The sequence below is a fragment of the Shigella sonnei genome (assembly GCF_002950395.1).
In the GTDB taxonomy this organism is placed as follows: domain Bacteria; phylum Pseudomonadota; class Gammaproteobacteria; order Enterobacterales; family Enterobacteriaceae; genus ECMA0423.
Genome location: NZ_CP026802.1, coordinates 2071955 through 2129625 on the forward strand (window position 1 = coordinate 2071955; position 57671 = coordinate 2129625).

Sequence of the window (57671 nt, forward strand, 5' to 3'; positions counted from 1 at the left end):
CTGGCGGCGAGTATTACTGTCGAGAACCACGACCTGCGCACGACCGTTCAGCTGCTCCTGATTAAAGGTGTTTCCTTCACTGAAGGTCATGCCATAGACATTAAAATAATCGCCGCTCACGCCATTGGCACTGGCAGCAACATCAACATTGTTATAACGCAGGCGCAGGTTTTGCGAGACGGCAGGTGTGGCTGAGGCGACCCACGGTTGTTTTTGGATGGCGATTAAGTCGTCGTACTTCAGCGCCTGCTGATATTGCGGATCGTCATCGCCAAAATCTTTCCCGGGATAGACATCAATAGTATTCGTACCAATAGAACGAATATCCGCCAGCACCATTTGTTTGGCGGCGTCACCCACCACGACAATGGAAACCACCGACGCAATACCGATAATAATCCCCAGCATGGTCAGTAAAGTACGCATTTTATTCGCTGCCAGCGCCCGCCATGCCATCGTCAGCGCCTCGTTAAAACCGCTGACAAACTGCCGCCAGCCAGACACTGTATTGACAACAGGCTCCGTCCCGCCAGCAACATTCACTTTTTCAATGGCGGGAGGATTGCGCACAATTTCGCCGTCGCGAATTTCGATCACCCGCTCGGCCTGAGCAGCGACCTGCGGATCGTGGGTGACGATAATCACCGTATGCCCGCGATCGCGCAGCTGATGCAGGATCGCCATCACCTCTTCGCCAGAATGGCTGTCCAGTGCGCCGGTTGGTTCATCGGCAAGAATTACCTGACCGCCGTTCATCAATGCCCGCGCGATGCTGACGCGCTGTTGCTGACCACCCGAAAGCTGTGCCGGATAATACTCTGTACGGTCTTCCAGCCCCAGCCGTTGCAGCAACTCCTGGGCACGAAGCAGTCGCTGTTTCCGCTCAAGACCAGCATAGACGGCGGGTACTTCAACGTTCTGCTCGGCGGTTAAATGCGAAAGCAAATGGTAACGCTGGAAAATAAAGCCGAAATGCTCGCGGCGCAGTTGCGCCAGCGCATCGGCGTCCAGCGTGGCAACATCCTGACCGGCTACGCGATAGGTGCCGCTGGTGGCCTTATCCAGGCAGCCGAGAATATTCATCAGGGTCGATTTACCGGAACCCGAAGCGCCAACAATCGCGACCATCTCACCCGCATAAATATCGAGGCTGATGCCCTTCAGCACCTCAACCTGCTCATTACCGGCAGGATAGCTGCGACGAATATCCTTTAATTCGAGCAAAGGCGTCATTGTGCAGCTCCTGGTTTGGCCTCACCAATCACCACTTCATCGCCCGCTTCCAGCCCTTTGACAATCTCAACATCGGTATCGTTACGTGCGCCAATCGTCACTTCACGCTCGCGTGTTTCGCCATTACGCAACAATTTGACTTTATAACGATTATCGCCAACCGGATCGCCTAACGCCGACAGAGGGATCGTCAGCACATTTTTCACATCGGTGAGCTGAATATGCACTTGCGCAGTCATATCCAGCCGCAGCAAACCATTGGGGTTGGGGACTTCAAAACGGGCGTAATAGAAAATAGCGTCGTTAACCTTTTCCGGCGTCGGTAGTACATCCTTGATTTGCCCCTCGTAGCGCGTCAGTGGATCGCCAAGTACCGTAAACCAGGCTTTTTGCCCCGGCTTCAGGTGGATTACATCCGCTTCAGAAACCTGCGCTTTTACCAGCATGGTGCTCATATCTGCCAGCGTCAGAATGTTCGGTGCTTGTTGTGCGGCAATCACCGTCTGGCCTTGCAGAGTGGTGATTTGCGTGACTTCCCCGGCCATCGGGGCAACGATGCGAGTGTAATCGAGATTGGTTTTAGCCGTATCGAGAGAAGCCTGATTGCGCTTGATTTGCGCGTCAATGGTGCCAATTTGCGCCTGTTTCACAGCCATCTCCGTCGCGGCGGTGTCGAGATCCTGCTGTGAAACCGCCTGCGTTTGTGCCAGACGTTGCTGACGGGAATACGTCACCCGCGCCAGTTTCAGCTCCGCTTCCGCCTGCTGCCGCTGCGCGCGTAGCTCCATCAGCGTTGCTTCGACCTCCTTGATCTGGTTTTCAGCCTGTTCAGGATCAATGACCCCTAAAAGCTGGTCTTTTTTTACTTTATCGCCAATCGCCACCGACAGCGTTTTCAACTGACCGCTGACCTGCGCGCCCACGTCAACCTTACGCAGCGCGTCCAGCTTTCCGGTCGCCAGCACGCTTTGCTGTAAATCACCGGGGCGCACAATCAGTGTCTGATAAGTCGGCACGGGTGCGTTAAGAATTCTCCATAACGTAATCAGTCCGGCGATGACTATCACCAGCGCAATAACGTAACGCTTCTTCACGGTTTTCCGCTTTTTCATAAATATTCTGAATACTCCATATGCCAATCCGGGTCATTAACTTCAACGAAATATCAACAAAACCATAAAATTTACGTTAGTAATCACACTATTGATGTTTGGTTAAGATACGCAATGGTGAAATCGACGTCATGTATAACCATTGATTTCATGAATATGTCGCAGCTAACTGAACGGACCTTTACGCCATCTGAATCTCTCAGCAGCCTGTCACTTTTTCTTAGTCTGGCACGTGGACAGTGTCGGCCGGGTAAATTCTGGCATCGCCGTAGTTTTCGCCAGAAATTTTTGCTGCGCTCGTTGATTATGCCGCGTTTAAGCGTTGAGTGGATGAACGAACTTTCCCACTGGCCTAATCTCAATGTGTTGTTAACGCGCCAACCGCGACTGCCTGTGCGTCTGCATCGCCCTTACCTTGCGGCGAATCTTAGCCGTAAGCAATTGCTGGAGGCGTTACGTTACCATTATGCGTTACTCCGCGGATGTATGTCGGCGGAAGAATTCAGCTTATATTTGAATACCCCCGGGCTGCAACTGGCGAAGCTGGAAGGCAAAAACGGCGAGCAGTTCACGCTTGAGCTGACCATGATGATCTCAATGGATAAAGAAGGTGACAGCACAATCCTGTTTCGCAACAGCGAAGGTATTCCTCTGGCAGAGATCACGTTTACCCTGTGTGAATATCAGGGGAAAAGAACGATGTTTATTGGCGGACTGCAAGGCGCAAAATGGGAAATTCCACATCAGGAAATCCAGAATGCGACGAAAGCCTGCCACGGGCTATTTCCCAAACGCCTCGTGATGGAAGCGGCCTGTCTGTTTGCCCAACGTTTGCAGGTAGAGCAGATTATTGCCGTCAGCAATGAAACGCATATTTACCGCAGCCTGCGTTATCGCGATAAAGAAGGCAAGATCCACGCTGATTACAACGCTTTCTGGGAATCGGTTGGCGGCGTATGTGATGCTGAACGCCATTACCGCCTTCCAGCACAGATAGCACGAAAAGAGATTGCCGAAATCGCCAGTAAAAAACGGGCTGAATACCGTCGGCGCTATGAGATGCTCGACGCTATTCAGCCACAAATGGCCACGATGTTTCGCGGTTAATCCGCGCGACCGCGCGCCAGCCACAGCACGCGTGAGAACATTTTTTTCAGCAGCGTCGGTACGGAGTCCACACCACGACGTCCTGCCTCCATTGCCACTTCAATGGCAAGATCGGGTTTGGAAGAGCGATGGATCGCTTTCGAGATAATTTTGCGTAGATTCATCGGTACATTTTCCGGGATTTGCGCCACGCGGTGGAACACATCGGAAAATCCCTGGCGATACATAAAATGTTCCATATCCAGCGCCGGTAACGCCGTTAAATGTTCTCGTTCGGCTTCCCGATCGTTATTCAACAGGCTGCGTACCGTAGCGGCATATTTCTTCCCTGCTTCATCGCCATCGACCAGTACATGCCATTCAATCCCCATTCGGCGGGCAAATTTAACCAGTGGCTTTAGCCCGGACTGGGCAAACTCAATGACCTTGATCCCTTCGGCATCAAAATGATGTCCGCACTGACGCGCCAGTTCATTGATAACCCAGGTTTCCGTTTCCCCTTCCACCAGCAACCAGCAGCGTGCAAACAGCGATGACGGACGGTTAAAACGAATGTGAAAGGATATGCGTCGGCTATCTTCGGTACTCAAGCCACTCGGCCCCAGACGCCAGGCGGCAACGCGCGAGGACTCACGTACCAGTCGGCAAACATGCTCTACCGGCGTTAACGAAAGCAACTCACCCGAGTTGGTGGTGACAATGCGCTGCAATGGCAGAAGATTCAACAGATGCCAGGCAACTGAAAGCATAATGGGGTGTAAACGGGTTTCTGGATCTTCGATCAGCAACAATGGACGGGCGTCTTTATCCAGTCGCAATGTGCCTTTTGCCTGCAACAAAGTAGCAAACAGGCCGAGCAAAATAACCCGATACGAGCGCCCACCAGGTCGGTCAATCATCCGGTTGATGATATCCAGATAGCGCCAGCTTCGTTGCTCATTGCTGGCTCGCCGCCGCATTAAACGATATCGCGCCTGTCCGGCCCCCTGCTCAGAGAAATAATGCTCAAGCAGCTGTACCATTGCGGAAAGTCCCTGACGAATCTGCCCATCAGAGAGATTTTGCGGATGTGAGGATAACTCACGGGCGAGGAAATCGAGCTGGCGCGCGGTGACTTCCATATTAGGGACATTTGGCACCGTGCCGTTACGAATACGGCGCATAAAACGGGCATCACGCAAGCGCAGCACCGGCATTAAACGCACCAGATGGCGTGCCTGATCGTTAATATCCTCGACATCAATCGGATGTCCGTCTTTATCGAGAAAACTGCGCAGTGTCATCACGCTGCCGTCTTCCGCACTCTCCCCTTCCAGACGATAAAAAATACGGTGATAGCCATCGGTGCATGGCGTCCAGCACGCTTCCAGCGGCCGATAACGGCGAACCCGATGTCGGCCTGGCAGCGATTCGCGGAAGGTCAAAATAATATGCAGATGATGTTCTCGCCCGTTGATATCTCCCGGCGGGAACCAGAAATCGTCGCGCTCAAAATGGTAGAGATCTGATTCTGGCGATAGCAGCAGGGTTAAGGCGTCCAGCAAGCTGGATTTACCCCACGCGTTCTCCCCAATCAGGACGTTGTTTTGTTCCAGCATCAACGACAAACGGTTGATACCGCGAAAACCCACAATTTCAACGCGCTCAAGAATCATATCCCCTCCAGAAATATGTGACTTATCCTTTACGCTGGCAGTATAACGGGAAAGGCCTTGCTAATACGTGATGACATCACATTTAAGCATGGCAAATGTCTGAAAAATGAGCGAATAATCGCGTTATACTCCCTCTTGCTGATAAGTCTGCAAAAACAACAAAATCAAATAATTAGCATGATATATTATTTTTTATTACGCCTAAAGGATTAAATCTTTTGCGTGCACTACACTGTCAATCAGACAAATGACTATATGGGGCAACCCGCTGGTAATGACTCCAACTTATTGATAGTGTTTTATGTTCAGATAATGCCCGATGACTTTGTCATGCAGCTCCACCGATTTTGAGAACGACAGCGACTTCCGTCCCAGCCGTGCCAGGTGCTGCCTCAGATTCAGGTTATGCCGCTCAATTCGCTGCGTATATCGCTTGCTGATTACGTGCAGCTTTCCCTTCAGGCGGGATTCATACAGCGGCCAGCCATCCGTCATCCATATCACCACGTCAAAGGGTGACAGCAGGCTCATAAGACGCCCCAGCGTCGCCATAGTGCGTTCACCGAATACGTGCGCAACAACCGTCTTCCGGAGACTGTCATACGCGTAAAACAGCCAGCGCTGGCGCGATTTAGCCCCGACATAGCCCCACTGTTCGTCCATTTCCGCGCAGACGATGACGTCACTGCCCGGCTGTATGCGCGAGGTTACCGACTGCGGCCTGAGTTTTTTAAGTGACGTAAAATCGTGTTGAGGCCAACGCCCATAATGCGTGCAGTTGCCCGGCATCCAACGCCATTCATGGCCATATCAATGATTTTCTGGTGCGTACCGGGTTGAGAAGCGGTGTAAGTGAACTGCAGTTGCCATGTTTTACGGCAGTGAGAGCAGAGATAGCGCTGATGTCCGGCAGTGCTTTTGCCGTTACGCACCACCCCGTCAGTAGCTGAACAGGAGGGACAGCTGATAGAAACAGAAGCCACTGGAGCACCTCAAAAACACCATCATACACTAAATCAGTAAGTTGGCAGCATCACCTCCGCGCTGGTAGTTGAACTGGTATTGAGTGCAGGTTTCCTGTTGGTGATCCACGGCGCAACCGACAAATTCGCGCCGGCAGGTTTTGCGCCGATCGCTATTGGTCTGGCCTTAACCCTGATTCACTTAATTAGTATTCCGGTGACTAACACTTCTGTTAACCCGGCGCGCAGCACCGCGGTTGCTATCTTCCAGGGCGGCTGGGCATTAGAACAACTGTGGTTCTTCTGGGTGGTGCCAATTGTCGGCGGCATTATCGGTGGTCTGATTTACCGGACCCTGCTGGAAAAGCGTGATTAATTAACGCAGAAGGCCTGGCGTAATGTCAGGCCTTTTTTTAAGATGTTGTTATATGTTGATTCATCATCTTGTTGCGCTCCTTTCATGAGCTAAGCCACATATTGCCACTGGCGCAAGGAGCGCGCAGGGGGCGGCCAATCGCCGCCGCCCCCTGCCCCCCCGGGCTCTGGCGAACAAAATCGCCGCTGCGCGGTGCCCTCGACTTATCCCTTACGGCTACCGGGTCGGGCGCGAGGTAACATCCCTGTAAAACGCGCCCTCAGCCCACATCCATGTGGGCTGCCCCGGCCTTCAGGGAACGCCTCGGCGATTTTGACGCCACCAACATCGGTGCAGTTTGTAATTAAAGCGCAAGAATATCTTTAAATGAAAACGAATACTCTACTGCTCCTTATGCATAACATTTCCTTTTAATTGCAACTTTACTCGTCCTTCCGCTTTCAGTAGTGTGTCATCGCGCATTTCGACTTCATCTTTGCAAGGACTGGGTTTTCATGTTTTCTGGGCTGTTAATCATTCTGGTTCCCCTGATTGTAGGTTACCTCATTCCGCTTCGCCAACAAGCTGCGTTAAAAGTTATTAATCAGCTATTAAGCTGGATGGTTTACCTTATTCTCTTTTTTATGGGTATCAGTCTGGCGTTTCTCGATAACCTCGCCAGTAACCTGTTGGCGATTCTGCATTATTCTGCCGTCAGTATTACCGTTATTTTACTGTGTAATATTGCCGCCCTGATGTGGCTGGAGCGAGGCCTGCCGTGGCGCAACCACCATCAGCAAGAAAAACTCCCGTCGCGTATTGCGATGGCGCTGGAGTCGCTAAAACTGTGCGGCGTAGTAGTGATTGGTTTTGCCATTGGTCTGAGTGGACTGGCTTTCTTACAACACGCGACCGAAGCCAGTGAATACACGTTAATTTTGCTACTTTTCCTCGTTGGTATTCAGTTGCGCAATAATGGCATGACCTTAAAGCAGATTGTCCTTAATCGCCGGGGAATGATTGTCGCCGTGGTGGTGGTTGTCAGTTCATTAATTGGTGGTTTAATTAACGCCTTTATTCTTGATCTCCCCATCAATACCGCGCTGGCAATGGCCTCCGGTTTCGGCTGGTATTCTCTTTCCGGTATTTTATTGACCGAATCTTTTGGTCCGGTAATCGGGAGCGCGGCGTTTTTTAATGATCTGGCCCGTGAACTGATTGCTATTATGTTGATCCCTGGGCTGATTCGCCGCAGCCGCTCTACTGCACTGGGCTTATGCGGTGCCACATCAATGGATTTCACCCTGCCCGTTCTTCAACGTACTGGCGGGCTGGATATGGTCCCGGCGGCAATTGTTCACGGTTTTATTCTTAGCCTGTTAGTGCCGATCCTCATCGCCTTTTTCTCTGCGTAATACCTCTCTGGCGGTAGATCCCTGCCGCCAAAATTGCGCTAAATCAATCTCCCTTAAAGTTGCATGAAAAATCCCTTTTATCCCCGCGTTAAGCGTCTTAACCTTAAACATGTATATTAAATATAACTTTAAAAGGTGTGATCATGTTTTGTGTGCAATGTGAACAAACTATCCGTACTCCGGCAGGAAACGGCTGCTCATACGCGCAGGGGATGTGTGGTAAAACGGCGGAAACTTCTGACCTTCAGGATTTACTCATCGCGGCGCTGCAAGGGCTTTCTGCCTGGGCGGTAAAAGCGTGTGAATACGGCATCATCAACCACGATGTTGACAGCTTCGCGCCACGTGCCTTTTTCTCAACCCTGACCAACGTTAACTTCGATTCTCCGCGTATTGTCGGCTACGCTCGTGAAGCGATTGCCTTGCGCGAGGCGCTGAAAGCACAATGCCTGGCTGTAGATGCCAACGCGCGCGTCGATAACCCGATGGCTGACCTGCAACTGGTGAGCGATGATCTCGGCGAGCTGCAACGTCAGGCAGCAGAATTTACCCCTAACAAAGATAAAGCGGCGATTGGCGAAAACATTCTCGGCCTGCGTCTGCTGTGCCTGTATGGCCTGAAAGGTGCGGCGGCCTATATGGAACACGCGCATGTTCTCGGTCAATACGACAACGATATTTATGCCCAGTACCATAAAATCATGGCGTGGCTGGGGACCTGGCCTGCCGATATGAACGCGCTTCTTGAGTGTTCAATGGAAATCGGCCAGATGAACTTCAAAGTGATGAGCATTCTGGATGCAGGCGAAACCGGTAAATACGGTCACCCGACGCCAACCCAGGTCAACGTCAAAGCGACGGCGGGTAAATGCATTCTGATTTCCGGTCACGATCTCAAAGATCTCTACAACCTGCTGGAACAGACCGAAGGCACGGGCGTTAATGTCTACACCCACGGCGAAATGCTGCCTGCGCATGGCTACCCGGAGCTGCGTAAATTCAAGCATCTGGTCGGTAACTACGGCAGCGGCTGGCAGAATCAGCAAGTGGAGTTCGCTCGTTTCCCTGGCCCCATCGTGATGACCTCGAACTGCATCATCGACCCAACCGTAGGCGCTTATGACGATCGTATCTGGACCCGCAGCATTGTTGGCTGGCCTGGCGTGCGTCATCTGGACGGTGATGATTTCTCTGCGGTTATCACCCAGGCGCAACAGATGGCAGGCTTCCCGTACAGCGAAATTCCGCACCTTATCACCGTGGGTTTTGGTCGCCAGACGCTGCTTGGCGCTGCTGATACGCTGATTGATCTGGTGAGCCGTGAAAAACTGCGTCATATCTTCCTGCTTGGTGGCTGTGACGGCGCACGCGGCGAGCGCCACTACTTCACCGATTTCGCCACCAGCGTGCCGGATGACTGCCTGATCCTGACCCTCGCCTGTGGTAAATATCGCTTTAACAAACTTGAGTTTGGCGATATCGAAGGTCTGCCGCGTCTGGTAGATGCAGGTCAATGTAACGATGCTTACTCAGCGATTATTCTGGCTGTCACTCTGGCAGAGAAACTGGGCTGTGGTGTGAACGATCTGCCGCTGTCGCTGGTGCTCTCCTGGTTTGAACAGAAAGCGATCGTCATTCTGCTGACGCTGCTTTCTCTGGGCGTGAAAAATATCGTCACCGGCCCGACTGCACCTGGTTTCCTGACACCAGACCTGCTGGCGGTGCTGAACGAGAAATTCGGCCTGCGTTCTATCACCACTGTTGAAGAAGACATGAAGCAACTGTTGAGCGCGTAAGGAGTTTGTCGATGACGATGCCAACGAATCAATGCCCGTGGCGGATGCAGGTTCATCACATTACGCAAGAAACGCCGGATGTGTGGACGATTTCCCTGATTTGCCACGATTACTACCCATATCGCGCCGGGCAATATGCACTGGTCAGCGTGCGAAACTCAGCGGAAACGCTGCGTGCTTACACCATTTCCTCCACGCCAGGCGTGAGTGAATATATCACCCTGACCGTGCGGCGGATTGATGACGGTGTCGGCTCCCAGTGGCTGACGCGCGATGTAAAACGCGGTGATTATCTCTGGCTTTCGGACGCGATGGGGGAATTTACCTGCGACGATAAAGCAGAAGATAAATTCCTGTTGCTGGCGGCAGGCTGCGGCGTCACGCCGATTATGTCGATGCGTCGCTGGCTTGCGAAGAACCGTCCACAGGCCGATGTGCGGGTGATCTACAACGTGCGTACGCCGCAGGATGTTATTTTCGCCGATGAGTGGCGTAACTATCCGGTAACGCTGGTGGCAGAAAATAACGTTACCGAAGGCTTTATCGCTGGTCGTCTCACTCGCGAACTGCTGGCAGGTGTACCTGACTTAGCTTCACGTACCGTGATGACCTGCGGCCCGGCTCCGTATATGGATTGGGTAGAGCAGGAAGTGAAAGCGCTCGGCGTGACGCGTTTCTTTAAAGAGAAATTCTTCACCCCAGTAGCAGAAGCGGCGACCAGCGGTCTGAAATTCACCAAACTGCAACCGGCACGAGAATTTTACGCCCCGGTTGGCACCACGCTACTGGAGGCGCTGGAAAGCAATAACGTTCCGGTTGTCGCTGCCTGCCGTGCGGGTGTTTGCGGCTGCTGTAAGACAAAAGTGGTTTCCGGTGAATATACGGTGAGCAGTACAATGACGCTGACCGACGCCGAAATCGCTGAAGGTTACGTACTGGCCTGCTCCTGCCATCCGCAGGGGGATTTGGTTCTCGCATAATCGCCTTATGCCCGATGATATTCCTTTCATCGGGCTATTTAACCGTTAGTGCCTCCTTTCTCTCCCATCCCTTCCCCCTCCGTCAGATGAACTAAACTTGTTACCGTTATCACATTCAGGAGATGGAGAACCATGAAACAAACGGTTGCAGCTTATATCGCCAAAACACTCGAATCGGCAGGGGTGAAACGCATCTGGGGAGTCACAGGCGACTCTCTGAACGGTCTTAGTGACAGTCTTAATCGCATGGGCACCATCGAGTGGATGTCCACCCGCCACGAAGAAGTGGCGGCCTTTGCCGCTGGCGCTGAAGCACAACTTAGCGGAGAACTGGCGGTCTGCGCCGGATCGTGCGGCCCCGGCAACCTGCACTTAATCAACGGCCTGTTCGATTGCCACCGCAATCACGTTCCGGTACTGGCGATTGCCGCTCATATTCCCTCCAGCGAAATTGGCAGCGGCTATTTCCAGGAAACCCACCCACAAGAGCTATTCCGCGAATGTAGTCACTATTGCGAGCTGGTTTCCAGCCCGGAGCAGATCCCACAAGTACTGGCGATTGCCATGCGCAAAGCGGTGCTTAACCGTGGCGTTTCGGTTGTCGTGTTACCAGGCGACGTGGCGTTAAAACCTGCGCCAGAAGGGGCAACCACGCACTGGTATCATGCGCCACAACCAGTCGTGACGCCGGAAGAAGAAGAGTTACGCAAACTGGCGCAACTGCTGCGTTATTCCAGCAATATCGCCCTGATGTGTGGCAGCGGCTGCGCGGGGGCGCATAAAGAGTTAGTTGAGTTTGCCGGGAAAATTAAAGCGCCTATTGTTCATGCCCTGCGCGGTAAAGAACATGTCGAATACGATAATCCGTATGATGTTGGAATGACCGGGTTAATCGGCTTCTCGTCAGGTTTCCATACCATGATGAACGCCGACACGTTAGTGCTACTCGGCACGCAATTTCCCTACCGCGCCTTCTACCCGACCGATGCCAAAATCATTCAGATTGATATCAACCCAGCCAGCATCGGCGCTCACAGCAAGGTGGATATGGCACTGGTCGGCGATATCAAGTCGACTCTGCGTGCATTGCTTCCATTGGTGGAAGAAAAAGCCGATCGCAAGTTTCTGGATAAAGCGCTGGAAGATTACCGCGACGCCCGCAAAGGGCTGGACGATTTAGCTAAACCGAGCGAGAAAGCCATTCACCCGCAATATCTGGCGCAGCAAATTAGTCATTTTGCCGCCGATGACGCTATTTTCACCTGTGACGTTGGTACGCCAACGGTGTGGGCGGCACGTTATCTAAAAATGAACGGCAAGCGTCGCCTGTTAGGTTCGTTTAACCACGGTTCGATGGCTAACGCCATGCCGCAGGCGCTGGGTGCGCAGGCGACAGAGCCAGAACGTCAGGTGGTCGCCATGTGCGGCGATGGCGGTTTTAGCATGTTGATGGGCGATTTCCTCTCAGTAGTGCAGATGAAACTGCCAGTGAAAATTGTCGTCTTTAACAACAGCGTGCTGGGCTTTGTGGCGATGGAGATGAAAGCTGGTGGCTATTTGACTGACGGCACCGAACTACACGACACAAACTTTGCCCGCATTGCCGAAGCGTGCGGCATTACGGGTATCCGTGTAGAAAAAGCGTCTGAAGTTGATGAAGCCCTGCAACGCGCCTTCTCCATCGACGGTCCGGTGCTGGTGGATGTGGTGGTCGCCAAAGAAGAGTTAGCCATTCCACCGCAGATCAAACTCGAACAGGCCAAAGGATTTAGCTTGTATATGTTGCGCGCAATCATCAGCGGACGCGGCGATGAAGTGATCGAACTGGCGAAAACGAACTGGCTAAGGTAAAAAGGGTGGCATTTCCCGTCATAATAAGGACATGCCATGATTGATTTACGCAGTGATACCGTTACCCGACCGAGCCGCGCCATGCTCGAAGCAATGATGGCCGCCCCGGTTGGGGACGACGTTTACGGAGACGACCCTACCGTTAATGCTCTGCAGGACTACGCCGCAGAGCTTTCCGGTAAAGAAGCCGCCATTTTTCTGCCGACCGGCACCCAGGCTAACCTGGTCGCTCTGCTCAGTCACTGCGAACGCGGCGAAGAGTATATTGTCGGTCAGGCCGCGCATAATTATCTGTTTGAAGCCGGTGGCGCAGCGGTGCTGGGCAGTATTCAACCGCAACCCATCGACGCGGCTGCCGACGGCACGCTACCGCTGGATAAAGTGGCGATGAAAATCAAACCCGACGATATCCATTTCGCCCGCACCAAATTACTCAGTCTAGAAAACACCCACAACGGCAAAGTGCTGCCGCGTGAATACCTGAAAGAAGCATGGGAATTTACCCGCAAGCGCAATCTGGCGCTGCATGTTGACGGTGCGCGCATCTTTAATGCCGTGGTGGCTTACGGCTGCGAACTGAAAGAGATCACGCAATATTGTGATTCGTTCACCATTTGCCTGTCGAAAGGTCTTGGGACGCCAGTCGGTTCATTACTCGTCGGTAATCGTGATTACATTAAACGTGCCATCCGCTGGCGGAAAATGGCCGGTGGCGGGATGCGTCAGTCCGGGATTCTGGCTGCCGCCGGGATGTATGCCCTGAAAAATAACGTCGCACGGTTGCAGGAAGATCACGACAACGCCGCCTGGATGGCGGAGCAACTGCGTGAAGCAGGCGCGGATGTGATGCGTCAGGACACTAATATGCTGTTTGTTCGCGTCGGGGAAGAAAATGCTGCCGCGTTAGGCGAATACATGAAAGCGAGAAACGTGCTGATTAACGCCTCGCCGATTGTCCGCCTGGTGACGCATCTTGACGTCTCGCGCGAACAACTGGCGGAAGTCGCCGCCCACTGGCGCGCATTCCTGGCGCGTTAAGGAGAGAGACGTGCCGCAACGCATTTTAGTTCTCGGTGCCAGTGGCTACATTGGTCAGCATCTGGTGCGCACACTCAGCCAGCAAGGGCATCAGATCCTGGCGGCGGCACGTCATGTCGACAGGCTTGCAAAGCTGCAACTGGCAAACGTCAGTTGCCATAAAGTCGATCTCAGCTGGCCGGATAACCTTCCGGCCCTGTTGCAGGATATCGATACCGTCTATTTTCTGGTGCACAGCATGGGCGAAGGCGGCGATTTTATCGCTCAGGAGCGCCAGGTGGCTCTCAACGTCCGCGATGCGCTACGTGAAGTACCAGTTAAGCAATTAATCTTTCTCAGTTCGTTGCAGGCCCCGCCACATGAGCAGTCGGATCATCTGCGTGCTCGTCAGGCTACGGCGGACATTCTTCGTGAAGCGAATGTACCTGTGACCGAACTTCGGGCCGGAATTATCGTTGGCGCAGGTTCAGCGGCGTTCGAAGTCATGCGCGATATGGTCTACAACCTGCCAGTGTTAACGCCGCCACGCTGGGTACGTTCACGCACCACGCCCATCGCGCTGGAAAACTTGCTGCACTATCTGGTGGCGTTGTTAGATCATCCGGCCAGCGAACACCGCATCTTCGAAGCCGCCGGACCAGAGGTGCTCAGTTATCAGCAACAGTTTGAACATTTTATGGCGGTGAGCGGTAAGCGCCGCTGGTTGATCCCCATCCCCCTCCCCACCCGCTGGATTTCGGTGTGGTTTCTCAATGTGATTACTTCCGTACCGCCCACCACCGCCAGGGCGTTGATTCAGGGGCTGAAACACGATCTGCTGGCGGATGATACCGCGCTACGTGCACTCATCCCACAACGGCTGATCGCTTTCGATGACGCGGTACGTAGCACGTTGAAAGAGGAGGAAAAACTGGTCAACTCCAGCGACTGGGGCTACGACGCTCAGGCCTTTGCCCGCTGGCGACCGGAGTACGGTTATTTTGCCAAACAGGCGGGGTTTACCGTTAAAACGTCCGCCAGCCTTGCTGCTTTATGGCAGGTAGTGAACCAAATCGGCGGTAAAGAGCGTTATTTCTTTGGCAATATTTTGTGGCAGACACGGGCGTTGATGGACCGCGCGATCGGTCATAAGCTGGCGAAAGGCCGCCCGGAGCGCGAATATTTACAGACTGGCGATGCGGTGGATAGCTGGAAAGTGATTGTCGTTGAACCGGAAAAACAACTTACGTTGTTATTTGGCATGAAAGCGTCGGGGCTGGGACGACTGTGTTTTAGCCTGGAAGATAAAGGCGACTATCGTACTATCGATGTCCGCGCTTTCTGGCATCCGCACGGTATGCCGGGGCTGTTTTACTGGTTATTGATGATCCCCGCGCATCTGTTTATTTTTCGCGGAATGGCAAAACAAATCGCCAGACTGGCAGAACAAAGCACAGATTAATCGACAAAACCTGCGTTATTCTTTCATGTTTCCCATTGCATCATGGGGGAAATCACGGAAGAATGCGCACGTCATTTTCTCAACAACAGTGGATTGATATGAAGGTACTGGTTACCGGCGCCACCAGCGGCTTAGGTCGAAACGCGGTAGAGTTTTTATGCCAGAAAGGCATCAGCGTGCGAGCGACCGGTCGCAACGAGGCAATGGGCAAATTGCTGGAAAAAATGGGCGCAGAGTTTGTTCCGGCGGATCTGACCGAGCTGGTTTCATCACAAGCTAAAGTGATGCTCGCGGGCATTGATACGCTGTGGCACTGCTCCAGCTTTACCTCACCCTGGGGGACACAACAGGCTTTCGATCTGGCTAACGTTCGCGCCACTCGCCGCCTGGGTGAATGGGCTGTCGCCTGGGGTGTGCGTAACTTTATTCATATCTCTTCCCCCTCCCTGTACTTCGATTATCACCACCATCGCGATATTAAAGAAGATTTTCGCCCTCACCGCTTCGCCAACGAGTTTGCCCGCAGCAAAGCAGCCAGCGAAGAAGTGATCAATATGCTTTCGCAGGCGAATCCACAAACGCGCTTTACTATTCTGCGCCCACAAAGTCTGTTCGGACCGCACGATAAAGTCTTTATTCCCCGTCTGGCGCATATGATGCACCACTACGGCAGTATTCTGTTACCGCATGGCGGCAGTGCGCTGGTCGATATGACCTACTATGAAAATACCGTGCACGCAATGTGGCTGGCAAGCCAGGAAGCCTGCGATAAGCTACCTTCCGGGCGTGTGTACAATATCACCAACGGCGAGCATCGCACACTGCGCAGCATCGTGCAGAAGCTGATCGACGAGTTGAATATTGACTGTCGTATTCGTTCCGTCCCCTACCCGATGCTGGATATGATCGCCCGCAGCATGGAGCGTTTAGGCCGCAAGTCAGCAAAAGAGCCGCCGCTGACCCACTACGGCGTCTCCAAGTTGAATTTTGACTTTACGCTGGATATTACGCGTGCGCAGGAAGAGTTAGGTTATCAGCCGATCATCACCCTAGATGAAGGTATCGAGAAAACTGCCGCCTGGCTACGCGACCACGGAAAACTGCCGCGCTAATCCTGCCCGTATTTCTCCAGCAATGCTTCGGCAATCGCCTGAGTTTCTGCATCCGCTTCGCCGTTATATAACGTCGGGCGGAAATGCATCTGGAATGCCATAATCACGCGCCGCTGCTCGCGCGGTGTCATATCAGGTTTAACGTCATAACCGTAGCGCGCCAAAAGCTCCAGCAATGACGCGGTATCTACCGGTGTGTGCGGCGCGCGCCCGGCAAGGTAAAAGTTAACCCGCTGCGCATCCGGCCAGGCACCAATCCCCTGCTGCGCCAGTTGCTGCCAGGGAAATAATGGCCCCGGATCGTCTTTGCGCTGCGGTGCGATATCCGCATGTGCCACTACGTTTTCCGGCTTGATGTGATAACGGGCAATAATATCTTTCGCCAGTGGAATAAGCGCCTGAATCTGTGTCGGTTCAAACGGGGCAAAATATTTCACTCCGGCCGATTTTTGCCAGCCACGGTTTTCCAGCTCAATGCCAATAGAGGTGTCGTTAAGGCGCGTTGCCCCGCGCCAGGCGCTAATCCCCGCATGCCAGGCCAGTTCTTGTTCCGGCACCAGTTGCCAGATGCGCGGTTTACCGTTGTATCGCGGTGGTACCGCAGGGACCAGATAATGCGAGCTGACCTGCTTATCGGTCAGTGTCGCCAGCGAGCTATCAAAATCATCTGCGGTGTAGTGGATCACCAGCACTTTAATGCGCGGATACGCCGCCTGCGCCTGGCGTCGGGTATCAAGCTGATATCCCTCTTTCTCGACAATGCCTTTTTCGCCTGCACACCCTGCCAATAACAGAGCGGCAGCGACCAGCCAGAAGACTCTTCTCATCGACGCGTTTTCACCGCCGTACCGCTGACGCTAACCATCAGCATACTGCCGTTTTGCCCGACCGTTTCGTAGTCGATATCAATACCGACGACGGCATCGGCCCCCAGCGCCCGCGCCTGGGAGCCTAATTCCTCAAAGGCGATCTCCCGTGCTTTACGCAGTTCTTTTTCATACGCACCGGAACGTCCGCCAACGATATCGCGGATACCGGCAAAGAAATCACGGAAAATATTGGCACCTAAAATCGCTTCGCCGGTCACCACACCGCAATATTCAACGATGGTCTGGCCTTCCAGAGTTGGGGTTGTAGAAAATTGCATGATCGATCTCCTTGTTTGTTAAGCCTTCGATCTCTAAAGCATTATCGAACTGATATGCCATGTTGGGAAGAAGGTTTTGATCAGTTTAGGAAATCATCTCATTGTGTCAAAAACACCCACTTAAGTCTTTACGATTATCCGTTGCATAACCCGATATTGGTTTCATTATAGGGTACCGCTTACCTGTCTTATTATGTTGCACCAACAACATTAATGAGCGGAAAGAGGCAACTTATATTGTAAATGACTCCTAAAGTCTTCCCCATCTTGTGACTGAGGTATATACCTCTGGATTGCTTTTTGGTCAGACGCCGCAAAACAAGAAAGTAATAAGATCTCAATGCTTTTGTCATTAATATAAGCGAAGATCATTCTTGCAAATTCGTAAATAAACGCCCGTTCCTGAGCGCTTAATAGTTTAATGCAATATTTATTCTTAAGAGAGAAAATAATTTCAAGGAAAGCATCCGCAGCAACCTTCACGTTATTCCCGGCGCTCATATTATATATATCCCTTGCACAGATAGAGTACAGAGATAGTAAACAGCCATACAAATAATCATTTATTAACTCTTTTGTCCATTTTACTGGCAACCATGGTTTTATCTTGACACCATGCATACTACAGTCATGAAAAAGACATTTGCTGAAATTAACTCTTATCATATCAACATTAAAAAAATGGCAATTAATAAATTTTAAAGAATGAGTATTTACGTTGTTAATTTTAACAGATCTAAACGAAACATTTTTGAATACATTATTTATTATATTGCTATTTGTTATTTTAACATCACCTAAACTGCCGTTTTCAAAACAACATTTTTTCAATATGCTTTCATTCACAACAGTGTGTGATAAGTAGAGATTACTTATGTTTTGCTTTATTAATGCCACGTCATTAAAATGACTATATTTAATGAAAAAACCATCATTGAGTAGTGTTTTAAGATTGACTAAATTACTTGCATCTTCACGTACCATCGTGGCAACTGGAACAGGCAGAGACATGAAAACTTCTTCATTCACCATCAAGTGAATCATGCATTGCGTTCCCTTTGTCATATCCACACATACGCTACAAATATCGTGGTAATGCGAAGAGCGCATTTCAGGAAACAGATTAAACACGGTATCTTGAAAGGCACTAAATCGTGTTAATAAATCCTGATAATGAACAGGTTTTGTTTCAAAATTATCATCAGCAAATCCAAGCACTATTGTATGCTCTACATCTAACGCAGTTTCAAATGGCTCTTCTTCTGTAAAATCATTATTTAAAACCTCACCTGACGTATTATCACTGTCATAAAAAGTGTTCATCAATGCGATATTATTTGTTACAGCGTCTTTTTCGATATTCTCACTAATTGCATATCGCCTGCTATAATCATAAAAATGAATAAACGCGCCCTTTATAAAGGATATATATTGTTCTTTGTTAAAGTCAATACGGCTGTATAATTTTTCAAAAATCACATTCGCAATTTTACTACCAATGGTATGCCTGTATAATAATGGGTGCGATTCAATCGTAAAATGCTTGTCTAATTGATCTTGTAATTTATTCTCATAGTCCAGAGGGAAAAGAAACTGTTGTCTTTCAAGTTTCCCATTCGATACATTACGTATTCCAATAGAGATTCTTTCATTACCCGCCTTTATTTCAACTTCGTTATCTTCTGATTTACCCAGATATTTTTTAACATCAGTCTCGAAAGCATTACTAAAAAAAGTATTAAATTGGTAATTCGCTGATGGCATATTTTCCGCGAGCAACACATCATTTTTTATGAGATCACTGTCAGCATTTATTGCTAATATCAGATGCAAGTAGATGGTATCCCATGTAGACAACTCACCCTTACGACTGGAATTTAATATCGCGAAAAATTCCCTCAGTGAATCCAGGAAATTATCACTTTGATTTAGTTGTGTGCCTGGAAATGATGATGCTTGATCAGATATATTGTTTATCATATTAAAAATCACCCAAGAAAAACGATAATCCACCGAACTCCTCGTGCTTTATAATTATAAAAGCACAACGCCTTTTATATTCATATTAATTAACGAGATACTGAAACAACTTAATTTATTCTTCGCTAAAATTCATTAGCTTAAATTCTTTACCCACAATTGTAGCATAAATAATATTATCGAGAGTCAAAGCTGGGACTATCAAATTTCGCTCATTTTCAAAAATACAACGTAATTTTGGCAATCATCTTAATCGCAGGATCTCTTATCGCATGTGAAAAATTTTGTAATGATTAGACAATAACCGCGTTCATTTATCACGCGTTATAAATGTGAAACTGGCTTCTTGCAGATGCTCTTAACCTCTACAGGAGGATTTATACCACCATTTCAGAACTATCATATTTACCTTAAATGATCATTTCAGCCATATAACACGCTCAACCTCACAAATGGTTTACACTGTCTATTGTTTGGGTAATTTAAGTAAGTCAGCTACGAGCAACCTTGAGTGGATAGCCAGCAATGGACTCAAACCCAATCAGGTGTTCAGATTGTTTCAGAATTGTATTAAAAACAATGTATTAAATAATCTGATAGCGTTTGGTCGTAGTGTGACGCAGACAGCAAGCTAATAAGGAAATGATTATGCGCTACCGTTCACTATCTCTACTTATTCCATGTGCACTGCTGCTGAGTGCCTGTACCACCGTCACGCCAGCTTATAAAGATAACGGTCCCCGCACCGGTTCCTGTGTCCAGGGGGGCCTGACAGCGTGGCTCAACAATTCTATGACTACCGCATTCAACATCGCAGCAATGACATTACCGCCCTGCGCCCCTATTTGAGTGACAAACTGGCAACCCTTCTTAGCGATGCCAGCCGCGATAATAGTCATCGTGAATTGTTAAGCAGCGATCCGTTCTCCAGTCGAACCACCTTGCCAGATAGCGCCCACGTTGCCAGTGCATCGACTATCCCTAATCGTGATGCCCGTAACATTCCATTGCGCGTAGATCTCAAACAGGGTGACCAGGGTTGGCAGGATGAAGTGTTAATGATTCAGGAAGGCCAGTGTTGGGTCATCGACGATGTGCGCTACTTAGGCGGCAGCGTTCATGCCACGGCGGGTACGCTCCGTCAGTCCATCGAGAATCGCTAACGCCTTGATCAACCAATAAACCCCGTAAATTGTCCGGCATTTCGTGAGGAATGCCGACATTTATGCTCGCCGACCACCGCCCCCGTTATTTTGTGCTATGTTTATTGAATAATGCGCTTTGCTTTTAACTTTTAAAGCAGAAATATTGCATAATTATTCTGTCAAAGGTACTATCTTCGACCTCAATAGCTATCAGACTGCCAGTATACGAGTGTCAATGAGTATTCAATTAAACGGCATTAATTGCTTCTACGGCGCGCATCAGGCGCTGTTCGATATCACGCTGGATTGCCCACAGGGCGAAACGCTGGTGTTACTTGGCCCCAGCGGCGCGGGTAAAAGCTCGCTGCTGCGTGTACTCAATCTGCTTGAGATGCCACGCTCCGGTACGCTCAACATTGCAGGCAACCATTTCGATTTCACCAAAACACCCTCTGACAAAGCGATTCGCGATTTGCGTCGTAACGTTGGCATGGTGTTTCAGCAATACAACCTGTGGCCGCATCTGACCGTGCAGCAAAACCTGATTGAAGCGCCCTGCCGTGTACTGGGGTTGAGTAAAGATCAGGCGCTGGCCCGTGCAGAAAAACTGCTGGAACGTCTGCGTCTCAAACCTTATAGCGATCGTTACCCGCTGCATCTTTCTGGTGGTCAGCAGCAGCGTGTTGCTATTGCCCGTGCGTTGATGATGGAACCGCAGGTACTGCTGTTCGATGAACCGACCGCCGCACTGGACCCGGAAATTACGGCACAAATCGTCAGCATCATTCGTGAGCTGGCAGAAACGAATATTACCCAGGTGATCGTCACCCACGAAGTTGAAGTGGCGCGTAAAACCGCCAGCCGAGTGGTGTATATGGAAAATGGTCATATCGTAGAACAAGGCGACGCGAGCTGCTTTACCGAGCCGCAAACCGAAGCATTTAAAAACTATCTCTCTCACTAAGATTCGGGATAACAACAATGAAAAAAGTTCTGATTGCCGCGTTAATTGCAGGTTTTAGTCTTTCCGCCACAGCTGCCGAAACCATTCGTTTTGCTACCGAAGCATCCTATCCTCCGTTTGAATCGATTGATGCAAACAACCAGATCGTTGGTTTTGACGTCGACCTGGCACAAGCGCTGTGTAAAGAGATTGATGCAACCTGCACTTTCTCTAACCAGGCGTTTGACAGCCTGATCCCAAGCCTGAAATTCCGTCGCGTAGAAGCCGTGATGGCGGGCATGGATATCACTCCGGAGCGTGAAAAGCAGGTGCTGTTTACCACCCCGTACTATGACAACTCTGCCCTGTTTGTGGGTCAGCAAGGCAAATACACCAGTGTTGATCAGCTGAAAGGCAAAAAAGTCGGCGTACAGAACGGGACGACACACCAGAAATTCATTATGGATAAGCACCCGGAAATCACTACCGTTCCGTATGACAGCTACCAGAACGCAAAACTGGATCTGCAAAACGGGCGTATCGACGGCGTCTTCGGTGACACCGCAGTGGTCACTGAGTGGCTGAAAGATAACCCGAAACTGGCGGCGGTGGGCGACAAAGTGACCGATAAAGATTACTTCGGCACTGGCCTCGGCATCGCGGTACGTCAGGGCAACACTGAGCTGCAGCAGAAACTCAACACTGCGCTGGAAAAAGTGAAGAAAGATGGCACTTACGAAACCATCTACAACAAATGGTTCCAGAAGTAATTCCTGATGAATGAATTTTTTCCTTTAGCAAGCGCCGCCGGGATGACCGTCGGCCTTGCCGTTTGTGCATTGATTGTCGGGCTGGCGCTGGCGATGTTCTTTGCGGTATGGGAGTCGGCAAAATGGCGTCCTGTCGCGTGGGCAGGTTCAGCGCTGGTAACCATTCTGCGTGGCCTGCCAGAAATTCTGGTGGTGCTGTTTATCTATTTTGGCTCCTCGCAGCTGCTGCTGACGCTTTCGGATGGCTTCACTATCAATCTTGGGTTCGTGCAGATCCCAGTGCAGATGGACATTGAGAACTTCGACGTTAGCCCGTTCCTTTGTGGTGTCATCGCTCTGTCACTGCTGTATGCCGCCTATGCCTCGCAAACGCTTCGGGGCGCGTTGAAAGCGGTGCCGGTGGGTCAGTGGGAGTCTGGTCAGGCGCTGGGGCTGTCGAAATCGGCTATCTTTTTCCGTCTGGTGATGCCGCAGATGTGGCGTCATGCGCTGCCTGGCCTCGGTAACCAGTGGCTGGTGCTGCTGAAAGATACCGCGCTGGTCAGTTTGATTAGTGTGAATGATTTAATGCTGCAAACAAAAAGCATCGCTACTCGTACCCAGGAACCATTTACCTGGTACATTGTGGCGGCGGCGATTTACCTGGTGATCACCCTGCTCAGTCAGTACATTCTCAAACGCATTGACCTGCGCGCGACACGTTTTGAGCGGAGGCCCAGCTAATGTTTGAGTATTTACCCGAACTGATGAAAGGGCTACACACCAGCCTGACGCTAACCGTTGCCTCGCTGATTGTGGCACTGATTCTGGCATTGATTTTTACCATCATCCTGACGCTGAAAACGCCGGTGCTGGTGTGGCTGGTGCGGGGTTATATCACGCTGTTTACCGGTACGCCGCTGCTGGTGCAGATCTTCCTGATTTATTACGGGCCGGGCCAGTTTCCGACGTTGCAGGAGTATCCGGCACTGTGGCATTTGTTGTCAGAACCGTGGTTATGTGCGCTGATTGCGTTATCGCTGAACAGTGCGGCGTATACCACGCAGCTGTTTTACGGTGCAATTCGTGCGATCCCAGAAGGTCAGTGGCAGTCCTGTAGCGCCCTGGGAATGAGCAAAAAAGATACGCTGGCGCTCCTGCTGCCGTATGCCTTTAAACGCTCGCTCTCTTCTTATTCCAACGAAGTGGTGCTGGTGTTCAAAAGTACCTCTCTGGCTTACACCATTACGCTGATGGAAGTGATGGGATACAGCCAGTTGTTGTACGGACGCACCTACGATGTAATGGTGTTCGGTGCGGCAGGGATTATTTACCTGGTCGTCAACGGCCTGCTGACGCTGATGATGCGTCTGATCGAGCGCAAAGCACTGGCATTCGAACGGCGGAATTAATGTAGCTGCGTACATTCGCCGGGGGGGTTTGTAGGTCTGATAAGACGCGCCAGCGTCGCATCAGACATCAGCACGGTGCCTGTGCCGGATGCGGCGTGGACGCCTTATCCGGCCTACATAGTGCATAAATTCTTATAATGAAGACGGACAACTCACTAAGTTATCCGTCTTTTTTTATTTCATTTAAATTATTTAATCATATTTATTGCATATAAATTCACTTGATGGCATTGTTATCCCATGCCGCAGACACGGCCAAAAATCATAAGATTGACAGACGGGAGTTCCATCATGAAAAAGTTAGTTCTTGCCGCTTTACTTGCTTCCTTTACTTTCGGTGCTTCTGCCGCAGAGAAAATCAATTTTGGCGTTTCAGCCACCTATCCACCCTTTGAATCTATAGGTGCTAATAATGAGATTGTCGGCTTTGATATCGATCTGGCAAAAGCCTTGTGCAAACAAATGCAGGCAGAATGTACTTTTACTAATCACGCGTTCGACAGCCTGATCCCGTCACTGAAATTCAGAAAATATGACTCCGTAATCTCCGGTATGGATATCACGCCCGAGCGTAGCAAGCAGGTATCGTTTACCACGCCCTACTATGAAAACTCAGCCGTCGTGATTGCCAAAAAAGATACCTACAAAACGTTTGCCGATCTGAAAGGCAAACGTATTGGGATGGAAAACGGCACCACGCACCAGAAATATATTCAGGATCAGCACCCCGAAGTGAAAACTGTCTCCTATGACAGTTATCAGAATGCCTTTATCGATCTGAAAAATGGTCGTATTGATGGGGTATTTGGTGACACAGCGGTGGTAAACGAATGGCTGAAAACCAATCCGCAACTGGGCGTTGCTACTGAAAAAGTGACCGATCCGCAATACTTCGGCACCGGTCTGGGCATCGCTGTACGTCCGGATAACAAAGCTCTGCTGGAAAAACTGAATAACGCGCTGGCAGCAATTAAAGCTGACGGTACATATCAGAAAATCAATGACCAGTGGTTCCCGCAGTAATTGAGACTGATGACAAAAGTAAGATTGCCTGATGCGCTGCGCTTATCTGGCCCACATCAACTCTGCAATGTATTGATTTAGCATGATTTTGTAGGCCGGATAAGGCGTACACGCCGCATCCGGCATGAACAAAGCGCACCTGATCAGCAATCTGAAGCCGCACCTGCGGCTTTTTTATTGCTTCACCAGCAGCGTCATCACTTCATAGTGCGCGGTGTGCGGGAACATATCAAAAAGCTGTACCCGTTCGATGCGGTAACCTGGCAGTTCGCGGATATCTTTCGCCATGGTTTGGGCGTTACAGCTGGAGTAGATAATAAAACGCGGTGCCATCGTTGAGAGATAATCACACAGCGGTTTACCAATGCCGCGGCGCGGCGGGTTAACCAGCACCAGCTCCGGCACATCCCCCTGAGCGGTGGCAAACTGAGTGGAGTCCAGCGCCTGAAATTGCAAACGCGTTAAGCCCAGTTCAGCGGCTGACTGCTTTGCACAGGCAATGGCCTCTGATGCAATTTCGATCCCGGTTAACTGCATGTCAGGCGTCGCGCAGTGTAAACCAAAGCCACCCACACCGCAGAACAGATCCCACATATGTTTAACTGGCAGCTGCCGTACCCAGTCGCGCGCGGTAGCGTACAGCTGGCTGGCGACCGCCGGATTAGTCTGGAAGAAACTTTGCGGACGGATCCACAGCGGTACGTCATTAAAACGCTCTGCCAGCGCCTGTTGTTCAGTCAGGTAGATCTCCGTCTCCCCTTCCATAATCGCCATATGTACCGGCTGAATATTGACGGTAATAACTTTCAGTTGCGGTAGTTGTTCCTGTAACCACGGCAGCGCCTTACGCAGTTGTGCCAGTTTGGTTTCAGAACGCAGTACAAAGCGCAGCATCATGCCGCCATCGCTCTGGCTTTCAGTCAGCAGAATGTATTTCAGTTCGCCACGCTTACGCGCCACGTTGTAGGGCGTTAACCCCGCACGGGCGATAAACGGTTTTAGCGCCGCAAAAACGGGCGCAAAAGAGGCAGGATAAAGCGGGCAGTCACAAAGGTCTTCCGGCGTGCCATCGCGATGCAGCATACCGAGCAGTGGTTTTTCAACGCTACCACTCACCACCATTTTGGCTTTATTACGAAACCCTTGTTCCGGGCCTGACACCGGCGCGCACCATTCCTCAACCGGAAAATCGGCGAGCAGATTTTTAAGATCGGCGGTTTTAGCGGAGAGTTGCTCTGGAATCGGCTGCGTTATCCACTGACAGGAACGACAGCGACCCGCGTCGTAAAGTGCGCACTGCATACATTGACCTTCACATCATCAGGGGCGACGATTATACACATTATTGCAACTGGAAGAACCGCCGACTGGTCGAGGGAACGAACAGCAGCATCAGGATGAGCATATCCGGCAGCTTCTGCAGCATCAGGCTATGGAAGATTTCACGTTTTGATTCACCGGGAATGCTGAACAGCTCCGGATAACCGTACCCCAGCGAAGCCGCCCACAAGTAACTTGCGGCGGTGATTTGTGTCAGCAGATATAGCCAGCGCGCCCAGCGACGCCCTTTCACCAGTGAAAACGCACACCAGATCTCAATGAAAACCAGCACCAGACTGCTTAAAAAGACCAGCGTTAAACTCCAGGTTTGTACGCTGCGATGAATGAACTCGCCAATACCGCGCACGCCCAGCGTATTGAAAATCATCAGCACGTCGAGGCCACGGATCATAATAATGGCGAGCGCCGCCACCTGCACCAGCGCAGGCACATTCAGGCGAGCATGAGATGAAGATGTTTTCTTAAAAAATCCCAACGTTTCGTCTTCCATGAAAACAATGCCGCGGCATGCGCGGCATTATGTAGCCAGGTTGGCAAATTTTAGTGTCTTCAGCCATGTCTTGCACGCTGGATATCGCGTATCCGCTGTTTTTCTGCGCGAGCCATCAGATACCAGGCGATAAATCCGACAATTCCGACCGCACCGAGAATTAACGTTGCAAGGGCGTTGATTTCCGGATTCACTCCCATCCGCACGCTGGAAAAGACCAGCATCGGTAACGTGGTGGCTCCCGGCCCGGAAACAAAGCTGGCGATCACCAGATCATCAAGCGACAAAGTAAAAGCCAGTAACCAGCCAGAAATGATCGCGGGCATGATCATCGGTAGCGTAATGACGAAAAACACTTTCAGCGGCGTCGCACCGAGATCCATCGCTGCTTCTTCTATCGAGCGATCCAGTTCCCGCAATCTTGAAGAAATAACGACCGCCACATAAGCCGTACAAAAAGTGACATGCGCCAGCCAGATGGTGAGCATACCGCGGTCCGCAGGCCAGCCAATGGCATGAGCAAGCGCGACGAATAATAACAACAGCGACAAGCCCGTGATGACATCTGGCATCACCAGCGGCGCGGTGATCATAAAGGCAAAACCATTTGATCCGCGAAACCTGCCAAAACGCACCAGCACCACCGCCGCAATAGTCCCGAGGATCGCCGCCGCCGTTGCCGCACAGGCAGCAATTGTCAGGCTTAAACCAACCGCACTCATCATCGCGTCATCGCGCAATAACTCACCATACCAGCGCGTTGACCAGCCGGCCCACACCGTCACCAGCTTCGAGCTGTTAAACGAATAGATAACCAGCATCAGCATTGGCGCGTAGAGAAAGGTAAAGCCCAGCAGCAAAATCACAATCCGCCAGGGCGAACGAACTACCGGTAAATTATTCATCCGTGTTCTCCCACGCTTTTTTGCTGGTGTTTGTGGAACCACATTATCGGCACAATTAGCAGCAGCAACATGATGATCGCTACCGCCGAGGCCACCGGCCAGTCGCGGTTATTGAAAAACTCTTGCCATAACACGCGCCCGATCATGATGCTGTCCGGGCCACCGAGCAGTTCCGGGATCACAAACTCGCCCACAGCCGGGATAAACACCAGCATCGATCCGGCAATAATCCCACCTTTAGTCAGCGGCACGATCACAGTAAAGAACGTTTTCAGCGGTCGTGCACCGAGATCCAGCGCTGCTTCCACCAGCGAATAATCAATACGAATCAACGCGGTATAAATCGGCAGTACCATAAACGGCACGTAAGCGTAAACAATGCCGATATAAACGGCCAGATTGGTATGCAGAATGGTCAGCGGTTGATCGATAACCCCCAGCCACAGCAGAAAATTATTCAGCACACCGTTGTTTTTTAATATTCCCATCCAGGCATAAACGCGGATCAGAAACGAGGTCCACGACGGCAGGATCACCAGTAGTAATAAAATATTACGGGTCGAAGGCTTACTGTGCGCCACCGCCCACGCCAGCGGATAGCCGATCAGTAAACAGCAAAATGTCGAAATCGCCGCCACCTGTAACGACTGGAGATAAGCATCAAAATAGAGCGGATCGTCGGTCAGTTGCAGAAAATTACCGAGATTAAGAGTGATGGAAAGTTGCCCGTCAGCCCACTCCATCAGTTCGGTATAAGGTGGAATAGCGCGCGCCATCTCTCCCAGGCTTATTTTAAAGACAATCAGAAATGGCAGCAGAAACAGCAAGATCAACCAGATATATAGCAACGCAATGACCAGTTTGCGCCCATGCTTCATTTGCAGCTGCGACAACCACAGCTTAAATCCGCCCGGCGGTTTCGACTGGGCAGCAGGTTCAAGTGTACTCATCTTTGCTCCTTAAACCGTCAGCACCACACAGCTGTCCACTTCCCAGCACAAACGCACTTCGTCGCCCCAGGTCGGTAACCCTTTACGATGACGATGGGCGTTTTGTAGCTGGGCGCTGATCATCTGCCCACTTTTCAGTCGAACGTGATACACCGAAAGATCGCCGAGATAGGCAATGTGTATCACCTCCCCCACCGCGAAGTTACAACCATTGGCGGGCGGCTCTTCGCAAAGCATGATTTTTTCCGGGCGCAGCGCTACGTGTACCGGCACGTTATCGACCACTGAAGCATCCGCATCGACTTTCAGTGGATGCACCAGCCCCGGCGAATCAAGCACCAGGCCATCTTCCTGACGCTCTTTGAGTACACCTTCAAAGACATTAACCGAACCGATAAATTCAGCGCTGTAGCGGGTAGTTGGATGCTCGTAGATCTCTTCCGGCTCGCCAATCTGGACAAATTTCCCGCGATTCATAATGGCGATACGCCCCGCCATGGTCATCGCCTCTTCCTGATCGTGGGTGACCATCACACAAGTCACACCGACGCGCTCCAGAATATCCACCACTTCAAGCTGCATCCGGTCACGCAGCTTTTTATCCAGCGCGCCCATCGGCTCATCGAGCAGTAATAGTTTCGGGCGTTTGGCAAGGCTTCGGGCCAGGGCCACACGCTGTCGCTGACCACCGGAAAGCTGATGCGGTTTGCGTTTGGCGAACTCCTGCATGTGCACCAGGCCGAGCATCTCATGGACCCGACTGGCAATTTCCGCTTTCGGTAGTTTGTCCTGTTTCAGGCCAAAAGCGATGTTCTGTTCCACGGTCATATGCGGAAACAGCGCGTAAGACTGAAACATCATATTGATGGGGCGCAGGTAAGGCGGCACCTGTGACAAATCGACGCCATTGAGCATTATCTGCCCGGCAGAAGGTTGTTCAAAACCTGCCAGCATACGCAGCAGCGTGGACTTGCCACAGCCGGATGCGCCCAGCAGCGCGAAGATTTCACCTTTGTAGATGGTCAGGCTGACATCATCGACCGCATGCTGACCATCGTAGGATTTGGTGAGGTTGCGGATTTCTAATAGCGGCGTCAGCGCCTTACGGGTTTTCGCCTGCGGGCGAGGGATAGCGTCATTCACGGCTGCTCTCCGGCATTGAATGTGTGCAAGCGCACCATGATGGTGCGAATTGCCGGCTGGTGTGGTGCGCCCGCCCGGCATCTAAGGCTGCGGATTATTTTCCGCTCTTCACTTTGGTCCACGCGCGGGTGCGCACACGGTCGATTTTCGGATCCTGTACTTTCAGAGTGAATAGCTTCGCACGAACGTCCGCCGGAGGATAAATACCCGGGTTCTCACGGACTTCCGCACTCACCAGCGGCGTGGCTGCTTTATTGGCGTTGGCATAGAACACATGGTCGGAAATATGCGCTACTACATCCGGGCGCAGCAGGTAATTCAGGAACTGATAGGCTTCGTCTTTGTTTTTGGCATCCGCAGGCATGGCGAATACATCAAAGAACGCCATCGCCCCTTCTTTTGGAATCGAGAACGAGACATTCACTCCATTCTTCGCTTCCTTCGCGCGGTTTGACGCCTGCCAGACATCACCTGCCCAGCCGATAGCGACGCAAATATCGCCGTTTGCCAGGTCGTTAATGTATTGAGATGAATGGAAATAACGAATGTTCGGGCGCAGCTTTAACAGCAGATCGGTTGCCGGTCCGGTGTAATCATCCGCTTTAGTGCTGTTGGGATCTTTGCCGAGATAATTCAACACGGTAGCAAAAACTTCTTCTGGCGCATCCAGGAAAGAGACACCGCAGCTTTTCAGTTTTTCCAGATTTTCAGGTTTGAGGATCAAGTCCCAGCTATCGACGGGCGCGTTTTCGCCCAGCACAGCTTTAACTTTATCAACGTTATAGCCAATCCCGGTCGTCGCCCACATATAGGGCATAGCAAATTTATTGTCGGGATCGTGTTTGGCGACCAGCTTCAGCAGCTCCGGGTCGAGATTCTTCCACTCCGGCAATTTGCTTTTGTCCAGCGGCTGGAAAACTCCCGCAGTCAACTGGCGTTCAAGAAAGCTGGCAGATGGAACCACCAAGTCAAAGCCGGTGCTACCCGCCATTAATTTGCCTTCCAGTACTTCGTTAGAGTCGAAAACATCGTAGACGACTTTAATACCGGTTTCTTTTTCAAAATTGGCCACCGTGTCCGGGGCGATATAATCAGACCAGTTATAAATGTGGAGTGTTTTTTGTTCAGCCGCGAGCGTGCCGACAGAGACGGCCATCAGAGCACCCGCAGCCAGACCCGAAAGCCATTTTTTATTTAAGGCGGTCATATCTCTTTCCTTCTGAAAGTTCGTTAACAAACGAACAAAAGTTGTCACACTAAAAGATATGCAATAAACGTGCATATTTTTTATCGGCGGGGTGTAAGAAAAGAGAACTCTCTCCCGGCCAGCACTGCTCGCTATATAAAAGCATCGCAAGAATAACTTTAGCCAGGGTTTGAGACTATAGCTCGGATTAAAAAACGGTATTTAACAAATTTTTATGCGTATTTGCTCTATGTGATAAAGCCAAATCGACACAAGAGAAGTGAAATAATCTTTAAGAAAAGGTTAAAAACAGCAGATAATTTTGCAGCGCGCAGCCACTGCACCAGCGACTGCGTGCTCGAAAGGAGTTATCAGTGGAGGAAATAGTTTTCGGTAACGTTGTTTTGCCCTTCATCGTCAGTCGGTAACAGCAGTTGATGGGCATTAGCTTCAAGAATGACCATCGAAATCTGCTCTTCGCTCTGACGCACGAACCATGCAAACTGCTCATAGGTTACGCCCTGCATAACGGATAAAGACTGGCAAACCACCAGCTTTGGCAGATTATCATCCTGCATATCAAGAAATGCTTTCACGGTCAGCGAACTGGCATTGATGGCAGATAAATCCGCCGCCAGCGGCAATACGGCTGAAGGTCGGACTTCCGCCATGGCAGAAAACAGGATCGTGTTATCGATCAGATCGATTTTGGCATCAAAGACACCGTCGAAATTCTGCATATGGGGCAGATGCAGAGCCTGACAGTTATCACATTCAAAAAAACTCATCCCCAGGTCATCGAGCCATTGACGCAGCGTATCCAGACCAGGAACGACCAGCGATGTCATAATTTTGTACAACCTCTTTCGATAAAAAGACCGGCACAGCTTACGCAAAAAGCGCAGGCAAAACCATGATCAGTAATGTGATTGCGACTAACCACCCGTTTTCAGGCAATATTCTGTCGTAGCGTGGCGTTCGATCCAGCGGATCATTTTACCCGCGATGTCGATACCAGTGGTTTTTTCTATTCCTTCCAGCCCCGGCGACGCATTCACTTCCATCACCAACGGCCCGCGATTAGCACGCAGAATATCCACACCAGCAACGTCCAGCGCCATCGTTCGCGCGGCTTTTATCGCGATTTCACGCTCCTGTGGTGTGATACTGGCGACGCTTGCCGCGCCGCCACGATGCAAATTGGAACGAAAATCGCCCTCTTTCGCCCGCCGTTCAATCGCAGCGACCACTTCATCGCCAACAACCAGACAGCGGATATCGCACCCTTGCGCCTCTTTGATATATTCCTGCACCAGAATATGCGCGTTCAGACCGCGGAAAGCGTCAATCACGCTTTCCGCCGCCTGACGCGTCTCCGCCAGCACGACGCCAATTCCCTGCGTGCCTTCAACCAACTTGACCACCAGCGGCGCACCACCGACCATGTCGATTAAATCGCTGGTATCATCCGGCGAATGCGCAATGCCCGTGACAGGCAGGTCGATGCCCTGACGCGCCAGCAGTTGCATGGAACGCAATTTGTCACGCGCCCGGGCAATGGCGACCGACTCATTGAGCGGATAGCTCCCCAGCATCTCGAACTGGCGCAGTGCCGCCGTCCCATAAAAGGTAATGGCGGTGCCAATACGCGGGATCACTGCGTCAAAATGGGGTAACTTGCGGCCTTTGTAGTGAATAGAAGACGCCGCAGGATTTATGTTCATGTAGCAAGAAAGCGGATCAAGAATTTCAACCAGGTGACCGCGCTGTATAGCGGCTTCACGCAGCCGCTTACACGAATAGAGCGTTCCATCCCGGGACAATATGGCAATTTTCACCCTGCACCTCTCTGTCAGACCTGGTCAAAAGCCCGCGTATCATACATCGACGTGGCGGTTTTAGCGCGTCGCCCAACCCTGTTTGTGCAAATAATCCAGAATAAATGGGCGGCTTTCTTTAATGATTGTTCGGCGGATATGATCGCTCCAGGTATCCCGGCGATTATTGCTGCCACGGGTGAGGTAATATTCCGCCAGTTGCTCGTCATACTGCGCCAGTGCGTCTTTATCCAGCGGTTGATAGCTGTTTTCATGCACCAAAATGGAGGCCGGTAAACGCGGCTTGAGATCCGGATTATCCGCAGGCCAGCCAAGGCACAGCCCAAACAGCGGCAGAACATGCTGCGGTAATTTCAGCAGTTTCGTCACCGCTTCAATATTATTGCGCAGGCCGCCGATATATACCCCGCCCAATCCCAGCGATTCCGCTGCGGTTAATGCATTCTGCGCCATCATTGCCGTATCAACGACACCGAGCAACAGTTGTTCCGCCAGGCCGAGCTGAGCATCCGGACAGATCTGTAAATGGCGGTTAAAGTCGGCACAGAACACCCAGAACTCCGCCGCTTGCGCTACGTGTTTTTGCCCGCCGGTCAGCGTCACCAGTTCTTCACGTAATGCTTTGTCGGTAATGCGAATAATGCTACTACACTGCAAAAAACTGGAACTGGACGTCGCACGGGCGCTGTTAATAATCGCCTCACACTGCGCTTCGGAAATGGGTTCATCAGTGAAATGGCGAATGGAGCGATGGCCACAAATAAGTTCAATGGTTGGCGTCATTATCTTTTTCTCTTTCTGAACGTGAATATTGCGGTGGACGGTTCATCAGCTGTGGGGCAAGACGTTTTGCCACCTGAAGAATAACCACCACCGCAGCGGGAAGCATGAGCAAAACACCGAGAAAAATCATCAGAATCTGCACTTCTGGCCGAGAAAATGGCTCAGGCAGCGACAGGGAGTCGCTTACCGACAGCAGCGCCACCGCCAGTAGCATCATTCCGATAAATTCCAGTATCAACACGCCTTTAGGCAATTTACCGATCGCGCGCATACGCTTCCCTCTGCAAAGTGAGCCTTCAGTCTAAAACTTTTCACTGTATTGTGTTTAACAGTTATAGCTTTTAGCAATTAATGCAACAGGTTAAACCTACTTTCAGCGAATACATTTTAGCGTGATCATTACAGGCATAAATCTATGAGGAGAGAAATAATGCAAACCGTTATTTTTGGTCGTTCGGGTTGCCCTTACTGTGTGCGTGCAAAAGATCTGGCTGAGAAATTGAGCAATGAACGCGATGATTTTCAGTATCAGTATGTAGATATTCGTGCGGAAGGGATCACTAAAGAAGATCTACAACAAAAGGCAGGTAAACCCGTAGAAACCGTGCCGCAGATTTTTGTCGATCAGCAACATATCGGCGGCTATACCGATTTTGCTGCATGGGTGAAAGAAAATCTGGACGCCTGATCGTCTGACAAGCCCTCGCGTTGAGGGCTTTACTGATTTTTTCTGTGCTGTGGTTTAAACAAACTACTGATAAATAAGAAACACAGTGCCCCCAGCGCACACCAGAACACCGCGCTTAGTAACCATGCCAGCTCTTGCCAGAATGAGCGCGTCGGTGAAAAAAACAGCCGCATAATGAGCATTGAACAGGGTGCCGCCAGCATTGCGCCAAATAGAGGTTTCAGGACTTCTCTACGCTGTGAAAAGAAACTGGCAACTGCTCCAGGAAGAATGAAAAACAGCAAGCCGATTTCAGGATGCCCGGCAGCCCGAAAAGCGCCTTTCATGTGCGTCGCCAGAAAAAGGCACACCACAATGAAGAGGACAAAACAGCAGATTGCCCCCGCCCAACGTTGTTTATGTTTCACTCGTTCCTCCTGACACTGCGTCTATCGAACACATTTTTCGCCAGTGTGGCGTTCAGTAAGATAAAGCCGCTTCGCATTCCATGCTAATATAGGCCAACGCAATTCATATAGCCGTTGATACCTAATGTGATTACACTAGTAAAATATATTGTTACTTTACTATCGTTTAGGTGCGCTGAATGAATCTGCGCCCTGAATTCTGGTAAAAAACATTATCGTAAATTACCATTTCTTTCAACAGCTTACTAGTAAACAAGAAGTTAGCCTCCGTGAATATAAACGTCGCCGAATTGTTAAATGGGAATTACATTCTGTTATTATTTGTGGTCCTCGCGCTTGGGCTATGTCTCGGAAAGTTACGACTTGGTTCGATCCAACTGGGTAATTCCATTGGCGTTTTAGTCGTATCGCTGTTATTAGGCCAACAACATTTCAGCATTAACACCGATGCGCTTAATCTTGGCTTTATGCTGTTTATTTTCTGCGTCGGGGTCGAAGCCGGACCGAACTTTTTTTCCATTTTTTTTCGCGATGGGAAAAATTACCTAATGTTAGCACTGGTGATGGTTGGCAGTGCGCTGGTGATCGCCTTAGGGTTAGGTAAGCTGTTTGGCTGGGATATTGGCCTGACGGCCGGTATGTTAGCAGGCTCTATGACGTCGACACCGGTTCTGGTCGGTGCTGGCGATACACTGCGTCATTCCGGCATGGAAAGCAGGCAGCTCTCACTGGCACTGGATAATCTGAGCCTCGGGTATGCCTTAACCTATTTAATCGGTCTGGTGAGTTTGATTGTTGGTGCGCGTTACTTGCCGAAATTGCAGCATCAGGACTTACAGACCAGCGCCCAGCAAATCGCCCGCGAACGTGGCCTGGACACTGATGCCAACCGTAAGGTTTATTTACCGGTGATCCGCGCCTATCGCGTCGGCCCGGAGCTGGTGGCCTGGACCGACGGCAAAAATCTGCGTGAACTGGGTATTTATCGACAAACCGGCTGCTACATTGAACGTATTCGACGTAACGGGATTCTGGCAAATCCAGACGGTGATGCCGTGCTACAAATGGGCGATGAAATAGCGTTGGTAGGCTATCCCGACGCCCATGCCCGACTCGATCCCAGCTTCCGTAACGGTAAAGAAGTTTTCGATCGTGACCTTCTCGACATGCGTATCGTCACTGAAGAAGTGGTCGTTAAAAACCATAACGCTGTAGGTAAACGTCTCGCACAACTGAAGTTGACCGATCACGGTTGCTTCCTTAACCGCGTCATTCGTAGCCAGATTGAGATGCCGATAGATGACAACGTCGTGCTTAACAAAGGTGACGTTTTACAAGTCAGCGGTGATGCCCGTCGCGTAAAAACCATCGCCGATCGCATCGGCTTTATCTCGATTCACAGCCAGGTCACTGACCTGCTGGCATTTTGCGCCTTCTTTGTTATTGGGCTGATGATCGGGATGATCACCTTCCAGTTCAGCACATTCAGTTTCGGCATGGGGAACGCTGCCGGGTTGTTATTCGCCGGAATTATGCTGGGCTTTATGCGTGCTAACCACCCGACCTTCGGTTACATTCCGCAAGGTGCATTAAGCATGGTGAAAGAGTTCGGCTTGATGGTGTTTATGGCAGGCGTTGGTCTGAGCGCCGGTAGCGGTATTAATAACGGCCTGGGCGCGATTGGCGGTCAGATGTTGATTGCCGGATTAATTGTCAGTCTTGTGCCCGTGGTTATCTGTTTCTTGTTCGGTGCTTATGTATTGCGAATGAACCGCGCACTGTTGTTCGGCGCAATGATGGGCGCACGCACCTGCGCGCCGGCAATGGAGATCATCAGTGATACAGCTCGCAGTAACATCCCTGCGCTGGGCTATGCGGGCACCTACGCAATCGCCAACGTCCTGCTGACGCTGGCAGGGACAATCATCGTCATGGTATGGCCAGGATTAGGATAAAACTGAAGTTGCCCTGAAAATGAAATTTTTTTGCACAACCGCAGAACTTTTCCGCAGGGCATCAGTCTTAATTAGTGCCACTGCTTTTCTTTGATGTCCCCATTTTGTGGAGCCCATCAACCCCGCCATTTCGGTTCAAGGTTGATGGGTTTTTTGTTATCTAAAATTTATCTACTACCCTGCAACCCTCTCAACCATCCTCAAAATCTCCTCGCGCGATAGCGGCTTACGGTCGGTGACAAAATGCAGCGTCATCCCCTCAATAAACGCATCAAGCGCGCGGGCGGTTCCGGGTTCAAACCATTGTTCGAGCGTTTGCTGACTGCGCTGCATCCAGTTTTGCATTACCGTTTTTAATAGCGGTTTTCGGCTAGCCAGCGCGTAGAGCTGGTACATCAGCTCCATATTATCCGGCGTTGCAACCTGTGAGCTGTAGATCATATCGGTGATAGCCTGGCATGCGCCTTGAGCATCACTAACATCGCTAAAAAATGCCTGATATTGCCGGGACATAATCTCAGTAAAACTGCTGAACGCCTCCAGCAACAACTCATCAATTCCTGAAAAATAGTAGGTCATCGATCCCAACGGTACCCCGGCAAGGGTAGCAATTTTGCGGTGCGTAACAGCATGTATTCCGTAAAGTTTCACCGCCTCCAGCGTGGCCTGGATAATTTTTTCTCGCCGTTGCGGATCGTTAGCGCGACGCATGTCATTTCCTCTGTCTGCAATTGTGTACAAATGTACACAACCTTGCTAATGTTGTCTTCCCTCTTCTTATTTTGACGTGATCTATGACCGTAAATTCTTCACGTAATGCATTGAAACGCCGAACCTGGGCGCTGTTTATGTTCTTCTTTTTGCCAGGCCTGTTAATGGCGTCCTGGGCAACCCGTACGCCTGCTATCCGCGATATTCTCTCTGTCTCGATCGCTGAAATGGGCGGTGTTCTCTTTGGTCTGTCGATCGGTTCGATGAGCGGTATTCTCTGCTCGGCGTGGTTAGTGAAACGCTTTGGGACACGTAATGTCATCCTGGTCACGATGTCCTGCGCATTGATCGGGATGATGATATTAAGTCTGGCACTCTGGCTGACATCGCCCCTGCTCTTTGCCGTTGGTCTCGGCGTCTTTGGGGCAAGTTTTGGTTCTGCGGAAGTGGCGATAAACGTTGAAGGTGCCGCCGTTGAGCGAGAAATGAATAAAACGGTTTTGCCGATGATGCACGGTTTTTATAGCCTAGGCACGCTGGCAGGCGCTGGTGTCGGGATGGCACTGACGGCCTTTGGCGTTCCGGCAACGGTGCACATTTTATTGGCGGCGCTGGTAGGTATCGCGCCTATTTATATCGCCATTCAGGCAATCCCTGACGGTACGGGCAAAAATGCTGCCGATGGCACCCAGCATGGCGAAAAAGGCATTCCTTTTTATCGCGATATCCAGTTGCTGTTGATTGGTGTTGTAGTGCTGGCGATGGCCTTTGCCGAAGGTTCTGCCAACGACTGGTTACCCTTATTAATGGTTGACGGTCACGGTTTTAGCCCTACTTCCGGCTCGCTGATTTATGCCGGTTTTACCCTAGGGATGACCGTTGGACGCTTCACTGGCGGTTGGTTCATCGACCGTTACAGTCGCGTTGCCGTGGTTCGGGCCAGTGCACTAATGGGGGCGTTGGGTATTGGGCTGATTATTTTTGTCGATAGCGCCTGGGTCGCTGGGGTGTCTGTTGTACTCTGGGGACTGGGTGCCTCGCTGGGCTTCCCGCTGACCATTTCTGCCGCCAGCGATACCGGCCCCGATGCACCAACCCGCGTCAGTGTGGTAGCAACGACCGGTTATCTGGCTTTCCTCGTCGGGCCGCCGCTGCTGGGCTATCTCGGCGAACATTATGGATTACGTAGTGCAATGCTGGTTGTACTGGCGCTGGTTATTCTCGCGGCTATTGTCGCGAAAGCCGTCGCCAAACCCGATACCAAAACGCGGACGGCGATGGAGAATAGTTGATGAGCATTAAATTAATTGCGGTAGACATGGATGGTACTTTCTTAAGCGATCAAAAAACCTATAACCGTGAGCGGTTTATGGCTCAGTATCAGCAAATGAAAGCACAAGGCATTCGCTTTGTGGTCGCCAGCGGGAATCAATATTATCAGTTGCTCTCTTTCTTCCCTGAAATTGCTAATGAAATTGCCTTTGTGGCTGAAAACGGCGGCTGGGTAGTGAGTGAAGGCAAAGATGTTTTTAATGGCGAGCTGTCGAAGGATGCCTTTACTACTGTCGTGGAACATTTGCTGACGCGCCCGGAAGTGGAAATTATTGCCTGCGGAAAAAATAGCGCCTATACGCTCAAAAAATATGACGATGCCATGAAAACGGTGGCAGAAATGTATTATCACCGTCTGGAATACGTCGATAACTTTGACAACTTAGAAGATATTTTCTTTAAGTTTGGCCTGAATCTTTCCGATGAACTGATTCCACAAGTACAAAAAGCATTACATGAGGCCATCGGCGATATTATGGTGCCAGTCCACACCGGCAACGGCAGCATCGATCTGATTATCCCCGGCGTACATAAAGCCAATGGCCTTCGCCAACTGCAGAAATTATGGGGAATAGACGACAGCGAAGTGGTGGTCTTTGGCGATGGCGGTAACGATATTGAGATGCTGCGTCAGGCAGGCTTTAGTTTTGCAATGGAAAATGCCGGCAGCGCGGTCGTCGCAGCGGCAAAATACCGGGCAGGCTCCAATAACCGTGAAGGCGTACTGGATGTGATCGATAAAGTGCTTAAACACGAAGCGCCATTTGACCAATAAAAACGGCAGCACGCCCGGCAACACAATACCTGAATGAAGGCTGCATAATTCGCGGAAATTAACCCGCTGCATTATTTCAGGCGAAATGATTATGAAAAATTGTCTACTGTTGGGCGCGCTTTTAATGGGCTTTACTGGTGTGGCGATGGCGCAAAGTGTCACCGGCGATGTGCCGAGTGGATACAAAGTGGTTGTAGTTCCTGATTCAGTCAGCGTTCCACAAGCGGTCAGCGTCGCGACTGTGCCGCAAACCGTCTATGTGGCTCCTGCGCCAGCTCCGGCTTACCGCCCGCATCCTTATGCTCGCCATCTTGCCAGCGTAGGTGAAGGGATGGTTATCGAACACCAGATTGACGACCATCACCATTAATTCGAGAATGCCTGATCGCACAAAGCAGTCAGGCATTTTTTTACCCTTCGTGAGAATTTCCCATCTGTTTATCTTTTAAAAAGATAACCATCAGCGACAGCCACAAAATTCCGTTGACAAGGTTGAAGAGATTAAACTGTCCGTTGCCCCCGTTCAGCCAGGCATGTTTGCTGATTTCAATACCAACGGTAAAGATCAGCATTTGCAGCATTCCCATCGCCGCAGAAACCGTACCTTTACTCATATCGCTGGCAAACAGGGTTAATCGCACCAGTCCCGCATTCGCCAGACCAATACCGAAAGCATAAATACTTAACCCGGCAGTCATCCATAAATACGCGTGCGATGAGATAACCGTTGCCGCAGCAGCGACCAACAGACCAATCATAATCGGCCAGCCGCCCATAATTATCACGTACGGTGCGGCGCGAGGTCAGACGCGCTAACAGCAAGTTACCCGCAATTAACGCCCCGAAAATAGGCACTTGCAGCAAGCCATATTCATAGCTGCTCAACTGCTCCCCGGTAATGATGATAATCGGCGACTGGGCGATCCACGCCAGCAATGGCAGGCTAACGAATCCCAGCGCCAGCGCCCCCGCCACAAAGCGGCCGTTCTTCAGCACCAGCTTATAGTCACGACCGAGTTCTTTCAGTGACAGTTTCTCGCCTATACGCGTGGCGGTTTCAGGCATAGCTCGTTGCAGACCGAAAAAGGAGATCGCTGCCAATGCGGCAAACAAAACAAACATCCCCTCCCAGGGCAGCACATGGATCCACGCCGCGCCCACCAGCGGACCAAGTAGCGGAGCAATCAGCGCCACGTTCGCCATCAGCGCGGTGATCTTGATACAAACCGCCTCTTCGAAGGATTCCTGAATTGCGGCGTATCCCACAGCGCCAATGAAACAGAGGCTTATGCCCTGCAAGAAGCGCAACAGGGTGAATTGTTCAATGTTTTGCGCCAGTAATATTGCCAGACAGGTGACGATAAACCACACCACACCCGCCAGCATCACCGGACGGCGACCAATACGATCCGACAGCGGCCCCAGGAGCCATTGTAAAAACATCCCGCCCGCCAGATACGCGGTCATCGAAGTAGGAACCCAATCAATGCCCGCCTGATATTGTTCCACCACGGCCAACATACCGGGTTGGATCATATCGTTGCCGATATAGGTTGAAAATTCGTAAAGCACCAGACAGAGAGGGAAAAGTAACGCCTGACGTCCAAGCCTGGCACCGAAAGCTAATTTATTTTGCATGCAATTTCTTCGCCAATAATAATCGCGCAGAGTTTAATAAAAGCGCAGCTAACGAGAAAGCGAATTTTGTAGCTGAAACCACGGTTAAGCACATTCTTACATTATTGCGAGTATAGCTACGCTTTCTTTAAGTTTTATTTAACCTATGCCCGTTACAATCACCCACCGTAAACAGGCCGCTTGAGGGAAATAAGACGATGCCGCTTTACCCAGTTTAACCTGCACTTTATTCTCAACGACTTGCCTGTATTGGCTCCCTTTTAATCACTTTGCGTCGGGAAGTTATGCTGGAAAATTTGAATCTCTCTCTATTCTCTCTTATTAACGCGACGCCAGACTCGGCTCCGTGGATGATCTCGTTGGCGATTTTTATTGCTAAAGATTTGATTACCGTGGTGCCGTTGCTGGCCGCGGTACTTTGGTTGTGGGGGCTTACAGCACAACGGCAACTGGTGATAAAAATCGCTATCGCGCTGGCGGTCAGCCTGTTTGTGTCCTGGACGATGGGACATCTTTTTCCGCACGACCGACCCTTTGTCGAAAATATCGGCTATAACTTCCTGCATCATGCGGCGGATGACTCATTCCCGAGCGATCACGGTACGGTGATTTTCACCTTTGCACTGGCATTTTTATGCTGGCATCGCCTGTGGTCCGGCTCACTTTTAATGGTTCTGGCCGTCGTCATTGCCTGGTCGCGCGTTTATCTTGGCGTCCACTGGCCGCTGGATATGCTCGGTGGATTGCTGGCAGGTATGATTGGCTGCCTTAGTGCCCAGATTATCTGGCAAGCGATGGGGCATAAACTCTATCAACGTCTGCAATCGTGGTATCGCGTCTGTTTTGCATTACCGATCCGCAAAGGCTGGGTGCGTGACTGATCTCTGCTAAAAAGTGTAGTATTGAGCGGCTCGCTTCAATAACTATTCAGAGGGATTATGGAAACACGTCGCGAAGAGCGTATCGGGCAGCTGCTGCAAGAATTAAAACGCAGCGATAAGTTACATCTTAAAGACGCCGCCGCCCTGCTTGGGGTTTCGGAGATGACGATTCGTCGCGATCTGAACAACCACAGTGCGCCCGTCGTTTTGCTCGGCGGCTATATTGTTCTGGAACCGCGCAGTGCCAGCCATTACCTGTTAAGCGATCAAAAATCCCGCCTGGTGGAAGAAAAACGCCGGGCGGCAAAACTGGCTGCGACACTGGTAGAACCCGATCAGACCCTCTTTTTTGACTGTGGCACCACCACGCCGTGGATTATTGAAGCGATTGATAATGAAATCCCTTTTACCGCCGTTTGTTATTCGCTAAATACCTTTCTGGCGCTGAAAGAGAAACCCCATTGCCGCGCATTTCTGTGCGGTGGTGAATTTCACGCCAGCAACGCCATTTTCAACCCCATCGATTTTCAGCAAACGTTGAATAATTTTTGCCCGGATATCGCTTTTTATTCCGCGGCGGGCGTGCATGTCAGTAAAGGCGCTACCTGTTTTAATCTTGAAGAGTTGCCGGTAAAACACTGGGCCATGTCGATGGCGCAAAAGCATGTGCTGGTTGTCGACCACAGTAAATTTGGCAAGGTGCGTCCGGCGCGCATGGGTGACCTGAAACGCTTTGATATTGTGGTGAGTGATTGTTGCCCGGAAGATGAGTATGTGAAGTACGCGCAGACGCACCGTATTAAGTTGATGTATTAATGACGTATAACCGGATGACGTTTCGCGCCATCCGGTTATCAGAAGATTAAGAGAACCAGCTGCCGAACCACTGATGGAATTTCATCATCACGAAATCCCACATCCGACCAAAGAATCCGCCCTCTTCCACATTTTCCATCACGATCAGCGGACGCTGCTCAATGGATTTACCGTTAAGCTGGAAATCAATGGTCCCGACAACCTGACCTTTTTTCAGCGGTGCGGTAAGCTGCGGTTCCGTTAACGTGTAGCTCGCCTTCAGGTTTTTCAGCTGCCCACGCGGTATGGTCACGGAGCCCGCTTCGCCTGCCCCGAGATTCACTTCGCTCTTATCACCAAACCAGACGCGCTGAGTCACAAAGGTGGCATCAGGTTTAATTGGCGTCACAGTTTCAAAGAAGCGGAAACCCCAGGTCAATAATTTCTCAGACTCATTAAAACGGATACGGTCAGTTTTCGCCCCCAGCACTACGGAGATTAAACGCATATCACCCTGGGTAGCCGAAGCAACCAGATTATATCCCGCACCTGCCGTGGTTCCTGTCTTCATGCCATCAACATTCAGATTGCTGCTCCACAGCAGACGGTTACGGTTAGGCTGACGAATTTTGTTGAAGGTGAACTCTTTCTCTTTATGAATGGCGTACTCTTCCGGCACATCGTGGATCAATGCTTTACCCAGCAATGCCATATCGCGCGCGGTACTGAACTGCCCCGGCGCATCCAGACCGTGCACCGTCTGGAAGGTAGTGTTGGTCAGACCCAGTTTTTTGGCATAACCATTCATCAAACCAATAAATGACTCCTGGCTCCCGGCAACGTAATCGGCCAGCGCAATACAGGCGTCATTACCGGACTGGATAATCACACCTTTGTTCAAGTCTGCCACCGAAACCTGATCGCCCGGTTTGAGGAACATTACCGATGAACCACGCAGTGCCGGATTTCCCGTCGCCCAGGCATCTTTACCGACCGTCACCATATCGGTGAGTTTAATCTTATCGGCCTTAAGCGCCTGCCCAACCACATAGCTGGTCATGATTTTAGTCAGGCTCGCGGGATCCAGTTTCTCATCCGCGTTGCCTTCTGCCAGCACTTTACCGCTGGCGTAATCCATTAAAATCCATGCACGCGCATCCACGCTCGGCGCTTCAACGGTTTGTTCCGCCGCGAATGCCGTTGGGGCAAAAAGGAATAAAAATGCAGAACCCGCTGCAAGACCACGAAGGAGAGAGGAGTATTGCGTCATAAATGCCACCCGAGTATCCATTCAAAAAAAATACGTTATATCGCCGTATGATAAGTTCGGTGATTAATAACGCACACACAAACTTAAAGAAACCGTAAGTTGGTAAAGTTTTTAAAGTTTATGCAATATCCTGCCGCTTCGCTGCTTCTGGTGTCATTTTTTTGCCAGCTGTTGCTTAAAAGTTAACTTTACTTCACCATCGGAGTCCTGTTCAGCCTGTGGCTGCCTGTCGGAAAAGGGGTGAGTATGATTACGCTGTGGGGTCGGAATAATTCAACTAACGTAAAAAAGTATTGCTGACGCTCGAAGAACTGGAACTACCTTATGAGCAAATTCTCGCGGGCCGTGAGTTTGGGATAAATCACGATGCTGATTTTCTGGCGATGAACCCTAACGGGCTGGTGCCGTTGTTGCGTGACGACGAAAGTGATCTCATTCTTTGGGAATCAAACGCCATTGTCCGCTATCTGGCGGCACAGTACGGGCAAAAACGCCTGTGGATCGACTCACCGGCACGTCGTGCGGAAGCGGAAAAATGGATGGACTGGGCAAACCAGACGCTCAGTAATGCTCATCGCGGGATCCTGATGGGATTAGTCAGAACACCACCGGAAGAGCGCGATCAGGCCGCCATTGATGCCAGTTGCAAAGAGTGCGACGCCCTGTTTGCCCTGCTCGATGCGGAACTGGCAAAAGTAAAATGGTTCTCTGGCGACGAGTTTGGTGTGGGCGATATCGCTATCGCACCGTTCATCTACAATTTGTTTAACGTTGGCCTGACCTGGACACCGCGTCCAAATCTGCAACGCTGGTATCAGCAACTCACTGAACGCCCCGCAGTGCGCAAAGTGGTGATGATTCCCGTTAGCTAATTGCGTGGGCTAACTTTAAGTAATTCCCCACTGGACTCGTCGGTGAGAACGTATAAATAACCGTCGGGTCCAGTGCGAACATCACGAATTCGCTGCCCTCTGTCCGTTAAAATACGGCCATCTTCTGTCACTTTGTCGCCGTTGACGCTCATCACAATGACATCTTTATCTTTCAGCGCGCCAATAAATAATTTTTGCTGCCACTGGGGGAATTTATCGCTGTTATAGAAGGCCATGCCGCTCACAGCGGGCGAATCTTTCCAGTAAAAAACAGGTTGCTCGGTCCCGGCGACGATCTCCCCTTTCGCTTCCGGTATCTTAAAGCCTGAATAGTTGATTCCCCAGGTTGCCAGCGGCCAGCCGTAGTTTTTGCCTTTTTGCGGGATATTAATTTCATCACCACCGCGCGGGCCATGTTCATTCAGCCACAGTGCATTACTCCACGGATTCATCGCCATTCCTTGCGGATTACGAATGCCATAAGACCAGATCTCGGCGCGCGCACCGGATTCCTTTATAAAAGGATTATCATCCGGGATTTCGCCCTGGTCGGTCAGACGCACCAGTTTGCCCTGTAATTTATCCAGATCCTGCGCCGTCGGGCGCTGATTGTTTTCGCCCAGAGCAATAAAAAGATAACCTTTACCGTCGAATACCAGCCGCCCGCCAAAATGGTTGCCGGTAGACAGTTTTGGCATCTGGCGGAAGACGGTGCGGAAGTCGGTCACTTTTGAGAGATCATCACTTAAGCGGCCATAACCCACAGCAGTTCCGGCTTTGCCATCATCGCCAACTTCGGAATAACTTAACCAGATGCGGCGAGACTGAGCAAAATCAGGCGCTAAAACCACGTCCAGCAGGCCGCCCTGCCCGTGCGCCCAAACGTCCGGAACTCCGGAAAGCGGCGCAGATAATCCTTTTCCTGCTTGCCAGTGACGCAACTCGCCGCCGCGCAGAGTGATTAACATACCGTGATTATCGGGTAAAAAGGCCAGTGCCCAGGGATGGTCGAGTTTGTCTTGCAGTACTTCGACATTTACCGTTGCAGGAGCCGCCCAGAGAGCGGAAGAAAGACAAATAAGGGGCACAAGGAAAAAGGATTGTCGATGCATAACGCCTCCGGATTGACTCTGGCTTAAAGCGTAGTCAGTGGAGGAGATAACAAATTCATTTTTACAAAAACTTAAACATGAAGGGGGAGACGCTTTCTCCCCCTTAGTTTTCAGGCCTTCTCAAGCATGGCGTGCTTCTGCAGGCTCTGGATACTCAGCGTTAAGCTCATCAGACAATTTTCAAGCTTATCGGCGTTGACGGTAATAACAGTCGGGCAATCATGGTGCCCACTCATCAAACATACTGCGGCTGTCGCTAATGCTTCTTCAGCATGATGAAGAGCACTCCACTCTTCCTGATCCAGATGAAGATTCAACCGCAGCGATTTATCGTGCAGTTCGCGATTCAGTTTAAAAAAGTTATCTCGTAGATGATTGCTTTCGCTGACGGACATGTATCCTTTTGCCTTCCTCAGTTGCACGTATGCAGCGAGGTCAACGCGTGCGTCGATCAACCGGTTCAGCAGATCGATTCGCTGTCTGTCAACGAACATACTTCGATCCTCCTCTTTCCAGCCTTGTTGCGATTAAATAGTATGGCTATTTTTTGAGCAAAATGCTGTCCAGGATCAATTCTTCACGCCAAATTAACAAAATTTACATTTCCTTCGCCTCCGCCAGCGAATGAGATTGCGATACAAATTTTATCCAGAACTCTGTAGAATCCCTGCCCTGACCTTTCCTGTAACTGAATATTTTTTAAGCTATGAGCAAAGTAACTCCCCAGCCGAAAATCGGCTTTGTTTCCCTTGGCTGTCCGAAAAACCTTGTCGATTCAGAGCGTATTCTCACCGAACTACGCACTGAAGGTTATGACGTGGTACCGAGCTATGACGATGCGGACATGGTGATCGTCAACACCTGCGGCTTTATTGACAGCGCGGTACAAGAATCACTGGAAGCCATTGGTGAAGCGTTGAATGAAAACGGCAAGGTAATTGTGACCGGTTGTCTGGGGGCAAAAGAAGATCAGATCCGCGAAGTCCACCCGAAAGTGCTGGAAATCACCGGGCCTCATAGCTATGAGCAGGTTCTGGAGCACGTTCATCACTACGTGCCAAAACCGAAACACAACCCATTCCTGAGCCTGGTGCCAGAACAAGGTGTGAAACTGACACCGCGTCATTATGCCTATCTGAAAATTTCGGAAGGCTGTAATCACCGCTGCACCTTCTGCATTATTCCGTCTATGCGCGGCGACCTGGTGAGCCGTCCGATTGGCGAAGTGTTAAGTGAAGCGAAACGTCTGGTAGATGCGGGCGTTAAAGAGATTCTGGTGATCTCGCAGGATACTTCCGCCTATGGCGTTGATGTTAAACATCGTACTGGCTTCCACAACGGCGAGCCGGTAAAAACCAGCATGGTCAGCCTGTGCGAACAGTTATCGAAACTGGGGATCTGGACACGTCTGCACTACGTTTACCCTTATCCGCATGTGGACGACGTCATCCCACTGATGGCAGAAGGCAAAATCCTGCCGTATCTGGACATTCCGTTGCAGCACGCCAGCCCGCGCATTCTCAAACTGATGAAGCGTCCGGGTTCTGTAGATCGCCAACTGGCGCGCATCAAACAGTGGCGCGAAATCTGCCCGGAACTGACCCTACGCTCAACCTTTATTGTCGGCTTCCCTAGCGAGACGGAAGAAGATTTCCAGATGCTACTCGACTTCCTGAAAGAAGCGCGTCTGGATCGCGTTGGCTGCTTTAAATACAGCCCGGTTGAAGGTGCAGACGCCAATGCCCTGCCTGACCAGGTTCCGGAAGAAGTGAAAGAAGAACGCTGGAACCGTTTCATGCAGCTGCAGCAGCAGATTTCCGCCGAGCGCCTGCAAGAGAAAGTGGGCCGTGAAATTCTGGTGATTATCGACGAAGTGGACGAAGAAGGCGCGATTGGTCGCAGCATGGCAGATGCACCGGAAATCGACGGCGCGGTTTATCTCAATGGTGAAACCAACGTTAAGCCGGGTGATATCCTGCGTGTGAAAGTCGAGCACGCCGATGAGTACGATTTGTGGGGTAGCCGGGTTTAATTAATTCAGGCCGGGCAAAATCATTTGTCCGCCCTGCGAATAATGATTACTGCCAGCTAATCTGAGCCCTGCCGTTTTTCTTACTCTTATACAGCCGCTCATCCGCCAGCATTTTCAAGCGTTCGACGGTGGTACATTCATTTGAATGCGCTACACCGATACTGGTACTTAAATTAATGCTTCCCACCTGGAAATGAACGATTTCTTTTAGAATCGATAGCAACTCTTCCAGCGTTCCACCCGTATAAATCACCGCAAATTCGTCACCGCCGAAGCGGTAGATTTTACCTTTATCTACCGGGATCTGTGATTTAAGGATTTTCACCACTTTCATCAACACTTCATCGCCCAGCAAATGACCGAAGGTGTCGTTAATGTTTTTGAATTTATCGACGTCAAACAGGCACAAATAACCGCCTTTTTCCGGCAGCGCTTTTAAATCTTCGTCAAAGGATTTTCTGCCCATTGCTTTGGTCAGGTCGTCCAGGAACGCCGAGTTATACATACTGTAGAGTTTTTTGACATCGGCAGCCGAAAAGAAAAGCCCGCCATCCAGTACGCGTTCAAAATGGTTATTAATGATGGCTTCTTTCTCCACAATACCACGATTAATCACTCTGCGTACCAGATAGAGGCAACTGGTACCCGATATCACTGCCACCAATGCGGCAAAGAAAATAATCAATGTACAGACCCGCAAATAAACATCTTTTTTATACGCAAATACGTACAATCCGGTCGGCAAATAGGCGAAGTGCTCCATCGCTTCCGAAACGATGAAGATGGCGTTTTTAGCATTATATTCATCACCGGTTTACCGTTCTTAAATAGAGAGAACATCAGGTTCTCGCTGTCCATCGCCAGCGATTTTGACAGTAAAGAAAAACGCTCCAGACCAAGCAAAAATATCAGACTACGATTGTGAGTTACCGGATAGAGGTAATAGACGAAGGTTTTACCGTCAAAAGAGATAAACCCTGTATTTTTGACATGTCGATACTTCACAACCTGCATAATATCTGCACAATAATTTTTCTCGAACTCCTTTACCTGAATACATTCGTCACTGGAAATCAGATAAGGACCGACATCGTACAAATAAGAGGGGGAAACCGAGTCGGCGTAAGCTGTGCGCAAACCAACCAACAGCTGTTCCTCCGTGGGATTTAGCGTGTTGATAAGATCAATTGCCACGCTACGCCGATATTCAGCAATATTTGCCACCGCAAAAGCAGTATCAATAACGGACTGTTTCAGGCTATACACCCGTTCCTTTACCATTTGAGTGTAGATCCCGCAGGCAACTGCTGAAATCATGATAAAAATCAGCAGACTGACTGTAAGTACGAACTTATTGATTCTGGACATACGTAAACTACTCTTTTACTAATTTTCCACTTTTATCCCAGGCGGAGAATGGCATGGGTTTCTGGTACAGATACCCCTGAGCCTGAACACATCCTAATTTAATTAATTCGCGCGCAACGTCTTCGCTCTCTACGCCTTCCGCAATCACCGGGATCCGGTTATAGCGTGCCAGATCGAAAATAATGCGCACAATTTTTCCCGCAGTACCGAAAATATCGCCGGTAAATTGCGAGTCCACCTTTATGCTGTCTGGATTAATTTCATAAAAACGTTTCAGGTTTGACAAACCGGTGCCAAAGTCATCAATCGATATCCGTACCCCTTGTTTACGCAGTTGTTCAATATTGAGATAAAAATGTTCATTAATTCGCTCGATCACGGTTTCAGTGATCTCAACACAGAGGCTGTTCGCCTTCAGGCCATTTTCTTTCATGATGGTGGTAAAACGCTCATGAAAGTGCGGTTCGTTTAACTGCCAGGGCGAAACATTAATATGCAGTAAGAAATCATCCTTCAGCGACGCACGCTGACTAAAATGTCTGAATTCACCCATTGCCGTTTTAATAATCTGATAACCCAGCTCATTGATAAACCCGATATCTTCAGCAATGGTAATGAACTTCAGCGGTGAAATGATCCCCCGCTCCGCAGAAACCCAACGGCACAACGCCTCCGCGCCCAGAATGGCGCGGGTGTTAATATCAACGATCGGTTGATAGACGAGGAATAGTTCGCCAATTTCCATTGCATGGCGAATATTACGCGCAATCCAGATATTCTCTTCTATTTCGTTGAGTTTCGCGTCATCACAGAAAATAAACTCGGAGAACATATGGTCACGGATACTGGAAATCGCCAGTTTCAGTTTTTCTGCGTAACTCCAGGCGTTTTCCCCCTGCAAAGGTTCACAAATGGCAGACTTATGGATGCGCAGATTGCGGTAGCCAAAGCTGCTGTCAAAATCGTTTACCATCGCTATTTTACGGGTAAATGTCTGTACATTTTCCCGACACAGAAGTAAATAGAGATCGGCATTGAATGTCACGATATCGCAGCATTGCGCATATTTCTCGGCAATTCGCTGACACAATTTCCTGACGATTTTATTGCGTTCATCAACACCAAACACCGCTTCCACGGCTTCCAGACCACACAGTTTGATGATCCCCACAGCCAGATACTGATTATTGTTGGACTCAATAATCGCCATATTTTTAATAAAACCGCTTTCCTGATCGTAAGAGATCAGTGAGAGCAATTTATTTGACCGTTCAATTTCGGCATCTTTCATTTCCGCGATCGAATTTTTGGGTAATGACTCCAACTTATTGATAGTGTTTTATGTTCAGATAATGCCCGATGACTTTGTCATGCAGCTCCACCGATTTTGAGAACGACAGCGACTTCCGTCCCAGCCGTGCCAGGTGCTGCCTCAGATTCAGGTTATGCCGCTCAATTCGCTGCGTATATCGCTTGCTGATTACGTGCAGCTTTCCCTTCAGGCGGGATTCATACAGCGGCCAGCCATCCGTCATCCATATCACCACGTCAAAGGGTGACAGCAGGCTCATAAGACGCCCCAGCGTCGCCATAGTGCGTTCACCGAATACGTGCGCAACAACCGTCTTCCGGAGACTGTCATACGCGTAAAACAGCCAGCGCTGGCGCGATTTAGCCCCGACATAGCCCCACTGTTCGTCCATTTCCGCGCAGACGATGACGTCACTGCCCGGCTGTATGCGCGAGGTTACCGACTGCGGCCTGAGTTTTTTAAGTGACGTAAAATCGTGTTGAGGCCAACGCCCATAATGCGTGCAGTTGCCCGGCATCCAACGCCATTCATGGCCATATCAATGATTTTCTGGTGCGTACCGGGTTGAGAAGCGGTGTAAGTGAACTGCAGTTGCCATGTTTTACGGCAGTGAGAGCAGAGATAGCGCTGATGTCCGGCAGTGCTTTTGCCGTTACGCACCACCCCGTCAGTAGCTGAACAGGAGGGACAGCTGATAGAAACAGAAGCCACTGGAGCACCTCAAAAACACCATCATACACTAAATCAGTAAGTTGGCAGCATCACCCGCTAACAAATCGTGATCTTTGCCGTTGATACGTAGCGTAAAAGAGATACATTTTTTACCCGGACGATCAAAGCAATTGTATGCCGGATTCCAGCTGTTGTTAGAGTCATCTGAAGCCACCGACCACGGTCGTTTCGATGGGTTAAAATCGGCAAAAATAACCCGCCCTGACTCGTCGACAAGCGGTCCATTTACTTGTTCCTGATGATAAACAACGATTTTATCATTCGCCCTCCGCGAAAAGAGATAATATTTATTATCATCAAGTACCAGTCCCACCGAGTCTAAAAATGGCATCATTTCCATTTTCAGAATCACGGCGCGTTGAATCTCCTCTGTATTTTTTAATAAATACAGTGAGTCCTTTAATGTCAGGGCCGAACGTTCAATATCTTTAAAGAAATAGCCAACGTTTTTCTGAATAAGTTCAAAGCGGCTATCGGCACGTTTTACCGCGCGTTCCGATACCAGTTGATAGTTAATGATGAAAAAAAGACCAATAAATGACAGTGCTGCCAATAAAAATAAAATTATCAGCCTTATCTTTATCTTTTCGTATAAACTCAGCATGTTAATACATTTAACAAAATAACTATCTGAACGCTGTGCCGCTGCAAAAATAGTCCCTTGCTGCGGCTTTTTAACCAAATTACCCGATTCTACAAAATCAGCAGAAAGTTACAACACTTGCTTAGGGCAATAATTTCCTGTGAGGTGATTACCCTTTCAAGCAATATTCAAACGTAACTATCCTTTAATTTTCGGATCCAGCGCATCGCGTAAACCATCGCCCAACAAATTGAACGCCAGTACGGTCAGAAAAATAGCCAGGGCCGGAAAAACAGCGACATGCGGCGCGATAACCATATCCGCTCGTGCCTCATTGAGCATTGCTCCCCACTCTGGTGTCGGCGGCTGCGCACCGAGGCCGAGAAATGACAGGCTGGCGGCAGAGATAATCGAGGTGCCAATGCGCATGGTGAAAAACACCACGATAGACGAGACGGTCCCAGGCAAGATATGACGCAATAAAATGGTCATATCGCTGGCACCAATACTGCGTGCTGACTCAATAAAGGTTTGCTGTTTCAACACCAGCGTGTTGCCGCGCACCAGTCGGGCAAACGCGGGGATGGAAAAAATGGCGACTGCGATAATCACGTTAGCAATGCCGCTTCCCAACACCGCAACAACAGCGATCGCCAGTAAAATACCCGGGAAGGCAAACAGCACATCGCAAATGCGCATGATCAGCCGATCCCACCAGCCTTCATAATATCCAGCCAACAAGCCCAGCAACGTCCCGATCGCCGCACCGATAAACACGGCAAACACGCCCGCCGCCAGCGAGATTTGCGCACCAACCAGGACACGGCTGAAAATGTCGCGCCCCAGTGAATCGACGCCAAACCAGTGCTGCAAAGAAGGTCCGTTATTCAGATTGTCATAATCAAAATAATTTTCGGCGTCATAGGGAGCGATCCAGCGTGCAAAAATGGCCACCACAATCAATAAAATAACGAATAATGCGGCGGTCATCGCCATATGCTGACGGCGAAATCGTCGCCAGAATTCATGCCACGGTGTACGCACCTGGTCAGGTTTGACCAGTGGCATGGCGTTTAACACCGCCTGACGTCGCCAGTTAAATAGTCGCATCCTTACTTGTACCTGATAGCCGGGTTAATGGCGGCGTAAAGCACATCCACCACTAAGTTGATAAGAATAAATTCCAGCGAGAAAAGCAGAATTTCCGCCTGAATCACCGGGTAATCGCGCATTTCTACGGAGTCAACGAGTAAGCGTCCAAGTCCGGGCCAGTTGAAAACTTTCTCCACCACGATAGAACCACCGAGCAAAAAGCCAAACTGTAAGCCCATCATGGTCACTACCGGGATCATCGCGTTACGTAGCCCGTGTTTGAGGACAACCCAGGTTTCGCTCACCCCTTTCGCCCTCGCGGTACGCATATAATCTTCGCTTAAAACATCGACAAACGACGCGCGGGTAAAGCGCGCCATCACGGCTGCCACTGCCGCGCCGAGCGTCAGGGAGGGTAAAATGTAGTGCTGCCAACTGTCTGCTCCCACGGTAGGCAGCCAGCCCAGTTCAACGGAGAATACCTGAATTAAAAGCATCCCCAGCGCAAATGCCGGAAACGAGATCCCCGACACCGCAATGGTCATACTCAATCGATCCGGCCAACGATTACGCCAGACGGCGGCGATAATTCCCGCCGCCATACCAAATATCACCGCCCAGACCATACTGGTTATGGTCAGCCACAGCGTTGGCATAAAGCGGCTGGCAATCTCATCGGCAACCGGACGACGCGACACCATCGACAGGCCAAAATCCCCCTGCACAGCATTGCTGATATAGTGCCAGAACTGGTGATACAGCGGCTGATCCAACCCCAGCTGCTGACGCACCAGTTCTATAACCTGCGCATCAGCTTCGAGCCCGGCAATCAATCGCGCCGGATCGCCGGGCAGCATATGCACAAATAAAAACACCAGCACCGAGACGATAAACAGCGTCGGAATCAACCCCAGTAAGCGTTTGATAACGTAATTAAGCATTCCACTCCCTGCGTTGCTTATTGCAAATCCGCGTCTTCAAAGCTGAAGCCGGTGTCTGGCATGATCCAAAAACCGGTCAGGTTTTTACTGTGTGCCGACACCAGTTTTTCTACCACCAGCGGGATCCACGGCGACTCTTGCCAGATGATATCCTGCGCCGCCTTATACAAGCGGGTCTTTTCCGCCGGATCATTAGTTTTCAGTGCCTGAGCCAGGAAGTCGTCCACCTGTTTATTGCTGTAAAATGCGGTATTAAACAGCGTCGGTGGCCAGTTTTGCGAGGCGAACAGTGGCGATAGCGCCCAGTCCGCTTCGCCGGTTGAAGCCGACCAGCCAGTGTAGAACATCCGCACGCCGCTCTCTTTTTGCCCTTTACCTTCAACTTCTGCCGCCCGCTGTCCGGCATCCATCGCGGTCACCTGGGCTTTAATCCCGACCTGCGCTAACTGCTGCTGGGTAAATTGCAGCACTTTCTGCGCGGTGCTGTGGTTATGTGACGACCACAGCGTGGTACTGAAACCGTTGGGATATCCCGCCTCTTTCAGTAATTCGCGCGCTTTCACTGGATCGTAAGGCCACGGTTTATAACTTTGCGCGTAGGCGATACTTGGCGGTACCACACCAGTAGCTGGCGTTGCATAGCCCGCAAAGGCAACTTTCACCAGCGCCGGACGGTTAATGGCGTAATTCAGCGCCTCACGGACCTTCGGGTTATCGAACGGCTTTTGCGTCACGTTCATACTGATATAACGCTGCATAATTGACGGACTGGCCATCAACTCGATATTTTTGTTTTTCTCCAGCAGTGTGGCCTGCTCGTAGGGAATGGGGAAAGCAAACTGCGCTTCACCGGTTTGCAGCATTGCCGCGCGGGTGTTGTTATCCGCCACCGGACGCCAGGTTATGCTGTCCAGTTTGGGCAATCCTGGCTGCCAGTAACCCGCGAATTTTTTCACCTTCACAAAATCGGTCTGATTCCAGGTATCCAGTTCATACGGTCCGGTTCCCACCGGATGAAAACCAATCTCCTTGCCATATTTTTCCAGCGCTGCCGGTGAAATCATCGCGGTCGCCGGATGGGCAAGAATATTAATAAACGCTGAGAACGGCTGTTTGAGGGTAATCTTTACCGTTGTCGGATCGATCGCCTCCGTTTTGGCAATATTCTTATACAGGTTATAGCGTTTAAGATGATTCGCCGGATCGCTGGCCCGGTCCAGATTCGCTTTTACCGCCACTGCGTTGAAATCGGTGCCATCCTGGAATTTAATGCCTTCCCGCAATTTCACGGTGTAAGTAATGCCGTCATCGGAAACGGTATAACTCTCCGCCAGCACGTTTTTCAGTTTCATCTCTTTATCCAGACCGAACAGCCCCTGGTAAAACGATTTCGCTACGGCCTGAGATAACGTGTCATTCGCGTCATACGGATCGAGCGTGGTGAAATTCGATCCTACCGCCACCACCACATCTTTGGCAGCGAATGCACAAGATGCCATCAACGCTGTCGCAATGCCCAGCGCCACTAACCCACTACGGTGTACAGCTCTTGCCATTTTATTCTCCGCCTGAATGTTATCTACGCATGAATGCGTATTCTGATTGTGGTTGTGCGACGTAATGCCCCGGCCCGACGCATTGCAACGAGACGGCTGCCACCTCTTCGCCACGCAGATGAATATTGCTGGGAAGATCGTCCGACAGCAGTACACGCTGCGGTCGTTGTCGGGACGGTTCAGCGACCGGAACTGCCGCCAGTAATTTACGCGTATAAGGATGCTGCGGGTTTTCGAAGACCGCGCGCCGTGGACCAATTTCAACAATTTGCCCGAGATACATCACCGCCACACGATGACTAATCCGCTCTACCACGGCCATATCGTGGGAGATAAACAGATACGCAATGCCGAAATCACGCTGGAGATCGAGCAACAAGTTGATAATCTGCCCGCGAATAGAAACATCCAGCGCCGAAACGGCTTCGTCGGCAATGATCACTTTTGGATTCAATGCCAACGCGCGAGCAATGCAGATGCGCTGGCGCTGACCGCCGGAAAACTCATGCGGGTAACGCCAGGCATGTTCAGGTAACAGGCCCACGCGCTCCAGCAACCACGCAACGCGTGCAGCCGCGTCTTTACCTGGCAATAAACCGTGTACACGCAGCGGTTCGATAATCGAATCACCGATGGTCTGACGTGGGTCCAGCGAAGCGTAAGGGTCCTGAAAAATAAACTGAATATCCCGGCGCAATGCCTGAAGTTTGCCGGGTGACAAGGTATCGATTCTCTGACCGTTAAAGATAATTTCGCCGCCCTGCGATTCGACCAGGCGCAGCAACGCCCGCCCGGTAGTGGATTTACCGCTGCCAGACTCGCCCACCAGCGATAGCGTTTCGCCAGGCCAGAGATCAAAACTGACTTTCTCAACGGCATGCACTTCCCGCGTTACGCGATTCAACAAACCGCTGCGCAAAGGGAAACGGGTGACAAGATTACGCACTCGTAAAACAGGTTCGCCATCCACCACCGTTTTCTGCTCGATGGGGGGGGCCTGTTTCGCTGGATGTTCAAGCGATATCAACGGGAAACGTCGGGGATAATCCAACCCTTTCATCGCACCAAGTTGCGGAACAGCAGCTAACAGCGCACGGGTGTAAGGATGTTGCGGTGCATGAAAAATCTGTTCGACGGTACCCGTTTCCACCGCCTCGCCCTGATACATCACCAGTACCCGATCGGCAATCTCTGCCACCACGCCCATATCGTGAGTGATAAAGATAACGCCCATCGACATCTCTTTTTGCAATACTTTGATTAATTGCAGGATCTGCGCCTGAATAGTGACATCCAGCGCGGTGGTTGGCTCATCGGCAATCAGCACCGCCGGGCGGCATGACAGCGCCATCGCAATCATCACTCGCTGGCGCATCCCGCCAGAGAGTTGATGCGGATAACGTGAAAGAATGGTTTGTGCCTCAGGAATGCGTACCTGATCCAGCATCCGCTTCGCCTCGACCATCGCTTCTTCACGACTGGCGTTCTGATGCAGACGAATTGATTCGGCAATCTGTTCACCCACAGTAAATACCGGGTTCAGCGATGTCATCGGCTCCTGAAATATCATCGCCATATCCGCACCGCGAACATGGCGCATTTGTGCAGCGCTCTGCTCGCTAAGTTCAATCACTTCGCGACTGCGCCGCTGCAACAGCATTTTATCGCACTGTACTAAACCGCCCGCCTGTTCCAACAGGCGCATCAATGCCAACGCAGTCACTGACTTACCGGAGCCGGATTCGCCAACAATTGCCAGCGTCTCACCGCGTTGCAGACTAAAAGAGAGATTGCGGACCGCAGCTATTTTCTGCTGGTCCTGCATAAAGGCAATATTCAGATTTTCAACCGCCAGCACATTACCGGCATCAAGTTCATCACTGTGTGGCAACGGTGTCCCCTTTTTCACGGTAGATACCGGTGGTTGGCGTATCGCCTGCGTAGCCCCAGGCGCGATACATTCCTTCGGTGTTAAACGGTAGCGCGACATTCCCTTCATGGTCGATAGCGATTAAGCCACCGCTACCGCCAAGCGCAGGGAGTTTTTCCATTACTACCCGCTCGCAGGCTTCCGCGAGACTTAATCCGCCGTAATCCATTAACGCGGCGATGTCATATGCCGCCAGCGCGCGGATGAAGACTTCGCCCGTGCCGATACAAGAAACCGCCACACTGGCGTTATTGGCGTAGCATCCGGCACCCACTAAGGGACTATCGCCAACTCGTCCGGGTAATTTATTGGTCATTCCGCCTGTGGACGTGGCTGCCGCCAAATTGCCGTCTAAATCCAACGCCACGGCCCCCACGGTGCCCATTTTCTGTTTTTCATCCAGTGGCGCACCGCTATGGTCGAGGACGGTTGCCCCTTCCTTGCGCGCTGCCAGTAGTTGTTCATAACGCAAAGGCGTGGAGAAAATCTCCGGCGAGACGCGCTCCATGCCACGAGCAAACGCAAAATTTTCTGCCCCTTCGCCAATCATCATCACATGCGGGCTTTGCTCCATCACCAGCCGGGCGGCAAGAACCG

At 50.6% G+C, this 57671-nt stretch carries 49 protein-coding genes and 7 pseudogenes (2 of these 56 running past the window's edge); 24 read left to right on the forward strand and 32 right to left on the reverse strand.

Annotation, left to right across the window (positions count from 1 at the left end; genetic code table 11):
• Together macB and macA are read right to left on the reverse strand one after the other, a co-directional pair.
• Positions 1-1233: the 5' portion of a macrolide ABC transporter ATP-binding protein/permease MacB gene (gene macB / locus C1P89_RS11035; RefSeq protein WP_000188203.1), read on the reverse strand. It extends 714 nt beyond the left edge of the window; only the first 1233 of its 1947 coding nucleotides appear in the window; it begins with the start codon at positions 1231-1233; the stop codon falls past the left edge of the window.
• Positions 1230-2345 (reverse strand): macrolide transporter subunit MacA, encoded by a 1116-nt coding sequence (macA, locus tag C1P89_RS11040; RefSeq protein WP_000746460.1) that lies wholly within the window; start codon positions 2343-2345, stop codon positions 1230-1232. The genes macB and macA overlap by 4 nt, the downstream gene beginning before the upstream one ends.
• Positions 2346-2495: 150 nt before the next feature.
• On the opposite strand from macA, the gene C1P89_RS11045 reads away from it, so the two are divergent.
• Positions 2496-3452: a VirK/YbjX family protein gene (locus tag C1P89_RS11045; RefSeq protein ID WP_001355621.1), complete on the forward strand. Its 957-nt coding sequence runs from the start codon at positions 2496-2498 to the stop codon at positions 3450-3452.
• Here the strand turns inward: C1P89_RS11045 and C1P89_RS11050 are convergent.
• Positions 3449-5107 carry an ATP-dependent endonuclease gene (locus C1P89_RS11050; RefSeq protein WP_000599795.1) on the reverse strand — a complete coding sequence of 553 codons (1659 nt, stop codon included), beginning with the start codon at positions 5105-5107 and terminating at the stop codon, positions 3449-3451. The two genes, C1P89_RS11045 and C1P89_RS11050, sit on opposite strands and share 4 nt — an antisense overlap.
• 285 nt (positions 5108-5392) lie before the next feature.
• Positions 5393-6090, reverse strand: a protein-coding gene (locus C1P89_RS11055; RefSeq protein WP_094096600.1) for an IS1-like element IS1A family transposase whose coding sequence is annotated in 2 segments (ribosomal slippage) — positions 5393-5841 and positions 5841-6090 — 699 coding nt in all. Because the reading frame shifts where the segments join, the coding sequence is not laid out codon by codon here.
• 46 nt (positions 6091-6136) lie between these two features.
• Here C1P89_RS11055 and C1P89_RS11060 point away from each other — a divergent pair.
• From C1P89_RS11060 to C1P89_RS11095, 8 genes and pseudogenes are all read left to right on the forward strand, one after another.
• Positions 6137-6445, forward strand: a pseudogene (locus tag C1P89_RS11060) (aquaporin); the annotation flags it as partial.
• A gap of 494 nt (positions 6446-6939) precedes the next feature.
• Entirely contained in the window at positions 6940-7839 is a 900-nt protein-coding gene (gene lysO, locus C1P89_RS11065; RefSeq protein WP_000491142.1) for an L-lysine exporter LysO, read from the forward strand.
• A 143-nt stretch (positions 7840-7982) separates the two neighbouring features.
• Positions 7983-9635, forward strand: a complete 1653-nt coding sequence (gene hcp / locus C1P89_RS11070; RefSeq protein WP_000458770.1) for a hydroxylamine reductase — start codon at positions 7983-7985, stop codon at positions 9633-9635.
• Positions 9636-9646: 11 nt separating this feature from the next.
• The gene (gene hcr, locus C1P89_RS11075; RefSeq protein WP_000178677.1) at positions 9647-10615 is read left to right on the forward strand and encodes an NADH oxidoreductase; all 969 of its coding nucleotides are present in this window, start codon (positions 9647-9649) and stop codon (positions 10613-10615) included.
• A gap of 132 nt (positions 10616-10747) precedes the next feature.
• Complete coding sequence (gene poxB, locus C1P89_RS11080) at positions 10748-12466, forward strand: ubiquinone-dependent pyruvate dehydrogenase (protein WP_000815362.1); 1719 nt, start codon at positions 10748-10750, stop codon at positions 12464-12466.
• A gap of 36 nt (positions 12467-12502) precedes the next feature.
• Complete coding sequence (ltaE, locus tag C1P89_RS11085) at positions 12503-13504, forward strand: low-specificity L-threonine aldolase (protein ID WP_000566388.1); 1002 nt, start codon at positions 12503-12505, stop codon at positions 13502-13504.
• 10 nt (positions 13505-13514) lie between these two features.
• Complete coding sequence (locus tag C1P89_RS11090) at positions 13515-14945, forward strand: SDR family oxidoreductase (RefSeq protein WP_001136558.1); 1431 nt, start codon at positions 13515-13517, stop codon at positions 14943-14945.
• Between the two features lie 98 nt (positions 14946-15043).
• Positions 15044-16057, forward strand: coding sequence for a 3-beta-hydroxysteroid dehydrogenase (locus C1P89_RS11095; protein WP_005139652.1), 1014 nt, complete (start codon positions 15044-15046; stop codon positions 16055-16057).
• Here the strand turns inward: C1P89_RS11095 and amiD are convergent.
• The 3 genes from amiD to C1P89_RS11115 all read right to left on the reverse strand — a co-directional run bounded on the left by amiD (position 16054) and on the right by C1P89_RS11115 (position 19184).
• Positions 16054-16884 (reverse strand): N-acetylmuramoyl-L-alanine amidase AmiD, encoded by an 831-nt coding sequence (amiD, locus tag C1P89_RS11100; protein WP_001255170.1) that lies wholly within the window; start codon positions 16882-16884, stop codon positions 16054-16056. The two genes, C1P89_RS11095 and amiD, sit on opposite strands and share 4 nt — an antisense overlap.
• A complete protein-coding gene (locus tag C1P89_RS11105) occupies positions 16881-17204 on the reverse strand; it encodes a heavy metal-binding domain-containing protein (protein WP_001160737.1) in 324 nt (107 codons plus the stop codon). The genes amiD and C1P89_RS11105 overlap by 4 nt, the downstream gene beginning before the upstream one ends.
• A 210-nt stretch (positions 17205-17414) precedes the next feature.
• Complete coding sequence (locus tag C1P89_RS11115; protein WP_005149092.1) at positions 17415-19184, reverse strand: pentapeptide repeat-containing protein; 1770 nt, start codon at positions 19182-19184, stop codon at positions 17415-17417.
• Positions 19185-19832: 648 nt separating this feature from the next.
• On the opposite strand from C1P89_RS11115, the pseudogene C1P89_RS11125 reads away from it, so the two are divergent.
• The 6 genes and pseudogenes from C1P89_RS11125 to artJ all read left to right on the forward strand — a co-directional run bounded on the left by C1P89_RS11125 (position 19833) and on the right by artJ (position 24456).
• A pseudogene (locus C1P89_RS11125) lies at positions 19833-20347 on the forward strand (lipoprotein).
• Positions 20348-20564: 217 nt separating this feature from the next.
• Positions 20565-21293: an arginine ABC transporter ATP-binding protein ArtP gene (artP, locus tag C1P89_RS11130; protein ID WP_000027205.1), complete on the forward strand. Its 729-nt coding sequence runs from the start codon at positions 20565-20567 to the stop codon at positions 21291-21293.
• Between the two features lie 17 nt (positions 21294-21310).
• On the forward strand, positions 21311-22042 hold the full coding sequence (gene artI / locus C1P89_RS11135; RefSeq protein ID WP_000756569.1) for an arginine ABC transporter substrate-binding protein ArtI: 732 nt from the start codon (positions 21311-21313) through the stop codon (positions 22040-22042).
• A 6-nt stretch (positions 22043-22048) separates the two neighbouring features.
• Positions 22049-22765: an arginine ABC transporter permease ArtQ gene (gene artQ, locus C1P89_RS11140; protein ID WP_001001691.1), complete on the forward strand. Its 717-nt coding sequence runs from the start codon at positions 22049-22051 to the stop codon at positions 22763-22765.
• The gene (gene artM / locus C1P89_RS11145) at positions 22765-23433 is read left to right on the forward strand and encodes an arginine ABC transporter permease ArtM (protein WP_000464493.1); all 669 of its coding nucleotides are present in this window, start codon (positions 22765-22767) and stop codon (positions 23431-23433) included. The genes artQ and artM overlap by 1 nt, the downstream gene beginning before the upstream one ends.
• Positions 23434-23724: 291 nt before the next feature.
• A complete protein-coding gene (gene artJ / locus C1P89_RS11150; protein ID WP_005139635.1) occupies positions 23725-24456 on the forward strand; it encodes an arginine ABC transporter substrate-binding protein ArtJ in 732 nt (243 codons plus the stop codon).
• A gap of 174 nt (positions 24457-24630) precedes the next feature.
• Here artJ and rlmC read toward each other — a convergent pair whose 3' ends face one another.
• The 10 genes from rlmC to C1P89_RS11200 all read right to left on the reverse strand — a co-directional run bounded on the left by rlmC (position 24631) and on the right by C1P89_RS11200 (position 33363).
• Positions 24631-25758, reverse strand: coding sequence for a 23S rRNA (uracil(747)-C(5))-methyltransferase RlmC (gene rlmC / locus C1P89_RS11155; RefSeq protein ID WP_001149730.1), 1128 nt, complete (start codon positions 25756-25758; stop codon positions 24631-24633).
• 40 nt (positions 25759-25798) lie between these two features.
• Positions 25799-26287 carry a YbjO family protein gene (locus C1P89_RS11160; RefSeq protein WP_000389260.1) on the reverse strand — a complete coding sequence of 163 codons (489 nt, stop codon included), beginning with the start codon at positions 26285-26287 and terminating at the stop codon, positions 25799-25801.
• 59 nt (positions 26288-26346) lie between these two features.
• Positions 26347-27192, reverse strand: a complete 846-nt coding sequence (gene potI, locus C1P89_RS11165; RefSeq protein ID WP_001061657.1) for a putrescine ABC transporter permease PotI — start codon at positions 27190-27192, stop codon at positions 26347-26349.
• Positions 27189-28142 carry a putrescine ABC transporter permease PotH gene (gene potH / locus C1P89_RS11170; protein ID WP_000105423.1) on the reverse strand — a complete coding sequence of 318 codons (954 nt, stop codon included), beginning with the start codon at positions 28140-28142 and terminating at the stop codon, positions 27189-27191. The genes potI and potH overlap by 4 nt, the downstream gene beginning before the upstream one ends.
• Before the next feature lie 9 nt (positions 28143-28151).
• Positions 28152-29285, reverse strand: a complete 1134-nt coding sequence (gene potG / locus C1P89_RS11175) for a putrescine ABC transporter ATP-binding subunit PotG (protein ID WP_000996028.1) — start codon at positions 29283-29285, stop codon at positions 28152-28154.
• A 94-nt stretch (positions 29286-29379) separates the two neighbouring features.
• Positions 29380-30492 carry a spermidine/putrescine ABC transporter substrate-binding protein PotF gene (gene potF, locus C1P89_RS11180; RefSeq protein WP_000126050.1) on the reverse strand — a complete coding sequence of 371 codons (1113 nt, stop codon included), beginning with the start codon at positions 30490-30492 and terminating at the stop codon, positions 29380-29382.
• Between the two features lie 350 nt (positions 30493-30842).
• Entirely contained in the window at positions 30843-31319 is a 477-nt protein-coding gene (locus C1P89_RS11185) for a type III secretion system chaperone family protein (protein ID WP_000203025.1), read from the reverse strand.
• An 87-nt stretch (positions 31320-31406) separates the two neighbouring features.
• Positions 31407-32309: a 30S ribosomal protein S6--L-glutamate ligase gene (gene rimK, locus C1P89_RS11190; protein ID WP_000684321.1), complete on the reverse strand. Its 903-nt coding sequence runs from the start codon at positions 32307-32309 to the stop codon at positions 31407-31409.
• A 60-nt stretch (positions 32310-32369) separates the two neighbouring features.
• Positions 32370-33092, reverse strand: a complete 723-nt coding sequence (gene nfsA, locus C1P89_RS11195; protein WP_000189127.1) for a nitroreductase NfsA — start codon at positions 33090-33092, stop codon at positions 32370-32372.
• Complete coding sequence (locus C1P89_RS11200) at positions 33076-33363, reverse strand: DUF1418 family protein (protein ID WP_001201560.1); 288 nt, start codon at positions 33361-33363, stop codon at positions 33076-33078. The genes nfsA and C1P89_RS11200 overlap by 17 nt, the downstream gene beginning before the upstream one ends.
• Positions 33364-33522: 159 nt before the next feature.
• On the opposite strand from C1P89_RS11200, the gene grxA reads away from it, so the two are divergent.
• Complete coding sequence (gene grxA, locus C1P89_RS11205; protein WP_001195240.1) at positions 33523-33780, forward strand: glutaredoxin 1; 258 nt, start codon at positions 33523-33525, stop codon at positions 33778-33780.
• Between the two features lie 29 nt (positions 33781-33809).
• Here the strand turns inward: grxA and C1P89_RS11210 are convergent, their stop codons facing one another.
• Positions 33810-34187, reverse strand: coding sequence for an inner membrane protein YbjM (locus C1P89_RS11210; RefSeq protein ID WP_000681108.1), 378 nt, complete (start codon positions 34185-34187; stop codon positions 33810-33812).
• 269 nt (positions 34188-34456) lie between these two features.
• On the opposite strand from C1P89_RS11210, the gene C1P89_RS11215 reads away from it, so the two are divergent.
• Complete coding sequence (locus tag C1P89_RS11215) at positions 34457-36142, forward strand: aspartate:alanine antiporter (protein WP_001024876.1); 1686 nt, start codon at positions 34457-34459, stop codon at positions 36140-36142.
• A 174-nt stretch (positions 36143-36316) separates the two neighbouring features.
• Here C1P89_RS11215 and rcdA read toward each other — a convergent pair whose 3' ends face one another.
• On the reverse strand, positions 36317-36853 hold the full coding sequence (gene rcdA / locus C1P89_RS11220; RefSeq protein WP_001297003.1) for a DNA-binding transcriptional regulator RcdA: 537 nt from the start codon (positions 36851-36853) through the stop codon (positions 36317-36319).
• A gap of 83 nt (positions 36854-36936) precedes the next feature.
• On the opposite strand from rcdA, the gene C1P89_RS11225 reads away from it, so the two are divergent.
• The 3 genes from C1P89_RS11225 to ybjH all read left to right on the forward strand — a co-directional run bounded on the left by C1P89_RS11225 (position 36937) and on the right by ybjH (position 39330).
• Positions 36937-38145 carry an MFS transporter gene (locus C1P89_RS11225; RefSeq protein ID WP_000217849.1) on the forward strand — a complete coding sequence of 403 codons (1209 nt, stop codon included), beginning with the start codon at positions 36937-36939 and terminating at the stop codon, positions 38143-38145.
• Entirely contained in the window at positions 38145-38960 is an 816-nt protein-coding gene (gene ybjI / locus C1P89_RS11230) for a 5-amino-6-(5-phospho-D-ribitylamino)uracil phosphatase (protein ID WP_005139621.1), read from the forward strand. Before C1P89_RS11225 ends, ybjI begins: the two co-directional genes overlap by 1 nt.
• A gap of 85 nt (positions 38961-39045) precedes the next feature.
• A complete protein-coding gene (gene ybjH, locus C1P89_RS11235) occupies positions 39046-39330 on the forward strand; it encodes a protein YbjH (protein WP_000605473.1) in 285 nt (94 codons plus the stop codon).
• 40 nt (positions 39331-39370) lie between these two features.
• Here ybjH and mdfA read toward each other — a convergent pair.
• Positions 39371-40598, reverse strand: a pseudogene (gene mdfA, locus C1P89_RS11240) (multidrug efflux MFS transporter MdfA).
• 284 nt (positions 40599-40882) lie between these two features.
• Between mdfA and ybjG the strand changes: the two are divergent.
• Entirely contained in the window at positions 40883-41479 is a 597-nt protein-coding gene (ybjG, locus tag C1P89_RS11245) for an undecaprenyl-diphosphate phosphatase (RefSeq protein ID WP_001612704.1), read from the forward strand.
• A 57-nt stretch (positions 41480-41536) separates the two neighbouring features.
• Positions 41537-42295, forward strand: a complete 759-nt coding sequence (gene deoR, locus C1P89_RS11250) for a DNA-binding transcriptional repressor DeoR (protein WP_000450125.1) — start codon at positions 41537-41539, stop codon at positions 42293-42295.
• Between the two features lie 46 nt (positions 42296-42341).
• On the opposite strand, the gene dacC is transcribed toward deoR, so the two are convergent.
• Complete coding sequence (gene dacC, locus C1P89_RS11255; RefSeq protein WP_000195961.1) at positions 42342-43544, reverse strand: serine-type D-Ala-D-Ala carboxypeptidase; 1203 nt, start codon at positions 43542-43544, stop codon at positions 42342-42344.
• Positions 43545-43790: 246 nt separating this feature from the next.
• On the opposite strand from dacC, the pseudogene gstB reads away from it, so the two are divergent.
• Positions 43791-44416, forward strand: a pseudogene (gene gstB, locus C1P89_RS11260) (glutathione S-transferase GstB).
• Here gstB and yliI read toward each other — a convergent pair.
• Both yliI and bssR read right to left on the reverse strand, forming a co-directional pair.
• The gene (gene yliI, locus C1P89_RS11265) at positions 44413-45528 is read right to left on the reverse strand and encodes an aldose sugar dehydrogenase YliI (RefSeq protein ID WP_000555031.1); all 1116 of its coding nucleotides are present in this window, start codon (positions 45526-45528) and stop codon (positions 44413-44415) included. The pseudogene gstB and the gene yliI sit on opposite strands and share 4 nt — an antisense overlap.
• A 110-nt stretch (positions 45529-45638) precedes the next feature.
• Entirely contained in the window at positions 45639-46022 is a 384-nt protein-coding gene (bssR, locus tag C1P89_RS11270) for a biofilm formation regulator BssR (RefSeq protein ID WP_000497137.1), read from the reverse strand.
• A 212-nt stretch (positions 46023-46234) separates the two neighbouring features.
• Between bssR and rimO the strand changes: the two genes are divergently transcribed.
• Complete coding sequence (gene rimO / locus C1P89_RS11275) at positions 46235-47560, forward strand: 30S ribosomal protein S12 methylthiotransferase RimO (protein ID WP_000049377.1); 1326 nt, start codon at positions 46235-46237, stop codon at positions 47558-47560.
• A gap of 46 nt (positions 47561-47606) precedes the next feature.
• Here the strand turns inward: rimO and C1P89_RS11280 are convergent.
• The 9 genes and pseudogenes from C1P89_RS11280 to iaaA form a co-directional block, all read right to left on the reverse strand.
• Positions 47607-48928 (reverse strand): annotated as a pseudogene (locus C1P89_RS11280) (GGDEF domain-containing protein).
• A gap of 7 nt (positions 48929-48935) precedes the next feature.
• Positions 48936-50237, reverse strand: a pseudogene (locus C1P89_RS11285) (cyclic diguanylate phosphodiesterase); the annotation flags it as partial.
• Between the two features lie 16 nt (positions 50238-50253).
• Positions 50254-50951, reverse strand: a protein-coding gene (locus C1P89_RS11290) for an IS1-like element IS1A family transposase (RefSeq protein ID WP_094096600.1) whose coding sequence is annotated in 2 segments (ribosomal slippage) — positions 50254-50702 and positions 50702-50951 — 699 coding nt in all. Because the reading frame shifts where the segments join, the coding sequence is not laid out codon by codon here.
• A 49-nt stretch (positions 50952-51000) separates the two neighbouring features.
• A pseudogene (locus tag C1P89_RS11295) lies at positions 51001-51576 on the reverse strand (CHASE9 sensor domain-containing protein); the annotation flags it as partial.
• 177 nt (positions 51577-51753) lie between these two features.
• Positions 51754-52665, reverse strand: coding sequence for a glutathione ABC transporter permease GsiD (gene gsiD, locus C1P89_RS11300; RefSeq protein WP_001236044.1), 912 nt, complete (start codon positions 52663-52665; stop codon positions 51754-51756).
• Between the two features lie 2 nt (positions 52666-52667).
• Positions 52668-53588, reverse strand: coding sequence for a glutathione ABC transporter permease GsiC (gene gsiC / locus C1P89_RS11305; RefSeq protein ID WP_000936024.1), 921 nt, complete (start codon positions 53586-53588; stop codon positions 52668-52670).
• Between the two features lie 17 nt (positions 53589-53605).
• Entirely contained in the window at positions 53606-55144 is a 1539-nt protein-coding gene (gene gsiB, locus C1P89_RS11310; protein ID WP_000090144.1) for a glutathione ABC transporter substrate-binding protein GsiB, read from the reverse strand.
• Positions 55145-55163: 19 nt separating this feature from the next.
• Positions 55164-57035, reverse strand: a complete 1872-nt coding sequence (gene gsiA / locus C1P89_RS11315) for a glutathione ABC transporter ATP-binding protein GsiA (protein WP_001296993.1) — start codon at positions 57033-57035, stop codon at positions 55164-55166.
• On the reverse strand, positions 57022-57671 hold the 3' portion of the coding sequence (gene iaaA / locus C1P89_RS11320; protein WP_000513772.1) for a beta-aspartyl-peptidase. It continues 316 nt past the right edge of the window; 650 of the gene's 966 nt are visible here — the last part of the coding sequence; its start codon lies off the right edge, out of view — the gene reads right to left on this strand; the stop codon is at positions 57022-57024. The genes gsiA and iaaA overlap by 14 nt, the downstream gene beginning before the upstream one ends.

Bases quoted from the DNA above. Each gene is read 5' to 3' on its own strand.
- artI (WP_000756569.1), top strand. From the start codon at position 21,311: ATGAAAAAAGTTCTGATTGCCGCGTTAATTGCAGGTTTTAGTCTTTCC.
- artP (WP_000027205.1), top strand. From the start codon at position 20,565: ATGAGTATTCAATTAAACGGCATTAATTGCTTCTACGGCGCGCATCAG.
- grxA (WP_001195240.1), top strand. From the start codon at position 33,523: ATGCAAACCGTTATTTTTGGTCGTTCGGGTTGCCCTTACTGTGTGCGT.
- C1P89_RS11160 (WP_000389260.1), bottom strand. From the start codon at position 26,287: ATGGAAGACGAAACGTTGGGATTTTTTAAGAAAACATCTTCATCTCAT.
- C1P89_RS11050 (WP_000599795.1), bottom strand. From the start codon at position 5,107: ATGATTCTTGAGCGCGTTGAAATTGTGGGTTTTCGCGGTATCAACCGT.
- C1P89_RS11095 (WP_005139652.1), top strand. From the start codon at position 15,044: ATGAAGGTACTGGTTACCGGCGCCACCAGCGGCTTAGGTCGAAACGCG.
- dacC (WP_000195961.1), bottom strand. From the start codon at position 43,544: ATGACGCAATACTCCTCTCTCCTTCGTGGTCTTGCAGCGGGTTCTGCA.
- C1P89_RS11105 (WP_001160737.1), bottom strand. From the start codon at position 17,204: ATGCAATTTTCTACAACCCCAACTCTGGAAGGCCAGACCATCGTTGAA.
- potH (WP_000105423.1), bottom strand. From the start codon at position 28,142: ATGAGTACACTTGAACCTGCTGCCCAGTCGAAACCGCCGGGCGGATTT.
- C1P89_RS11045 (WP_001355621.1), top strand. From the start codon at position 2,496: ATGAATATGTCGCAGCTAACTGAACGGACCTTTACGCCATCTGAATCT.
- nfsA (WP_000189127.1), bottom strand. From the start codon at position 33,092: ATGACGCCAACCATTGAACTTATTTGTGGCCATCGCTCCATTCGCCAT.
- potI (WP_001061657.1), bottom strand. From the start codon at position 27,192: ATGAATAATTTACCGGTAGTTCGTTCGCCCTGGCGGATTGTGATTTTG.
- C1P89_RS11185 (WP_000203025.1), bottom strand. From the start codon at position 31,319: ATGACATCGCTGGTCGTTCCTGGTCTGGATACGCTGCGTCAATGGCTC.
- ltaE (WP_000566388.1), top strand. From the start codon at position 12,503: ATGATTGATTTACGCAGTGATACCGTTACCCGACCGAGCCGCGCCATG.
- gsiB (WP_000090144.1), bottom strand. From the start codon at position 55,144: ATGGCAAGAGCTGTACACCGTAGTGGGTTAGTGGCGCTGGGCATTGCG.
- ybjI (WP_005139621.1), top strand. From the start codon at position 38,145: ATGAGCATTAAATTAATTGCGGTAGACATGGATGGTACTTTCTTAAGC.
- rcdA (WP_001297003.1), bottom strand. From the start codon at position 36,853: ATGCGTCGCGCTAACGATCCGCAACGGCGAGAAAAAATTATCCAGGCC.
- bssR (WP_000497137.1), bottom strand. From the start codon at position 46,022: ATGTTCGTTGACAGACAGCGAATCGATCTGCTGAACCGGTTGATCGAC.
- rlmC (WP_001149730.1), bottom strand. From the start codon at position 25,758: ATGCAGTGCGCACTTTACGACGCGGGTCGCTGTCGTTCCTGTCAGTGG.
- poxB (WP_000815362.1), top strand. From the start codon at position 10,748: ATGAAACAAACGGTTGCAGCTTATATCGCCAAAACACTCGAATCGGCA.
- potF (WP_000126050.1), bottom strand. From the start codon at position 30,492: ATGACCGCCTTAAATAAAAAATGGCTTTCGGGTCTGGCTGCGGGTGCT.
- gsiD (WP_001236044.1), bottom strand. From the start codon at position 52,665: ATGCGACTATTTAACTGGCGACGTCAGGCGGTGTTAAACGCCATGCCA.
- lysO (WP_000491142.1), top strand. From the start codon at position 6,940: ATGTTTTCTGGGCTGTTAATCATTCTGGTTCCCCTGATTGTAGGTTAC.
- C1P89_RS11225 (WP_000217849.1), top strand. From the start codon at position 36,937: ATGACCGTAAATTCTTCACGTAATGCATTGAAACGCCGAACCTGGGCG.
- hcr (WP_000178677.1), top strand. From the start codon at position 9,647: ATGACGATGCCAACGAATCAATGCCCGTGGCGGATGCAGGTTCATCAC.
- C1P89_RS11115 (WP_005149092.1), bottom strand. From the start codon at position 19,184: ATGATAAACAATATATCTGATCAAGCATCATCATTTCCAGGCACACAA.
- ybjH (WP_000605473.1), top strand. From the start codon at position 39,046: ATGATTATGAAAAATTGTCTACTGTTGGGCGCGCTTTTAATGGGCTTT.
- artJ (WP_005139635.1), top strand. From the start codon at position 23,725: ATGAAAAAGTTAGTTCTTGCCGCTTTACTTGCTTCCTTTACTTTCGGT.
- artQ (WP_001001691.1), top strand. From the start codon at position 22,049: ATGAATGAATTTTTTCCTTTAGCAAGCGCCGCCGGGATGACCGTCGGC.
- macA (WP_000746460.1), bottom strand. From the start codon at position 2,345: ATGAAAAAGCGGAAAACCGTGAAGAAGCGTTACGTTATTGCGCTGGTG.
- rimO (WP_000049377.1), top strand. From the start codon at position 46,235: ATGAGCAAAGTAACTCCCCAGCCGAAAATCGGCTTTGTTTCCCTTGGC.
- yliI (WP_000555031.1), bottom strand. From the start codon at position 45,528: ATGCATCGACAATCCTTTTTCCTTGTGCCCCTTATTTGTCTTTCTTCC.
- artM (WP_000464493.1), top strand. From the start codon at position 22,765: ATGTTTGAGTATTTACCCGAACTGATGAAAGGGCTACACACCAGCCTG.
- deoR (WP_000450125.1), top strand. From the start codon at position 41,537: ATGGAAACACGTCGCGAAGAGCGTATCGGGCAGCTGCTGCAAGAATTA.
- C1P89_RS11200 (WP_001201560.1), bottom strand. From the start codon at position 33,363: ATGCGCGCGATCGGTAAATTGCCTAAAGGCGTGTTGATACTGGAATTT.
- ybjG (WP_001612704.1), top strand. From the start codon at position 40,883: ATGCTGGAAAATTTGAATCTCTCTCTATTCTCTCTTATTAACGCGACG.
- gsiC (WP_000936024.1), bottom strand. From the start codon at position 53,588: ATGCTTAATTACGTTATCAAACGCTTACTGGGGTTGATTCCGACGCTG.
- amiD (WP_001255170.1), bottom strand. From the start codon at position 16,884: ATGAGAAGAGTCTTCTGGCTGGTCGCTGCCGCTCTGTTATTGGCAGGG.
- hcp (WP_000458770.1), top strand. From the start codon at position 7,983: ATGTTTTGTGTGCAATGTGAACAAACTATCCGTACTCCGGCAGGAAAC.